Origin of the sequence: Campylobacter concisus (genome assembly GCF_002912425.1) — a bacterium.
In the GTDB taxonomy this organism is placed as follows: domain Bacteria; phylum Campylobacterota; class Campylobacteria; order Campylobacterales; family Campylobacteraceae; genus Campylobacter_A; species Campylobacter_A concisus_AH.
The window spans coordinates 1-43063 of the sequence record NZ_POYR01000180.1 but is presented as its reverse complement, the minus strand read 5'-3'; the positions used below and the strand labels follow the sequence as shown (position 1 = coordinate 43063).

Annotated in this window: 37 protein-coding genes, 2 tRNA genes and 1 pseudogene; 14 read left to right on the top strand and 26 right to left on the bottom strand. The window is 39.2% G+C overall.

Annotated features, from left to right (window positions below; translation table 11 throughout):
• From CYP84_RS09845 to rpsR, 4 genes and pseudogenes are all read left to right on the top strand, one after another.
• Positions 1 to 272: pseudogene (locus CYP84_RS09845) on the top strand (DNA polymerase III subunit delta); the annotation flags it as partial.
• Between the two features lie 77 nt (positions 273 to 349).
• Positions 350 to 769, top strand: coding sequence for a 30S ribosomal protein S6 (gene rpsF, locus CYP84_RS09840; protein ID WP_004317779.1), 420 nt, complete (start codon positions 350 to 352; stop codon positions 767 to 769).
• A gap of 13 nt (positions 770 to 782) precedes the next feature.
• Positions 783 to 1310 carry a single-stranded DNA-binding protein gene (locus CYP84_RS09835; protein WP_012140073.1) on the top strand — a complete coding sequence of 176 codons (528 nt, stop codon included), beginning with the start codon at positions 783 to 785 and terminating at the stop codon, positions 1308 to 1310.
• A gap of 16 nt (positions 1311 to 1326) precedes the next feature.
• On the top strand, positions 1327 to 1587 hold the full coding sequence (rpsR, locus tag CYP84_RS09830; protein WP_087582546.1) for a 30S ribosomal protein S18: 261 nt from the start codon (positions 1327 to 1329) through the stop codon (positions 1585 to 1587).
• Between the two features lie 212 nt (positions 1588 to 1799).
• On the opposite strand, the gene mrdA is transcribed toward rpsR, so the two are convergent.
• The 13 genes from mrdA to CYP84_RS09765 all read right to left on the bottom strand — a co-directional run bounded on the left by mrdA (position 1800) and on the right by CYP84_RS09765 (position 13403).
• Positions 1800 to 3623 (bottom strand): penicillin-binding protein 2, encoded by a 1824-nt coding sequence (gene mrdA / locus CYP84_RS09825; RefSeq protein WP_087580959.1) that lies wholly within the window; start codon positions 3621 to 3623, stop codon positions 1800 to 1802.
• A complete protein-coding gene (locus tag CYP84_RS09820) occupies positions 3620 to 4111 on the bottom strand; it encodes a hypothetical protein (RefSeq protein WP_021087205.1) in 492 nt (163 codons plus the stop codon). Before CYP84_RS09820 ends, mrdA begins: the two co-directional genes overlap by 4 nt.
• A 1-nt stretch (position 4112) precedes the next feature.
• On the bottom strand, positions 4113 to 4724 hold the full coding sequence (yihA, locus tag CYP84_RS09815) for a ribosome biogenesis GTP-binding protein YihA/YsxC (RefSeq protein WP_004317590.1): 612 nt from the start codon (positions 4722 to 4724) through the stop codon (positions 4113 to 4115).
• Positions 4721 to 5197, bottom strand: a complete 477-nt coding sequence (gene lptA / locus CYP84_RS09810) for a lipopolysaccharide transport periplasmic protein LptA (protein ID WP_103571386.1) — start codon at positions 5195 to 5197, stop codon at positions 4721 to 4723. Before lptA ends, yihA begins: the two co-directional genes overlap by 4 nt.
• Entirely contained in the window at positions 5170 to 5697 is a 528-nt protein-coding gene (gene lptC, locus CYP84_RS09805) for an LPS export ABC transporter periplasmic protein LptC (protein WP_021086384.1), read from the bottom strand. The genes lptA and lptC overlap by 28 nt, the downstream gene beginning before the upstream one ends.
• Positions 5688 to 6176 (bottom strand): KdsC family phosphatase, encoded by a 489-nt coding sequence (locus CYP84_RS09800; RefSeq protein WP_004317467.1) that lies wholly within the window; start codon positions 6174 to 6176, stop codon positions 5688 to 5690. Before CYP84_RS09800 ends, lptC begins: the two co-directional genes overlap by 10 nt.
• The gene (gene hisB, locus CYP84_RS09795; RefSeq protein ID WP_035142991.1) at positions 6173 to 6748 is read right to left on the bottom strand and encodes an imidazoleglycerol-phosphate dehydratase HisB; all 576 of its coding nucleotides are present in this window, start codon (positions 6746 to 6748) and stop codon (positions 6173 to 6175) included. Before hisB ends, CYP84_RS09800 begins: the two co-directional genes overlap by 4 nt.
• Positions 6749 to 6763: 15 nt before the next feature.
• Positions 6764 to 7624: a septal ring lytic transglycosylase RlpA family protein gene (locus tag CYP84_RS09790; RefSeq protein WP_103637415.1), complete on the bottom strand. Its 861-nt coding sequence runs from the start codon at positions 7622 to 7624 to the stop codon at positions 6764 to 6766.
• On the bottom strand, positions 7611 to 8822 hold the full coding sequence (locus tag CYP84_RS09785) for a lytic transglycosylase domain-containing protein (protein WP_103637414.1): 1212 nt from the start codon (positions 8820 to 8822) through the stop codon (positions 7611 to 7613). The genes CYP84_RS09790 and CYP84_RS09785 overlap by 14 nt, the downstream gene beginning before the upstream one ends.
• Positions 8823 to 8887: 65 nt before the next feature.
• The gene (locus CYP84_RS09780) at positions 8888 to 9673 is read right to left on the bottom strand and encodes a TatD family hydrolase (protein ID WP_103637413.1); all 786 of its coding nucleotides are present in this window, start codon (positions 9671 to 9673) and stop codon (positions 8888 to 8890) included.
• Positions 9670 to 10926 (bottom strand): diguanylate cyclase, encoded by a 1257-nt coding sequence (locus tag CYP84_RS09775; RefSeq protein WP_021084426.1) that lies wholly within the window; start codon positions 10924 to 10926, stop codon positions 9670 to 9672. Before CYP84_RS09775 ends, CYP84_RS09780 begins: the two co-directional genes overlap by 4 nt.
• Before the next feature lie 88 nt (positions 10927 to 11014).
• The gene (locus CYP84_RS09770) at positions 11015 to 12535 is read right to left on the bottom strand and encodes an AAA family ATPase (RefSeq protein ID WP_180996411.1); all 1521 of its coding nucleotides are present in this window, start codon (positions 12533 to 12535) and stop codon (positions 11015 to 11017) included.
• Positions 12528 to 13403 carry an NAD(+) kinase gene (locus CYP84_RS09765; RefSeq protein WP_103637416.1) on the bottom strand — a complete coding sequence of 292 codons (876 nt, stop codon included), beginning with the start codon at positions 13401 to 13403 and terminating at the stop codon, positions 12528 to 12530. The genes CYP84_RS09770 and CYP84_RS09765 overlap by 8 nt, the downstream gene beginning before the upstream one ends.
• Before the next feature lie 92 nt (positions 13404 to 13495).
• Between CYP84_RS09765 and aspS the strand changes: the two genes are divergently transcribed.
• The 5 genes from aspS (at position 13496) to CYP84_RS09740 (ending at position 17233) form a co-directional block, all read left to right on the top strand.
• On the top strand, positions 13496 to 15253 hold the full coding sequence (gene aspS, locus CYP84_RS09760) for an aspartate--tRNA ligase (protein ID WP_009294191.1): 1758 nt from the start codon (positions 13496 to 13498) through the stop codon (positions 15251 to 15253).
• A 183-nt stretch (positions 15254 to 15436) separates the two neighbouring features.
• On the top strand, positions 15437 to 16006 hold the full coding sequence (locus tag CYP84_RS09755; protein WP_021092793.1) for an adenylate kinase: 570 nt from the start codon (positions 15437 to 15439) through the stop codon (positions 16004 to 16006).
• A 107-nt stretch (positions 16007 to 16113) separates the two neighbouring features.
• Complete coding sequence (locus tag CYP84_RS09750) at positions 16114 to 16443, top strand: NirD/YgiW/YdeI family stress tolerance protein (RefSeq protein WP_258033930.1); 330 nt, start codon at positions 16114 to 16116, stop codon at positions 16441 to 16443.
• 70 nt (positions 16444 to 16513) lie between these two features.
• Positions 16514 to 17032 (top strand): inorganic diphosphatase, encoded by a 519-nt coding sequence (gene ppa, locus CYP84_RS09745; RefSeq protein ID WP_009294194.1) that lies wholly within the window; start codon positions 16514 to 16516, stop codon positions 17030 to 17032.
• A gap of 124 nt (positions 17033 to 17156) precedes the next feature.
• Positions 17157 to 17233, top strand: a tRNA-Ile gene (locus tag CYP84_RS09740).
• A 115-nt stretch (positions 17234 to 17348) separates the two neighbouring features.
• Here CYP84_RS09740 and CYP84_RS09735 read toward each other — a convergent pair.
• Complete coding sequence (locus CYP84_RS09735; RefSeq protein ID WP_103637411.1) at positions 17349 to 20990, bottom strand: S6 family peptidase; 3642 nt, start codon at positions 20988 to 20990, stop codon at positions 17349 to 17351.
• 325 nt (positions 20991 to 21315) lie between these two features.
• Between CYP84_RS09735 and CYP84_RS09730 the strand changes: the two genes are divergently transcribed.
• Genes CYP84_RS09730 through nifB form a run of 3 tightly spaced genes read left to right on the top strand, consistent with a single transcriptional unit; the run spans position 21316 to position 23808 of the window.
• Positions 21316 to 22176, top strand: coding sequence for a substrate-binding domain-containing protein (locus tag CYP84_RS09730; protein ID WP_103637410.1), 861 nt, complete (start codon positions 21316 to 21318; stop codon positions 22174 to 22176).
• Entirely contained in the window at positions 22169 to 22981 is an 813-nt protein-coding gene (locus CYP84_RS09725; protein ID WP_103637409.1) for a 4Fe-4S binding protein, read from the top strand. Before CYP84_RS09730 ends, CYP84_RS09725 begins: the two co-directional genes overlap by 8 nt.
• Complete coding sequence (gene nifB, locus CYP84_RS09720; RefSeq protein WP_103637408.1) at positions 22981 to 23808, top strand: nitrogenase cofactor biosynthesis protein NifB; 828 nt, start codon at positions 22981 to 22983, stop codon at positions 23806 to 23808. Before CYP84_RS09725 ends, nifB begins: the two co-directional genes overlap by 1 nt.
• Before the next feature lie 413 nt (positions 23809 to 24221).
• On the opposite strand, the gene CYP84_RS09715 is transcribed toward nifB, so the two are convergent.
• The 12 genes from CYP84_RS09715 to fliW all read right to left on the bottom strand — a co-directional run bounded on the left by CYP84_RS09715 (position 24222) and on the right by fliW (position 39774).
• Positions 24222 to 25571 carry a sensor histidine kinase gene (locus CYP84_RS09715; RefSeq protein WP_103637407.1) on the bottom strand — a complete coding sequence of 450 codons (1350 nt, stop codon included), beginning with the start codon at positions 25569 to 25571 and terminating at the stop codon, positions 24222 to 24224.
• The gene (locus CYP84_RS09710) at positions 25555 to 26214 is read right to left on the bottom strand and encodes a response regulator transcription factor (protein WP_103616343.1); all 660 of its coding nucleotides are present in this window, start codon (positions 26212 to 26214) and stop codon (positions 25555 to 25557) included. The genes CYP84_RS09715 and CYP84_RS09710 overlap by 17 nt, the downstream gene beginning before the upstream one ends.
• Positions 26215 to 26246: 32 nt before the next feature.
• On the bottom strand, positions 26247 to 26900 hold the full coding sequence (locus tag CYP84_RS09705) for a hypothetical protein (protein ID WP_103599473.1): 654 nt from the start codon (positions 26898 to 26900) through the stop codon (positions 26247 to 26249).
• 45 nt (positions 26901 to 26945) lie between these two features.
• Entirely contained in the window at positions 26946 to 27431 is a 486-nt protein-coding gene (locus CYP84_RS09700) for a PepSY domain-containing protein (RefSeq protein ID WP_103599474.1), read from the bottom strand.
• 271 nt (positions 27432 to 27702) lie between these two features.
• A tRNA-Asn gene (locus tag CYP84_RS09695) sits at positions 27703 to 27777 on the bottom strand.
• A gap of 110 nt (positions 27778 to 27887) precedes the next feature.
• Positions 27888 to 28415, bottom strand: a complete 528-nt coding sequence (hpf, locus tag CYP84_RS09690; RefSeq protein ID WP_004317788.1) for a ribosome hibernation-promoting factor, HPF/YfiA family — start codon at positions 28413 to 28415, stop codon at positions 27888 to 27890.
• A gap of 80 nt (positions 28416 to 28495) precedes the next feature.
• Positions 28496 to 28936 carry a type II secretion system protein gene (locus CYP84_RS09685; RefSeq protein WP_103596995.1) on the bottom strand — a complete coding sequence of 147 codons (441 nt, stop codon included), beginning with the start codon at positions 28934 to 28936 and terminating at the stop codon, positions 28496 to 28498.
• Positions 28936 to 29862 carry a prepilin-type N-terminal cleavage/methylation domain-containing protein gene (locus CYP84_RS09680; RefSeq protein WP_103637406.1) on the bottom strand — a complete coding sequence of 309 codons (927 nt, stop codon included), beginning with the start codon at positions 29860 to 29862 and terminating at the stop codon, positions 28936 to 28938. The genes CYP84_RS09685 and CYP84_RS09680 overlap by 1 nt, the downstream gene beginning before the upstream one ends.
• Complete coding sequence (locus CYP84_RS09675) at positions 29859 to 30500, bottom strand: type II secretion system protein (RefSeq protein ID WP_103637405.1); 642 nt, start codon at positions 30498 to 30500, stop codon at positions 29859 to 29861. The genes CYP84_RS09680 and CYP84_RS09675 overlap by 4 nt, the downstream gene beginning before the upstream one ends.
• Positions 30494 to 34831, bottom strand: coding sequence for a hypothetical protein (locus tag CYP84_RS09670; protein WP_103637404.1), 4338 nt, complete (start codon positions 34829 to 34831; stop codon positions 30494 to 30496). The genes CYP84_RS09675 and CYP84_RS09670 overlap by 7 nt, the downstream gene beginning before the upstream one ends.
• A 123-nt stretch (positions 34832 to 34954) precedes the next feature.
• Positions 34955 to 39331, bottom strand: a complete 4377-nt coding sequence (locus CYP84_RS09665; RefSeq protein WP_103637403.1) for a hypothetical protein — start codon at positions 39329 to 39331, stop codon at positions 34955 to 34957.
• 59 nt (positions 39332 to 39390) lie between these two features.
• Positions 39391 to 39774, bottom strand: coding sequence for a flagellar assembly protein FliW (fliW, locus tag CYP84_RS09660; RefSeq protein ID WP_012140104.1), 384 nt, complete (start codon positions 39772 to 39774; stop codon positions 39391 to 39393).
• Between the two features lie 112 nt (positions 39775 to 39886).
• Here fliW and CYP84_RS09655 point away from each other — a divergent pair, with 112 nt between their 5' ends.
• Together CYP84_RS09655 and lon are read left to right on the top strand one after the other, a co-directional pair.
• Positions 39887 to 40534, top strand: coding sequence for an outer membrane protein assembly factor BamD (locus tag CYP84_RS09655; RefSeq protein WP_103637402.1), 648 nt, complete (start codon positions 39887 to 39889; stop codon positions 40532 to 40534).
• 8 nt (positions 40535 to 40542) lie between these two features.
• Complete coding sequence (gene lon / locus CYP84_RS09650) at positions 40543 to 42960, top strand: endopeptidase La (RefSeq protein WP_103637401.1); 2418 nt, start codon at positions 40543 to 40545, stop codon at positions 42958 to 42960.
• Positions 42961 to 43063 lie beyond the last annotated feature (103 nt).

The following is a 43063-nucleotide window of genomic DNA, read 5'->3' as shown; positions in this document are numbered from 1 at the left end:
TTTTTAGGCTATTTAAAATTTACTCTTACATCAAGATAAATGGACGCTTAAATTTAGACGAAGCGATCGGCTATCAGCCACCTGTAAATGTTGCAAATTTACTAAAAGCAAATAGCTTAAAGCTAAGTTTAAATGCCTATTTGGAGATATTTAAAACGCTAAATTTAGCCGATCTAGAGCTAAAAACAAATACAAAAATGGATAAAGAAATTTTCGTTTTATCAACCATTTTAAACCTCCAGCACCTCATATCAACAGCAAATATTAAGTAAATTTAAGCTAAAATCCACCCTTGCTTAATGCAAAATCCTTGCTCACAAAGTGAGCTAAATATCCATAAGGAGAAAAAATGAAACATTACGAGCTTTTATTTATTCTTAAGCCGACATTGACGGAAGAGGAAGTTAAAGCTAAGGTTGATTTCGTAAAAGAAGTCATAACAAAAAACGGCGGCGAGATCGCTACTGTCGTTGAGATGGGCACTAGAAAGCTAGCTTATACCATCAAAAAATATGAGCGTGGAACATATTTTGTTATCTACTACAAAGCTCCACCAGCACTTCTTGCAGAGCTTACAAGAAACGTAAGAATCACAGAAGATATCATAAGATTTTTAAGCGTTAAATATGAAAACAAACGCGAAATCGCAGCTTGGGAAAGACTTTGCAAAGGTATCAAGCAAACTATAAAAAAAGAACCTCGCGAGCCAAGAGCACCACGCGAGCCAAGAGCTGAAAAAGTAGACGAGCAAACATTTACAGAAGAATAATCAAGGATAAAAAATGTTCAATAAAGTAGTATTAGTTGGAAATTTAACCAGAGATATAGAGCTTAGATATACTACTAGCGGCGTTGCCATAGGAAATTCTAGTATAGCTGTGACACGCAAAATCACCTCAAATGGGGAAAGAAGAGATGAGACTTGCTTTATTGATATATCATTTTTTGGCAAGAGTGCAGAGATAGCAAACCAATATCTTAACAAGGGATCGAAGCTGCTTATCGAAGGAAGACTCAAATTTGATCAGTGGACCGACAATAACGGACAAAATCGCTCAAAACACTCTATCGCCGTCGAAAGCATGGAGATGCTTGGCTCAAATAACCAAACGCAACAAGGCGGATATTCTATGAATAGCCAAAATAGCGGTGGCTACGGACAACAAGGCGGATATCAAAATAACCAATATAACCGCCAACAAGAAACTAGACCACAAGCTGCACCGCAAAGAAAGCAAGAGAGTTATTCAGAAGTTCCTGATATAGACGTTGATGCTGATAGCTTCAACAATGAAGAAATACCGTTTTAATTTTAAAGGATAAAAAATGGCAGAAAAAAGAAAATATTCACGCAAATATTGCAAATTTACAGAAGCAAAAATTGATTTTATAGACTACAAAGACACTTCACTTTTGAAGTATTGCTTGTCAGAGAGATTTAAAATCATGCCAAGACGCCTAACTGGCACATCAAAAAGATACCAAGAGATGGTAGAAAAAGCGATCAAGAGAGCTCGCCACGCAGCTATCATACCTTATATAGTTGATCGCAAAGACGTAGCTTCAAATCCTTTTGAAGGTCTATAATCCATAAATTTTAGCCCTTTCTTGGGCTAAAATTTCAAAAACTGCTTTTAATTACTTCATTACAAATTTAAATGTTTATTTGGTTAATACCAAAATTATGAATGCATGCCACAATTTATTTATTATATTTTTTATCTTTCAAGAACTATTTCACGTTTTGCGAGCAAACAAATGCATACAGACATATTTAATAATTTTTTTAGAGATAGAATTTATTGTTTTTTATCTTTCTCAGTCTGGACTTTATCAAGTTTTATATACCCCATTTCAACTAGCTTGTTATAAATTTGAGAGATCTTTGGTCCAGCGGCGCTACCGCCGTGACCGCCGTGCTCGACAACCATCGTGATGACGTATTGCGGGTCTTCAAAAGGCGCATAGGTCGTCATCCACGCGTGAGATCTTTGCAGATACGCCATATCTTCTTCTTTCATACGTTTCTTTTCAGTTTGCGAGATGCCAACGACCTGAGCTGTTCCAGTCTTTGCCGCAACCTTTACAAGACTCCCCACAAAGTGCCTATTTGCCGTACCTCTTGGGTGATTTGCCACCTCATACATCGCATGCCTAATGGCAGGTAGCTGTGACTTCTCAAACGGCGTAAAAGCATCATCTGTTGGCGTAAAATCAACATCCTTGCCATCTATGCTCTTTAAAAAATGTGGCGTTACATTTAGCCCAGTTGCAAGGCCTGCTGTGTATTTAGCCACCTGCATAGGTGTGACTAGAAAATTTCCCTGTCCGATAGAGGTGATGAGCGTCTCGCCTTGAAACCACGCCTTGCCATACTTCCTCATCTTCCACTCTCTGCTTGGCAAGGTCCCTACAAATTCATTTGGTAAATCAACCTCTGTTTTTCTACCAAAGCCCATGCGCTCAAGTATCGGCACAATGGCATCTATACCGATCTTTTGACTACCCTTGTAAAAGTAGTCATCGCAGCTCTCTCTAATGGCCGTGTTCATATTAACCGTGCCATGACCATGCGAGTTCCAGCAGCGAAATTTACGCCCTCCAAGCTCATACGAGCCACTACAAAAAAAGCTATCATATTTGCTCATGCCATTATCCAAAAAGGCAAGCGCCATACCCATTTTTACGACAGATCCTGGCGGATAGAGGCCGTTTATCAGTTTATTTGTAAATGGGTGATCGACGTTTTTTACAAGCTCTTCCCACTCAGCCTGAGAAATTCCAAGCACAAATGGGTTTAGATCGTATTCTGGAAAGCTTCCTGCTGCGATGATAGCGCCATCTTTTAGGCTCATAACTATGACACTTCCCGCGTCCTTACCAAATACGTCAGCGACAAACTGCTGCAGCTCAAGATCGACGGCGAGCTTTATGTTTTGACTTTGCGGCGCTTGATAGCTCACCTGCTCGATCTCCTCATTTAGCGCATTTACCTTGATCTTTTTAAAGCCTTGAATTCCTTGCAAGATAGGGTTATAAAAGCGCTCGACGCCGCTTCTGCCAATATAGTTTGTAAGCTTTGTCAAAGGGTCATTTTCCATATCTTTTTGGTTTGCCCTGCCGACATAGCCGATGATGTGAGAAGCTAGGTCATTGTATGGATAGTGGCGCTTTGAAGCGGGTCTTATCTCTAAATTTTCACGTAGAGAAAGGGGTGCAAAAAATGGCAAAAATTTATCATAATCAACAAATTCGACCACGTTTATGAAGTCTTGGTTGTAGGCTGAGTCGTTTTTTATGTATTCATTTTTAAGCTTGGTGACGTTTAGATCGCCAAATAGCGAGCCGATATAGGCTAGCTCATCGTCTAAAATTTTCACCTTTTTGTTTGCGCTAAGGTGCGGCTTTACATAGATAGAAAAGCCAAGACGATTGACCGCCATAGGCTTGTCGTGTGCATCAAAGATGATGCCTCTAACTGGCGGGATGTAGATAGTTTTTATCGCATTTTGCTCGGCGATCTCGTTGTAGTAGGTATTTGAATTAACGCTTAGGTGATAAATCCGCCCCAAAAGCATGATCCAAAAAAGAGCGATCACGCCAAAAACGATACGCATCCTCATAGCACTTTGTCCCTAAAAAGCACGATAGCAAGCACACTTTCAAGCGCTATGAAAAATAGATACTCTGCGCTAAAAGTCAAATTTGGTTCGTTTAAGACGTAGGCAAAAAGATTATTTACAAGAAAAGTTAGCACATAACCAGAGGCGACAAAGATGATGAGCAGGCAGTTTCGCCACTTCATCGTCGTATAGAGCCAATCTAGCACGAAGTTGTAAAATAGCAAAAATGCAATGATCGTTGAAAAGAGATAAAAGCCATGAATTTGCTCAGCAAAGACCAAGAAAACGAGCGAAAAATACCATGAGGGTTTAAACTCATCATACTGTTTTTGCTTTCTTGAATACTCCAAAATCATATATGTAAAAAAGATGCCAATAAGTGGCGGCAAGAAGCCAAACTGCGTAGTTGCGATCTCGTAAGAGAGCAAAAAAATGACCCACCAAAAGCCTTTAAAAATTTTAATATCTAAGCTGCTTATGGTTTGCATTTTACCTACCAAGAGCGTGGTTTATGATAGCTTCCCGTGCCTTGTCGATGCCACTTTTGCTGAGTGTCGAGACCAAAATGCCACTTGGGTCAAATTTCATTATCGCACTCTTTTGGCTTTGATTTAGCTTGTCGCTTTTTGTGTATAAATTTAAGATTTTTTGATCAGCTCTTAAAAAGCTTTTTAGGTAAGAATCCACGTTTACGTCGATGTCTAGGTCAAAGTGCCTAGCGTCGATTAGATGTATAAAAAGTCTGATGTCGCTTCTAAATTTCAAAAACTCATCTAAATTTTTTCGCCACTCGTCGTGTTTTGACTTTGCAACTTTTGCGTAGCCAAAGCCTGGTAGATCGACCAAGATGAGCTTAAATTTCTCTTTTTCGCTCTCTTCTTTTTCCTCACAAAACTCAGCCTCAAAGAAATTTATAAGCTGCGTTTTGCCCGGCGTAGACGAGCTTTTGGCTAAATTTTTTTGATTTACAAGTGCGTTTATGAGGCTGCTTTTACCTACATTTGACCTGCCTAAAAAGACCACCTCGCTTGTCACAAAGCTTGGAGCCTCTTTTATGCTTGGGCTTGATGTGATAAATTTAGCGCTCAAGGCTCTTATCACTTGGTTTTATCCTCTATTTGAAAGATAAATTTAACCGGCTTTTTCTCATCGCTATTTACGCTATATGTGCCATCTTTTTGATTGACCACGATCTTTTCGCCATAGACATTTTTATCAGTCTCTACCTCGTGCAAGTAGCCGTTGCCAGTTACTGTGTATGTCTGCTTTGCTGGCTCGTATGTAAGCGTATCACCCTTGCCCTCATAGTGCTTATCTTTCATGAAAATTTTAGCCCTAGCGTTGCCTGTGGCTACATATTTTACTGGCTGGCGCTTTTTATCAAAATGCACAACGACTTTGTTTGCCTTTAGCTCATCGTATGAGCCTTTTTTGATATTTACATTGCCTACAAACTCGCTGATCTGCTTGTTTTCGTCAGCAAAAAAATCATTTGATGTGATCTCAACTTGCTCTGCATTTAAAAATGTAAAGCCCAAAATCATCGCTAAAATCGCTGCTTTTCTTCTACCCATGCCCTTAACCCTTTTATCTGCGTTTGTTTTTTACCAAGATCGTAGCTTCCACTATCGCCTAGTGCTTTGTCGCCATTTCTAGTGATGGTGAAATTTGCTTCTGATCTTACTATTTTTGTCTTTGTGTTATATATAACTTCATCGCTTTTAAATTTCAAACTATCGTTGTTTTCATAGTTTGCATTTTTTTGAAAGATTATCTCATCATTTTGCGAGATAGCCTTATCTGAGCTTAGAAAATGTCTTAAATTTCCCCTTAAAATTCTCGCTTTAAAGTCTAAAAATTCATCCCTGTCGCTATATCTGTTTAGCTCGTCACTCTCATAAACTCCGCTTATCTTGGTCGAGTTTATCTCGTAATCAACCACGTCATTTACCTGCATATTTGATATCTTAGTATCAACCTTTAACACGTTTGCTAAGTATGGGTCTTGAGCCGCTAAAAATATCATCACAGCACTAAAAATGGCCACGACAAAGTAGAAAATTTTTACAACCAACGCTTAGACCACTCGTCATATAAATTTTCTGATTTTATGATCATCTCGATCATCTCTCTAACAGCGCCATTGCCACCTTTGTGCTTTAGCTTTGTCTTTACATCAAGCTCTTTAATGGCATCTTTTGGCTTAAAGCTCCATGCAACTGCGTCTAAAATTTTATAGTCGTTATAGTCATCGCCGATAGCTGCTGCGTTTTTAAAGCTAAGCCCTTCAAATTTTAATATCTCGCTTGCTACTTCAAATTTATCGCCAACGCCTTGATAGACGTGGTTTATCTTTAGATCCTCAGCCCTTCGCTCAACGATAGCCGACTTTCTACCAGTGATGATAGCCACTTTCTTGCCAAGCTTTAGCCAGCTCTCTATCGCGTAGCCATCTTTTACATCAAAAAATTTAAGCTCTTCGCCATTTGCATTGTAGATGATCTTACCATCAGTGAGGCACCCATCAACGTCTAAAAAAATAATCTCTATCATAAAACGCCTTTTGTGCTTGGAGTGCCGATCCTTGCGTTTTTGGCAAGCGCTCTGCGGAGTGCTACGGCAAATGATTTAAATGTTGCTTCGATGATGTGATGAGTGTTTTTGCCACGAATTTGATTTAGATGAAGAGTTATGGCTGAATTTATGGCAACTGCTCTAAAAAACTCCTCCACAAGCTCAGTGTCAAACTCACCAACCTTGGCATTTTCATTAAAATTTTCATATACCAGGTAAGCTCTGTTGCTAAGATCTAGTGCGCAAAAAACAGCCGCCTCATCCATAACAACGCTCGCCTCGCCAAACCTCTCAACACCACTTAATGGATACAAAGCTTCTTTTAAAAGCTGTCCCAAAACTATGCCAACATCCTCGACACTGTGGTGAAAATCCACATGCGTGTCGCCCTTGCATGAAATTTCAAGATCGAGCAAAGAGTGCTTGGTAAAAGCTTCAAGCATATGGTCAAAAAAGCCAATGCCTGTGCTTATCTTTGCAACTCCAGAGCCGTAAATTTTAAGTTTCATCGAGATTTGCGTCTCTTTTGTATTTCTAGTTAGTTCTAAAATTTCCTCTCTCACGCCCTAACCTCTCACTATAAATGCGCCTTGGAATTTACCACTTCTTGCGTAATCCCTAGCCTCGTCCTCGCTTCTAAAGCCATTTAAGAATACCCTATAAATAGTTGAGCCATCTATCGTAAATGTCTTAATGACTGATCTATAGCCATCTATGCTTTTGTGTTCTCTTTGGTATCTATTTGCGCCTTCAAGGTTTTTAAATGAGCCAATTTGTACCATAAAATCTCCGCCCACAACGCGTTGCTCTGATGAGATCACGATGCCGCCAACCGGAGCTGTTGGAGAGACTGGATTTGGCACTTTTATGCCAGTGCTTGTTGGTTTTGTTGGTTGCGCGCTAGCAGTTGTAACAGCGTTAATGTCTTCATTAAAGCCGATAACCTCCATACTAACTGGAGCTGTGCCAGTGCCGATGACATCAAGCTTCATCGCGGCTGCTTTTGAAAGGTCAAGCACCCTGTCAGCCACAAAAGGTCCTCTGTCATTTACACGCACGATGACGCTTTTTTGATTTCTTAAATTTGTTACTTTAAGTATTGTATTCATCGGCAAAGTCTTATGCGCCGCAGTCATATTATACATATTATAAACTTCGCCATTTGAGGTCGTTTTGCCGTGAAAATTTGGGCCATACCAGCTTGCCGTTCCGCTAGCTTTGTCGCCGACACTTACGACGGTTGGATAGTAGGTTTTGCCGTTTATCGTGTAAGGTCTCATTGTTGCTTTTTGAACTGATGCGGAGTTGTTGCCTCTTACATTAGTTGGGCCACTTGGAGTAAATGGAGCCCCGCTCCAAGAACAACCAGTGATTAGAAGTGTAAAACTTAGTCCTAAGTAGAAATTTAGGCTCTTACGGTATGACAATATTTGCTCCGACATTTAAATTTGAACTAGCCAAAGAATTTGCATCTTTTAGATCTTTTTCACTTACATTAAATTTCTTTGATAAAGATGCGATTGTATCGCCTGTTTGAACTACATAGTTGTGAGATTTATTTTGAGTAGAAAAAGGGATTATTAGTTTTTGATTATAACTTACTGCGTTTGTGCTAAGCTCGTTGTAGTCCTTGATTGCTCTGTGGCTAACGCCTGTTTTTTTAGAGATAGAGAGCAAGGTTTCGCCTTTTTTTACAGTGTATGCGTAGAAGTTATTTTTGCCATTAAATGGCTTGAAATTATCTGAGAAAAGTTGCTTTTTATTTTCAGGGATATAAACGTAATAATCTTTTAAAGTTGGAGGAGTAAATACAAATTTTAAATGCGGGTTGTTGCTTTTCATCTTTTTTGTGCTAAGACCGATGCTATCGCCTATCTGAGCTAAATTTGTACCGCCTGGCACTTTTACTTTCGTAAGCCTTAATCCGCCATTTATATTTAGCAAAGATGACTCTTTAGATATCAAAAAGTCCGCATCTTTTGCTATATATGCCGCTCTTAAAATTTTAATGATGAAATTTCTAGTTTCAGCTGGAAGGTATTTTTTCTCAGCATCAAGAAGCGTTACAAGATCGTCTGTACCGGCTTTTTGTATAGCTTTTTTTAACGCACCATCGCCGCAGTTATATGCCATTGCCGCCAAGTACCATTTGCCAAATTGATTTTTAAGTGATCTTAGATAGTTTGTAGCTGCGACAGTTGATTCAACTGGATCTTTTCTCTCATCGGTGTATTGCCCTACTTTTAGACCATGAATTCTTGCTGTTTGCTCCATAAACTGCCACATACCAGTAGCTTTAGCATTTGAGACAGTGTGATTTGAAAAGCCTGACTCTATCATCGCTAGATAGAAAAACGACTCAGGCACGCCTGATTTTTTGATCTGCTCTTTAATCATTGGTATATACATATAGCCATTTTTCAAGGCATCTGTAAATGTTCTTACCTGTGAGTTTTGTATGCCTTGTCTCATCTTTGCATAGTGAGAAGTTTTCATAAAGCTAGCATCGATGTCTAGCTCCTTTAAAATTTTAACCTGAGTGTCATAAGAGCTCTTCTCAGGGGCGTTTGCTAGTAGCAAGGTGCTACATGCAAATAATAAAAATATCTTAAGCATTGCTTTCATTTCTATCCTTTTTCGTGTCAAAGCTTAATGATGCTAGCATCTTAAGCAAGCACAATGCCCAAAATTTAGGCAAAGCACTTAAATAACCTTTTGGCATTATCTGAAGTCGTTTTACAAACTACTTCAAATTCAAGGTTTAAAATTTCAGCTATCTTTTTAGCAACAAATGTCGTAAACGCCGGCTCATTTCTCTTACCACGATTTGGTTCTGGCGTGAGATAAGGGGCGTCAGTCTCTATCAATACCCTATCAAAAGGAATTTTTGGCAGAATTTCAACTAAATTCTTAGCGTTTTTAAATGTCAAAACGCCACCTATGCCAAAGTAAAAATTCCCAAATTTACAAAGCTCCAAAAGAAGTGGCGAAGCATTATAACAATGCAAAACCACTCCAGCTTCAAGCTTTGGCGCATACTCTTTTAAGATGTTAAAAGAGTCCTCATTAGCCTCTCTGATGTGGAGGATAACGGGTTTTTTTAACTCAACTGCCAAATTTAGTTGAGCTAAAAAAATACGTTTTTGATCTTCTTTTTCTCTTAGCTTTTCACCTTCATCTTTTGGCAAGCGGTAGTAGTCAAGCCCGCATTCACCGATAGCCACGCACTTTTTGTCTTTGGCAAATTCTCTTAAAGTCTCTATATTAAAATTCTCTTTATCATAAGGATGAACCCCAACGGCAAAGAAAATATCATTTTTTTCGTGCGCTATTTTAGCCGCTTTTGGTAAATCATTAATATCAGCTCCAGGGATAATAAAGCCTTTTAGCCCTAAATTTCTGGCTTCAGATAAAATTTGCTCTAGGTCAAAATCATAAACTTTACTATCCAAATGACAATGCGTATCTATAATCATAAAGCTATTTCTACCCTATTTCTACCATTTTCTTTTGCGACATAAAGCGCCGAGTCGCAAGCTTCAAGCATATCATCTATCTCGCAGTGACCTTTCCCAAAAGAAACCCCGATAGAAACGGTCACTTTTATGGTTTTATCTTTTATGATCACCTCATTTTCAGCCACTTTTGCTCTTAAATTTACAAAAAATTTAATCGCCTCCTCTTTTGCTATCTTTTTAAGAACAACACAAAATTCCTCACCACCAAACCTAGCGACCACGTCTCTTCCTTTTGTATTGTCAATTAGTATCTTTGCGAGTGATTTTAGTATCTTGTCACCACCATCATGTCCGTATGTGTCATTTATCTTTTTAAAGTGATCTATATCAAGCATAGCAAACGCATAAGGTTCATCAAGCTCTTCAGCTGCTTGGACATACTCTTCTATATCTTGGTAGAAAAATCTTCTATTGTAAGCGCCAGTTAAAAAGTCGCGGTTGGCAAAATTTGCTATCTTATTTATATTTTCCATCGCCTCAATGGTGTTATTTACACGGCAAATGAGCTCTTCTTTTGAAAATGGCTTTGCTATAAAGTCGCTAGCTCCATTTTTTAAAAATATCGAAGCATCAGTCTTTTCGCTAGGCGAGGTCATCACGATCACGCCAAGGTGGTTTTTATCTTTCTCTTTTCTCACCTCTTTTAAGACCTCTAAACCATCTTTAACAGGCATTCTATAGTCAGTTATGATTAAATTTATATCAGGATTATCAGCAAAATAGCTCATCGCCTCTTCGCCGTGGGCTGCTGCTAAAACCTTAAACTGAAGGCTAGTTAATATTTTTTTTATCATATTTCTAAAAGGCAATGAGTCCTCAACGACAAGGACTTTGTATTGTCTATTTTTGCTTAGTCTATTTATCATTTGAAAGATGTAGTTGATATCATCCATATTGCCCTTATAGACGTAATCAACTATGTCTTTGTTTATAAAAAATTCTTTCGTCTTATCATCGATGCTGCCAGTTAAAACGATAGCACAGAGCCCTTGAGCAAGGACATAATCAACGATCTCGCCATTTGGTGCGTCAGGTAAATTTAGATCCAAGATAGTCATAAAATAATCTTTGCCGTGCTCGCTAATAAGCATCTGGGCTTCGGCAAAATCATAAGCAACGTCGATCGCCATATCCTCAATGCTCTTTTCCATCTGCATGACGATTAGCTTAGCAAGTGCCTTATTATCATCAACTACTAGAATTCTTTCCATATTATTCCTGCGATTTTTTATTAAACTAGCTCGGATTTTAACAAATAAACCTAATCACAAAGCTTAAATTTAAAACTTAAATTTCAAGCTATTTTAAAAGTCCTTTTGCAAAATTTATCGCCTCTTCGCTGATATGCTCGCCGCTTATCATACGCGCAAGCTCATTTACACGCTCCTCTTTGTCAAGCTCTCTTACGACTGAGCTCTCGCCGTGACGCTCTACTAAAAAGTGCGAATTTGCCTTTGAGCTAAGCTGTGGCTGGTGCGAAATGGCAAAAATTTGATAGAAATTTGCTAGCTTAAGCAAGACATTTGCGATACTCATCGCCTCTTTTCCACTTAAATTTGCATCTATTTCATCTAAAATGATTACATCACCGCCAGTTTTTGTGATCTCACTAGAGGCAGCTATAAAAGCCAGCCTTAAGCGGTTTAGCTCGCCTGAGCTTAAATTTTTAAGCGAGGTCTCGTTTAAATTTAGACAAATTTCATCAACTCCTAAGATATCAAGCTTTTTAGCCTCAATCCTTAGCGTAATATCTGGCATATAAAGCTCTTTTAGGTATAAATTTATCATAGCCTCAAGCTCTTTTAAATTTACGCTCCTTGCCTTGCTTAAAGTGCTGGCTAGCTCATTTGCCTTTTTGCTTAAAGTTTCAAATTTCTTCTCAAGCTCGCTCTTTTCAAAGCTTAAATTTTCATACCTGGCAAGCTCTTTTTCCTTTTTATCAAGCGCTTCTAGCGCCTCCTCCTCACTGCCATAGCGCCTGATGATGGCATTAAGAGCTTCTATCCTATCAAGCACGCTCTCCACGTCGATATCGTCAAGCTCCTCCATATTTAGGCTATCTCTTGCGACCCTTAGCTCGTTCATCGCATCTTCAAAAAAGCCGTTGTCAAGATCGCTGATACTTAGCGCCTCATTTACGCTGTGCTCTAGCTCAAATATCCGCTCAGCCCTAGCCCACGCCTCATTTATCTTATCTTTTTTACTAAGCCTTTTTTTAGTCTCCATAAGCTCTTCAAACTCGCCTTTTTTAGGCCCGACGCTTCTTATCTTCTCGATCTCAAAGCTAGCAAGCTCCTTTAGCTCCTCGACCTTTTTCTCTTCCTCTTTTATAGTGGCTAGCTCTTTTGAAATTTTAGAAAATTCTAAAAATGCCTCTTCAAATTCCTGCTTTATCTCTTTAAATTTCTCATTTTTTGAAATTTCAAGCCTGTCAAGCAAATTTAGAAATTTCTCATTTTCAAATTCATTTGCCTCTTTTGCCGAGAGATATTTGATGTGCTCGCGCGCCACTTGGGCTAAATTTTTCTTTGAGATAGCTTGTTGGTTTATAAAATACCTCGTGCTCTTATCTTTTAAAAGCTTGAAAATATTGACCTCTTCGTTTTCTATGCCAAACTCATCAAGCTCAAATTTATGCTCAACGTCAGCTTCTATCAGCCTTGCCTCGCTATCTTTTAGCCCAAAAACAGCCATAATAGCACTCATCAGCACCGACTTACCAGCACCACTGACGCCCGTAAATACGCTAAGACCCTCTTTGAAATTTAGCTCAACATTTTTAAAATTTAGATAATCCTTAATCAAAATTCGATCAATCATTATAACCCCAGTGAAGTTTCTCTTTTAAAATTTGAAAATAATCCCTGCCGATATGGCGTATCAGCCTCGCTTTTTTGTCACTTAGACTCATGCTAACGGCTGAAATTTTACTCATATCAAAACGGTCTTGTCCGTCTATGACTAAAATGGCGTCGCTATTTGTTCTAAATTTGACCGTGTGATTTTTCGTAAGCACGACTGGACGCTGCGTGAGCGAGTGCGAGCAGATGGGAGTTAGCGCAAAGACCTCGCTTAGCGGGTAGATGATAGGGCCATTTGCGCTCATGTTATATGCCGTGGTTCCTGCTGGAGTTGCCACTATGACGCCGTCTCCAAAATATGAGTTAAAATACTTTTCATTTAAAAGTGCCTCGATATGCGTCATCGAACCGCCATTTTTACTAACGATGACTGCGTCGTTAAATGCTATCTTTTGCTCAGTTTTGCCATCATTTCTGTGAAGTGTCACATCAAGCATAAAAGGCGTTTCTACCTCAAATTTATCATCAAAAAAGTCTTTAAAAAACTTCTCGCTCTCATTTATCGTGATATCTGTCAAAAAGCCGAGCCTGCCAGCGTGTATGCCTAGGATGAGCGGCGAGATGTGAGCTAGCTTTCTGCAAGTTGAGATGATCGTGCCATCACCGCCAAGAGTGATAAGAAATTCGCACTCTTTGGCTAGTTTTATCAGCTCAAAGCCACTTTTTTCTACCTGCTTTGCACAGTTTTTTTCAAGCAAAATTTCAGCGTTATACTTTTTTAAAATTTTTTCTAGCTTTGCTAAATCCTGCTTAAATAATGGATAATCTTTTGCGATAAGTCCCACTTTTTTGGCGTTTGTGGTATTAAATTTTTGTTCATTTTTCATAGAAATGATTGTAACATATTTTATTTTAACAAAGCTTTTCAAAAGAAAAAAGCGATTATAATTGCCTAAAAAACATTGCAAAGGAGCATTTTATGCGAAGTCATTATTGCACCGATCTTAGCAAAGCTGATATCGGCAAAGAAGTAATACTTTGTGGCTGGGCAAACACATATAGAGACCACGGCGGCGTTGTTTTCATCGACTTAAGAGACGTTAGCGGGCTTATACAATTAGTTTGTGACCCTGCTGATAGCAAAGAAGCACACGACGTGGCTGCAAAAGTAAGAGATGAATATGTCTTAAAAGCAAAAGGAAAAGTAAGGGCTAGGGGCGAAGGACTAACCAATCCAAAGCTAAAAACTGGCGAAATAGAGGTGATAGTAAGCGAGCTCATCATCGAAAATCCAAGCGAGCCACTACCATTTATGATAGGCGATGAGAGCGTAAATGAGGACATCAGACTAAAATACCGCTTTTTAGACCTTAGAAGCGAGCGTTTGCAAAATATCTTTAAAATGCGTTCTCGCGCAGCTATCGCAGCTAGAAATAGCCTAGATAAAATGGGCTTTATCGAGTTTGAAACTCCAGTTTTAACACGCGCAACTCCAGAAGGTGCGAGAGACTACCTAGTGCCAAGCCGCGTGTATCCAGGCCAATTTTATGCGCTTCCACAAAGCCCGCAACTATTTAAACAACTTTTAATGTGTTCTGGCTTTGATAAGTATTTTCAGATAGCAAAATGCTTCCGCGACGAGGACTTAAGGGCTGATCGCCAACCAGAATTTACTCAAATAGATATCGAAATGAGCTTTGTCGAGCAAGAAGATATCATAAATATGGCTGAGACAATGCTAAAAGATATCTTTAAAGCCTGCGGATACGACATCAAAACGCCATTTAGACGTATGAGCTACAAGGAGGCGACCGAGACTTACGGCTCAGACAAGCCTGATCTCAGATACGATCTAAAAATGATCGATGTTATCGATATTTTCGAGCGCTCAAGCAATGAAATTTTTAGCTCTATCGCAAAAGATAAGAAGAAAAACCGCATAAAAGCGCTAAAAGTGCCAAATGGCGACAACATCTTTAGTAAGCGCGAGATGAATAGATTTGAGGAATTTGTACGTAAATTTGGCGCACAAGGACTTGGCTACTTCCAGATGAAAGAAGATGGTTTAAAAGGTCCGCTTTGCAAATTTTTCGAGCAAAGCGACCTTGACGAGATCGTCTCAAGATGTGAGCTAAAAGTTGGCGATGTAGTATTCTTTGGTGCTGGCAAGAAAAAGATTGTGCTTGATTATATGGGAAGATTTAGAATTTTCCTAGCAGAACAAATGGGTATCATCGATCAAGACAGACTTGAGTTTTTATGGGTGCTTGACTTCCCAATGTTTGAGCAAAATGACGATGGTAGCTACTCTGCGATGCACCACCCATTTACTATGCCAAAAAATATAGACGAGCCTGATCTTGAAGATATCCTATCTATCGCTCACGACGTCGTACTAAACGGCTTTGAGCTTGGTGGCGGAAGTATAAGAATTCACAAAAATGACATCCAACAAAAGGTCTTTAAGCTTCTTGGCATAGATGAAGCCGAGCAGCGTGAGAAATTTGGCTTCTTGCTTGATGCTTTGACATTTGGTGCGCCTCCACATGGTGGTATCGCGATCGGCTTTGACAGGCTGAATATGCTTGTAAATAAAGCAAGCTCGATCCGCGACGTCATAGCCTTCCCTAAAACACAGCGCGCTCAGTGCCCACTCACAAAGGCACCAAGCTACGCTAGCAACGAGCAGCTTAGGGAGCTAGGACTAAGGATAAGAGAAAAAGAGCAAAAGGCTTAAAATTTTGCAATAAATTTAGACTTTTAGATGTCTAAATTTGAGTTATTTTAAAAATTTAAATTTTTGAGATGAATTTGGATGTTGTGCAGAAAATTTCATCCCAAAGCTAGACATATAGTCTGCTGCAGGGTGAAATTTTCAAACTCATTCAAAGGCGCTCAAAAAATATAAAAAAGGGAAAAAATGAAGAATTTATTTTTAATCATAGGCGCTCCAGGCAGCGGCAAAACAACAGACGCATCGATCATCGCACAGCAAGATGAGAAATTTGCACACTTTTCAACTGGCGATCTTTTAAGAGCTGAAGTAGCTAGCGGTAGCGAGCTTGGCAAACTAATAGATGGCTTTATCTCAAAAGGAAATTTGGTCCCACTTGACGTTGTCGTAAATGCGATCGTCTCAGCTATCAAAAGCTCAAATAAATCAAACATCATAATCGACGGCTACCCAAGAAGCGTTGAGCAAATGACCGAGCTTGACAAAGTCTTAAGCGAGCAAGATGAAATTTCTCTAAAAGGCGTCATCGAAGTAGATGTTAGCGAAGATGTGGCAAGAGCTAGAGTGCTTGGCCGTGCAAGAGGCGCTGACGACAACAACGAAGTCTTTAACAACCGCATGAAAGTCTATCTTGATCCGATCAAACCTATCCGCAAATTTTACAGCGAAAAAGAGCTACTTCACGTGGTAAATGGCGAGCGTGGTATCGATGAAATCGTAGCTGACATCAAAAATTTACTAGCTAAACTTATATAATTCACAGACCTTGCATCAAAAGGTGCAAGGTTTTAAAACTTACCATTTATTAACACCCAAAATGTAATATCCTTTAAATTTAACAATCAACCAAAAGGGAGAAAAAAATCTTCATCGCTTCACTGGCTGCTAGCATCGCAATGGCTGGAGGCTTTGTCTCAAAACACTCAAGCGAGAATTCTATAAGCGTAAAAGAGGCTTTAAAACTAAATGATGACGCAAAAGTCATGCTTGAGGGCAAGATAAAGTCACACATCAAATCAGACAAATATGAATTTGCCGATAAAAATGGCGATACTATTGTTGTTGAGATTGACAATAATAAGTGGGGCAATGTAACAGCTAACGAAGACACGCTTTTAAGAATAAGAGGCGAAGTAGATAAAGAGCTTACAAAAACAAAGAACGACGTAGGTAGCGTAGAGGTTATAAAGTAGTTAAATTTTACGCGTATTTAATGCAAAAAATACTAAAATCACGAAAATTTCTAACACAAAGGACGAATATATGGACGTTTCAAAGATCAAATTTGGCTCAAACCCAGACAAAATCAATGCTGTAATCGAAATACCTTATGGCTCAAATATCAAATACGAGATCGACAAAGATAGCGGTGCAGTCGTAGTTGATCGCGTGCTTTACTCAGCGATGTTCTACCCAGCAAACTACGGCTTTGTACCAAACACACTTGCAGCTGACGGCGATCCAGCTGATATTTTGGTGCTAAACGAGTATCCACTCCAAGCTGGTAGCGTCATCCCTTGCCGTTTGATAGGCGTTTTGGTGATGGAAGATGAAGCAGGTATGGATGAGAAGCTTTTGGCTGTGCCAGTTACAAAGATCGATCCAAGATATGAGGCGATAAAAAGCTACGAAGATTTGCCAACTGCGACGCTAAATAAGATCAAAAATTTCTTTGAAACTTATAAAATTCTTGAGCCAAACAAATGGGTAAAGGTGAAAGAATTTAAAGACGCAAACGCTGCAAAAGAGATTTTAGACGCTGCGATAAAAAATTATAAATAATTTATAAGCCCTATTTTAGGGCTTTTTCTTTTTAAATTTGTTCGTTTTTATACGCCATATTAAAAAGGCTATTTTTATATTTAGATAAGCTTTTTCTTGTATAATACGATTTTCTTTCAACTGTGGGTTCATAGCTCAGTTGGTTAGAGCATCCGGCTCATAACCGGATGGTCCCAGGTTCGAGTCCTGGTGAACCCACCACCTACTTTCAAGTTTAAATTTCACTATTTTTCATTAGATTTCAAAATTACCAAATTTAAAACAATCTGCTTTTTACCAACGCCAAAGTGAAATTTAAATCCACTTTGACATAAATTTAAAATTTATACTCGATCTTCAAACCACCACTTATGCCGTAGTTTTTATCATTATCAAGCATCCCGCTTAGCTGAGAAGAGAGAACTAAATTTTCGCTAAGTTTGGTGTCTGAGTTTAAAGTAAGCTTATAGCTTAGTTTATTGTTATCAAGCTTGTAATCAACATACTCATTTGAATTATTAAGCGAAACATAAGACTTATCTTCTGAGTTATATACACTTTGTTTTACTAAAAATTGCACGCCAAATGCGTTTTTCTCGCTGTTTAAAGCGTATTCTACTCCTGCTGCTACAGCCACATTAAAGTCATTTATGCTCTTTTGGTCATATCGGTCATTTTTAAATCCATCAATGCCATTAGCGCCAAGCTCTAGTGCGAGTAGTGGTTTTATGCTTTGCTCAAACTCGCCACTTTTAGAGAGTGAAATTTTATATTTATAGTAGTTGCTCGAGAGGATGCCTCTGCCTTTTACGCTAGCTTTTTGCGCCTCATCTAGGCTACGTTTTGAGTTTATAAAGGCAAAATTTAAGTTACTTTGTATCTCGTGAGCTCCTCTTTCAAAAAGCCCATACGCACCAAAACTATAAATTTTAGCATCATCTTTTAATACATTTGAGCTAAATTTAGCCTTGCTTACTCCAGCGCTCACGCCTAAGATAAACTCGTCATAACCTCTGTCATAGCCGATATTTGTACCATAAAATTTAAGGTCGCCATCGCTTTGCCTATCCTTAAAATAAGCACCATTTACATTTGCCCAAACGTTATTTCTCTCCCTGCTAGCTTCTGCTGCTTCGTAAGCCATCTTCGCGCTTGGCATGATGTCACTTTCAAGTCCAGCTAGCTTAAACTGCGAGATATCAGCCTTTGCTCTTAGCTGCGTGACCTGAAATAACCTAGAGTTCATCAGCTCATTGCTGTTTTGCAAGGCTTTTATGCTCACTTTGAGCGCTGAAGTAGAAATTTCTTTCATCTCTTTATCTGCTTTTTGTGCTAGTTTTCTTAGTGCCTCATCGTCACCACTTGAGATTGCTTGCACAAATTCAGGCGTGCCTTTTAGCATGCTTAGGATTTTATTTTCTCTTTGGCTAAATTTAGAAGCCATCTCTTGCACTACATTAGGCGAAACGGCTGGATTTTCTCCCTTTTTATCGCTTAGCTTCATCTCGATCTTGCCACCATTTATGGCATATGTCATAAACAAATCCCCAAGTTTTTGCTCGTTGTTAAAGATAGCGCCCTCATTTATGATGCTTTGTGCGCTTACTAAAGTATATGTTTTATCAAGCGCCATACCGCCTTTAAGTGCTGCAGTAAAATCAACATCAAATTTCATCCCAGCGCCAAGGGTTAGGACCTTTTTAAAGTCAAGTACTGGCTCATTTTTACTGCCAAAGCTCTTTATCTTTAGGCTCTTTTTTACGACACTATCAGGCTCAAAGCCAAGCTTTTGCGCGCCACTAACCTCTAAATTTTCTACCTCAAATTTACCATCGCCCAAGAGCACATCTTTAGCCAAAGGCGTATCTTTGCCATTTACAACCAGCTCTTTTAGCTTAGTTGCACCTCCTCCTACTCTTAGCAGGCTATCACTATCCATGACGATTTTATTGTCAAATTTAACGTCTTTAACAAGTAAATTTTTACTCTCAATATCCTGGCGGTACTTTAAGCCGTCATCATAGGTGTTTGAGCCATCAAATTTATCTATATAGTGAGTTAGCTCGCCACTTAAATTTATGACCGAGTTTTTAGCCGTGATGTCGCCATTTAGCTTAGCATCTTTACCTATGGTAAGCTCTGATGATTTAAGCTTTATGCCATCTTTTGCACTAAATTTTCTCTCGTCCCAGTCAGGCTGAGAGAGTGTGGATGGGCGAGCTAGATCCATATAGGCTGGCTCGTTTAGACCAGCTGCGGCTATCTTGCTCTTTGCTAGGGGAGTTAAAACGCTAGCATCGCCAATGGCGTGCGTCTTTGGATGTCCTTGGAGCGTAACCTTTGCATCTTCTAGGCTCAAAGCACCATCAATGTCAAATCCTCCGTCAAAAACAAGCTCCTTGCCCTGCCCACTATGTCTTAGCTCTATATTTTTATCGATGCTTGCGTGAAATATCGTATCTTTGCCACTCTCGCCGTTTATAGCAAGCGTTGCTCTTTGTGAGTTTTCATTTGTTATCTTCGCGTCGCTTGAGTTGGCTGATATGTTGTCAAAAGTCTGATCAAAGCCATTTAGATCAAGCGCTCCACCGCCATTACCAAAGAAAATTTTATCATTTAAATTTTCATTCACACCAAGCCTTAAGAGCCCCCTGCCACTTGTTAGATAAATTTTATCAAAGGCATTTAAAGCTCTTAGCTCAACCACGCCCTCGCCTAGCCTTAGTGGCTTGTTGCCACTTGAGCTTACTATCAAGCTGCCTTTGCCTAGCTTATGCACGCTTGTGTCTGAAGTGACGTTTAAATTTAAACTTCCACCCCCAGCTATGTCAAAACCTGCAAATTTCGCTATCTTGCTACCATTTGTGCTATTTAGCGTAAGATCTCCGCTATTTACGACGATACCGCCATGTCCTAAGTCTAGATTAGAGTTTAGCGTGATGTTTGAGCCATTTGCGCTACTAAATATATTATCTTTATTTTGCACTAGCGCGCTACCTAGGACATTTACGCCACTTACTAAATTTTCATACTCTTGTTTATAGTCGTTAAAATCTCTTGCAGTGACGATAGAAGCGTAGTTTTTATTATCCTCAACTCCGGTTAAAACGCCTACTAAGACCCATTTTTGAGCTACCGTGTCATAGACAAAAAACCCAGAGCCACTATCTCCTGGTAAAAGTCTATTTCTAAAGCCTCTGTTTGAAGTCATAAATAGATAAATCCCAGGTTTGCTTACACTTGAGTAATGGCTCTTATAAACCGCAGAATACGCCACTCCTATCTCATTTACGCTTGCGCTAAGTGCGTTATTTACTATATTTTGGTTCTCAAACTCAGTAGCGCTCATCACCTCAGCAAAGCCATCTGAATCGCTTTTTGGCTTTTCAAGGGCAAGTGAGCCTGTGCCAGCCTCGTATGCAAGGATGTTCTCGCCACTAGCTCCGCCGCTATTTTTTATATCTCTAAAACGATCTTCTATCTTGTTTGCATTAGCCTCATCTTTTGCTTGATCTTGGCTAGAGATCTCCAAATTTGGCACATCCAAAGGATCGATCTGCCCTTCGACTATGTATTTTGAAGTTCGCAGATATGTTGTGTCTGCGCCATAAAGCTTTTGCGTAGAATTTGTCGCGTATTCATAAAGTGTGTTGCCAAACCAGCCTCTGTTTTCATTAAAATTTGTAGCAGCTGAGGCAAGGAGTGTGTGATTTGCCGTTACTACAAAATTTCGTCCAAGGGAGGTGAAGTTGCCTTTATTGTTTCTTGCGTTGTTGTTTGGGATCTTATTAAACGTAAATTTAGTGCCGTTTCTTTGCGTAAATTCCAGTGGAGCGTCTGTGGCTTTAAAGATGCCTTTATTTTGCGCAAGATCAAGGTAATCTCTATAAAAATTTGTCCCTATATCCATGACCTGAGCGTCTAAGCAGCTAAATAAAATGCTAGATAAAACAAGAGAAATGCTAAGATTATTTTTCAAGATAAACCTCCATTTTTAAGATAAATTCCATTTAAATCGCAAAAGGCATTATATACCTTTTTAAACCTTTTGATGATTAAAATCTTAATTATTTTTTAAACGATAAATTTACTTTAGCAAATTTACCCCTTCGTTTTTTGAATTTATCTCGATTTTTAAGCTAGCATTTGGCTATAATCACTCAAATTTAGATTGCGGTCGCAATTTACATTTGCATAAATTTACCTTCAACTACCATTTTTGCAAATTTCAAAAGTCAAATTTCACAAGTTTCGCGTGCCGAAAATATCAAATTTACATTTCTTAAATCCCAAAAGGAGATTTCGTGGAATTAAAACAAACCGGTATATCACGCCGTGGCTTTTTAAAAGGTGCTTTAGCCACAGCTGCTGCTGCCACGCCACAAACGATGCTGGCTGGCTTTACGCCATTTAAGTCTGACTCGCTTCAAGTTTGGTCGTGTGGTGGCCTATCTGAAGCTTTTAATAAGCTAAATGCCATTTACGAGTCAAGAACAGGGCACAACATCCAATACACTGGCGCTTTTGCTGGTGCTCTTGGCAAGTCGCTTTTAGCACTTCAAAGCACGACCGAGCTCTTTGGAGCAAGGGTTTTAGAGCTTTCTAAAAAACTTCGCAAAGCTGGTCTTAGCCTCCACTTTAGACCACTATGCTTTACTGACTACGTCCTAGTCGTGCCAAAAGGCAACCCTGCTGGCATTCGCGACTTAAAAGACCTTGCAGAGCCAGGAGTTAGAGTGATGCTGCCTCTTAGATCATCGCCCCCTGGCAGTGGCCCAGTCAAAGGGATCTTAAAAAACTCAAACCTAACTGATGCGGTGATGAAAAACATGGTCGCAAACGGATCATGCGTCATAAATATGATGTGCGACCTAGTTGATGGCAAGGGCGATGCCTCGATCATCGAAAAACGCCTAACAACGCACGATAAGTTTAAAGACAAGATCGAGTATATGCCCATCGATGAAAAGCTCATCCCGCCTGGACCGCTCACTTTTACGCTAAATATAATGAAATATGTAAAAGATGAAAGGCTCGCAAATGACTTTGCAGACTTTGTTTGCGGCACTGAGGGGCAAGAAATTTTTGAAAAACATGGCTTTACCTCCATTTATTCAGCGCGTGGGCTAGAGCTTATAGAAAGGTTTGGTGTAAAAGATGTGTAGTAGCTGTAATAGCGCATGCTCTAATAGCAGTGCATGCGGCAATGTAAATTTAAAAAAGAAAAGCAAAAACTCTCCCACAACAAAGATAAGACGCCTAGTGCAGCTCATCTTCATAGCAGGCATCGGACAATGGGCGTATTACGGCATTTTTAGATGCCCTTTTGTAGTGCCTTTTGTAAATTGCCAAAACTGCCCTATCATCACCTGTTGGGGGCGGATCACGTCGCTGTTTTTTGGATTTTGGTTATTTATCCCAGCGCTTGTCATCCTCTTTGGCAGGGCATTTTGCGGTTGGGCCTGTCCAGCTGGCTTTGTCAATCAAATGCTTGGTAAATTTGCCTTTTTCAAGCTAAAAATTCGCAGCAAAAAGCTGATAATCGCTCAAATAGGCATGCTAATTGCCATAGCAATCAGTCTTTGGGTCTATTTCGTCTGGGGCAATCCACGCATGATGATACCTATAAGAACGAGCGATGAGTACCTAACTGCCGTTACTTTGTCACTTCGCTTTGGCGAATGGGAGTGGGTCACTCGCACGGCAGTCATCATCTCGGTCATGCTAGCCTCGCTAATCATAGCCAACCTTTGGTGCCGCTTCGTCTGCCCATCAGGTGGCGTGCTTGAAATTTTGCGTAAATTTTCGATCTTTCGCGTCTATAAAACAAGCGCTTGTGACGACTGCGACGCATGCTTGCGCAAGTGCGAGATGGGGACAAGACCTGATGAGATAAACTGCACAAACTGCGGAGACTGCCTCAATGTCTGCCATGCAAATGCCATTAAATTTGGAAGGAAAAAGAGCTAATGATATTTCGCACTAAGGCTGATTTAGACAATCACCCATGCTTTAATAAAAAGGCCTCCACTAGCTACGGACGCGTGCATCTGCCAGTTGCCCCTCACTGCAACATCCAGTGCAACTTCTGCAACCGCATATATGACTGCGCTAATGAAAATCGCCCTGGCGTAACGGCAAAGGTGCAAACGCCAGATGAATCGGTGAAATTTTTAGAAAAGCTCTTTAAATTTAGACAAGACATCTCAGTCATCGGCATAGCTGGACCTGGCGATCCGATGTGCGATGCTGACAAGACGCTAGCGACCTTTGAAAAGTGCAAGTCCCACTTCCCAAATGCCCTGCTCTGCCTCTCGACTAATGGCTTAGCTCTGCCTGAGCACGTTGATGAGATCGTGCGTCTTGGCGTGAGCCACGTGACAGTAACTGTTAATGCCGTGACGCCAGATGTTGGCTCAAAGGTCTATTCGTGGGTGAGATATGAAGGTAAAAACTACTACGGCGAGGAGGCTGCTAGGATACTGCTAGCGCGTCAGGACGAGGGCATCCGCAAGCTAAAAGAGGCTGGCATGCTAGTAAAGATAAACACCGTAGTCATCCCTGGGGTCAATATGGATCACGTCCAAAGCATCTCGGCAAAGGCAAAGCAGTGGGTAGCTGACATAATGAACTGCATGGCGATGATACCGGTGCATGACACACCTTTTGAAAATTTAAAGTCCCCTTCAACCGAGGAGATACACTGCATACGAAGATCGATAGGCGGCGATATAGAGCAGATGACGCACTGCAGTAGGTGCCGTGCTGATGCATGCGGGAAGCTTGGCGAAAGATAACGATAAAAGACACTAATTTTAGTGTCTTTTTTTGCTTTTTAGTTTGTGGCTTGCGTGGTTCGCGGCTTACGGCATTCGTACCTTGCAGCTCTTGGCTCTTGGTTAAATTTTGTAAAGCTTGCTAGATATCAAAGTTATAAAAAAGCATATAAAAGTGCAATTAATTCGTAGTTAAAGTGTCGAAGTGGCGAAAATTTCTTTACATTACTTTGCAAAACATCTTTTTACAAACTCTTTTTAAGCTCTTTAAATGGGCTTAAATCAGATATCTTAATACTTTGCTCAATATTCATCTATCTCATAGCCTTTATAGTTTTGTGCTTGTGAATAGACGCCATTTTGTGTGAAATTTAAATTCACTCTTATATTTGTTTTACTCTTGCATAAATTTTGTCTTAGCAAACTACCTAAATTTATGCTTGCTTTAAATTTACAAGCTCAAATTCTGCCCAAAATTCGCTCCCAGCTCCTGCTTCGCTTTTTACGCCTAGCTTTGCGCCGTGAATTTTAGCTATATTTGCAGCGATGGCAAGACCAAGCCCACTGCCTCTGTTTTGGCTTTTGTTTCTTGAGCTTTCAACTTGATAAAATTTATTCCAGATTAGCTCGATATCTTTTTTAGAGATGCCTAAGCCATCGTCTTTTACAGACAAAAGTGCGTGCGTTTTTGTGAAAGTTAAATTTAGCTCGATCTTAGCTTCTGCAAATTTTAGTGCGTTGCTTAAAAAGTTATCCACTAGCCTTGAGATCATCAGCTCATTGCCTAAAATTTGGACATCTGGCGATACAACGCAGCTAAATTTTAACCCTTTTTCATTTGCTAGCTTCTCATAGTCGCTGGCTAAATTTTGCAAGATAGAACTTAAATTTATATCTTTTAGCTCCAAATTTCTGCCAGCTTCTAGCCTTGAGAGCTCCAAAATTTGATCTATCAGCGAGGTTATCTTTCTTGACTGCCTAGAGATGACCTCCAGCGACTCTTTGGCCTCGTCCAAATTTTGCGAGTAATTTTTAGCGTAGTCGCTCTCAGCCATGATGACAGATAGCGGCGTTCGCAGCTCGTGCGAGACGTCCGAGGTGAGCTGTTTCTCGCCTTGATAGACCTTTTCTAGGGAGTCAAGCATCTGGTTAAAAACGCTTGCAAGCGCATGCAGCTCGTCTTTGCCAGCAGGTAGGTCTATGCGCTTTGAAAAGTCCCGGCTGCTGCCTATCTCAAGCGCGGTTTTTGACATCGTAGCGACTGGCTTCATCGCGTTTTTTATCGTTTTATAGCCGCCGTAAAGCACAAAGAGAAACAAAACCGGCACAAAAACGCCAAGAGCCAGTAAAAACAGCCCCTCTTTTTTAAAAAATTTCTCTGCATTTATCACGCCTCTGACCCAGACATTTTTGCCTTTAGCTGCGATGTCGTAGTAGTAAAAGCGGTTTTCGCCGTTTTCAAAAAGGCGCACTGCACCGCTGTTCATTTTAAGTGAAATTTGAAAGTGTTTTGGCGCTAGACCACCGATCACATCGCCTTTTGCATTATATTTTATAAAAAATATCCCATCATCGTATGGCTCAAACTCATCCATATCATTGGCGATTTTGGTGACTGATTTGGCTAGCTTTTTTTGGCTCACGTCCTCAAAAACCTCATCCGCCACGACCGCCGAGATAGCAATGAGAGCCGCCACGATAACGATGATAAAAAACGAGTACCAAAGTGTTACGCGCGCGGTTATTGGGATGTTTGCAAGCGCTTGTTTAATCCTTAACAACATAGCCAAGCCCTCTTTTAGTCTGGATCACCTCGCACTCGCCAAGCTTTTTTCTTATGTTTTTTATAAGGACGTCGATGACGTTTGAGCCGCCTGTGTAGTCAAAGTCCCAGACGTGTTCTTTGATCTGGTCGCGAGTTAAGATTCTGCCCTTGTTTAGCATCAAAAACTCTAAAATTTCATACTCTTTGCCGGTGAGCTCGACCTGCTCGCCGTTAAATTCGACTGACTTTTTAGAAAGGTCGATCTTTAGCTCGCCTGCGCAAATTTCACTAGCCACATTGCCGCTGTTTCGGCGAATGAGCGTGCGCACCCTAGCTAGTAGCTCCTTAAAGTCAAATGGCTTGACCAAGTAGTCATCCGCGCCCGCGTCAAGCCCCTTTACAACGTCATCCACATCGTCTTTTGCCGTTAGTATCAGCACAGGGGTCGCTAGCTTTGCGGTGCGCGATCTTTGCAAAAATGTAAGTCCGTCCATCACCGGCATCATAAGATCAAGCACGATGAGATCGTAGTGCGCGACGGCGGTAAAGTCCATCGCCTCCTCGCCGTTAAACGCGCTATCGACGCTATATCCGTTTTTCTTTAGGTGCCTTGTAATGACGCTATTTAGGTCCATTTCGTCCTCGACGACTAAAATTTTCATCCCTGCCTCACTTGGTTTTGCCAGCTATTTTATCAAATTTGGCTTTTTATTTTTAGATTTAAAATTTCGCCATTTGCTGCGCCTATCTTAAAATCATACAAAAAGCCATTAAATTTAGCCCTTGCGTCATAAAAATACTCCGCCCCAAGCGTGCCAAAACTTTGTTTTTTAGCTAGATAGATCGGCTCAATTTCCACCTCGTTTGGCTCTACTTTTAGGCGCTCTGTGACGATCTCTTTGACTTTTTCTGGCAAGATGCAAGCCACTCTTTCAAATTTAGCCTGCTCTTCATTTATCTTTGATAGCTCCGCCCTTTGCGCCTCGTCTTTTAGGCAGTTTGTAACGTTTGATAGCCACACACCAGCCTTGCCAGTGTAGATAAGCGCACCAGCTACACCTTGAAGTGAAAGCTCGAGCGCATTTTTAAAGAAATTTTGAGCTTTGCATTTTGGAGCTGCTTGGCTTAAATTTTTTGCGCTACTGTTTGCCTCGCTTGAATTTTTATCTAAATTTTCAGGCATTTGCTCGCTCTTTCTTAAATTTTCGTAACTATTTTTATTAGTACCAGCCTCGGCTTTTTTACTTAAATTCTCTCTCGCGCTTTGGCTAAAATTTTCGTTCAAATTTTTCTCTAAACCCTGCTTGCTAACGTTATCGTTTAAATTTTGCTCTAAATTTTCACTCATCTTTTTCACCTTTATAAAAATTTAACGCCCAAAAAGGGCGCTAGATCACTTTGTATAGTTGCCGATTATCTCGCCAGTTTGAGCGTTTATGATCACCTTTTTCTCGCTCCTGTCGCGCTTAAGCTCTACTTTGTATATCCAAGCACCATTTTTATTATCAAGCTCTGCCTCATCAAGGCTCCAACCAGCCTCGAGCGCTTGAGCTTTAGCTACAGCATCGTCGATGCTAAGAGTAAATTTTGAAAAATCTACTGCTTCGATCGGCAAGATATGTTTTTTATTTTTATTCTCTACTTTTACGATCTGGCCGCTGTTAGCATCGATCTTGATATCTTGTTTGACGCCGTCTTTAAAAGACTCTATCTTATAAAATGTCACGCCCTTTTTGACGTTCATCTCGATATCTTTGACGCTTGAGCCTGGGAAGTTTTTCTCAGCTATGTTTAAAGCCTCTTTTGACGTGATGGCTGCTTGCAAACTTGTTGCTCCTAAAATTGCTGCTAAAACTGCTGCACCTAGTACCTTTTTCATTTTTAATCCTTTTATTTTTGATTTCCAACTTTCGTTTGGATGAGCGCATTATAAAAGCCTAAAATGAAGCTAGGATGAATGAAGGAAAATTTATTTTAACTTCGACTAAGGCCTAACATATAATCATATTTTGACAGCAAATTAGAACGATATAATTTCAAACAACAAATAAAGCCGAGGGGAAGTAAAGGAAAAAATATAAAAACCAAGAAACTTAAAGTTCTTGAAACATCGTTAAAATTGGAATTTGAAAAGAATATATAAAAAGAAATGGCTCCGGATGCTGGGTTCGAACCAGCGACCAAGTGATTAACAGTCACCTACTCTACCGCTGAGCTAATCCGGAACACTTAAAAGAAGTCGTATTATAGTTAGCAATCATTTAAAAATAGCTTAAATAACTAAAGAATAGAGAATTTATATTAAAAATCAGCTAGGGGCAAAGCGCCCCTAGTTTTAGTATAGACCGAAAGTTCCGTCTGTTCTTTTGTAGATGACGCGCATTTTGGCATCAACATCGTTAAATACATAAAATTGTTTATCGCTTGATTTTAGTTTATCAAGTGCTTCTTCTACCTCAAGAGGTTTGTAAATTTCAAGCTCCATAGGCACGATCTCTTCGACGCCTTCGATCTTTTCTTCACCTATTCTAGAGCGAAATTCTTTATCATCGGCCTTACCTTTTACTGTAAATTTCTTATCATGTTCCCTTCTTAAAACTTTTGAAGCCTTTTCGATAGCAAGATCTATCGCCGCATAGAGATCTTTATCTTTTTGGCGGACGACTATCGTGTCTTTATGTGCCATATTTAGAGAAAATTCTGCATTAAAGCCCTTTTTGCCTTGCTTTTCATCTGCTCCTACTACGCATCTTGCTGAGATGATGTCAAGGTTGTACTTGCCAAGGGTGTCAAAAGCGTCTTGGATGTAGTTTTTGATGGGTTCTGTTAGCTCAAATTGTTTTCCTACAATGCTTATGTTCATCGCAATCTCCTTTATAGAAAGTAAGATGATTATAACACGACGAAACTAAAAGCAAATTAAAGTAAAATCTTTATAAAATTTTAAAGTTTCTGAAGAGTTCGTTTGTGAAAATTTATAGGATTTGAAGCTTTTCCTGGCTTTGAGCTGACAAAGACATCGAGCATTATCGTGCCTTGATTTGCTCCTTTTACTATCACAGCATCTTTGTTTTTACAAGCATCGCCCATATCGCCAAAGTATTTTACATATACTTTAAAGGTAAAGAGGTCGCCGAATTCGCCACTTATCGGATTGTGCTCGTCGCCAAGGCAAACTGCTCCAGTTTTATAAAAGTCATTGCTTATGATAGCTAGCATGGCGTACTCAGTCGCTGCACGGGCTACTAGCTCGCTTTGCTCTCTTAGATAAATTTCACTATTTTGCTTAACTGAAGTACTAGCGATCGAAAGAGCTAGCATACAAATAGAGCTTGCGATCACCACAAAAAATATCGCTGCAATTAGCGTAAATCCTCGCCTCATCAATAAACCGCCTTTGACTTGCAGATGGTTATCTCTGAGTTTTTTGCCCTCATGCAAAGCTTTAGCACGATGACGCCATTTTTTTCAGTAAAGACAAACCTCGTAACGTTTTTAGCAAGGGTTGCCTTTTCGCCATTTGGTTTATATTTTTCTCCCATCCATGGACGATAGTCGTAGTATAAATTTAGATCAAAGACGCCGTTATTTTTGTCTGCTTGGCTCTGGCTCTGCTCTGGTACTATGGCGTTTGCAGTGTAGGCTAGATGGTACTGCTCTGAAATTTGCTTGTTAGCAAATCCTGAAATTTCTAGCGTGTCGCCGTCTATGCTTTTTACACCAACTTTTGCTATGTCTAAATTTGAAACACCTTTATACCCAAAAGAGTTTTGCACATCATAATAAACATCAGAAAATATCGCTGCAACGCCACCATCTTTATTTTTAAAATCAACACAAGTGGCATTTGTATCTTCCCTGCAAGTTAGATCTTTTATGGTCTCGACAACTCCAGTAGTAAAATTACTTCCAGGACTTATAAGACCAGTTGCTGGTGAGCTATTAGCAAGATCTGCGTAGCCACTATATCTGCCTGCTTTATTATCAGAAGGCACGTCATTAAAAATTTCATACGCATAGGGGATAAATTCTAAAATTTCATACTCGGCATTTAAATTTACCCCGCTATCATTTAGTGCCAAAAAAGCTCCATCAGTTTTTCTAGCGATCACGCTTGGCTTTATGCGGTGCTCTAGCCTCTTTGAAATTTGCTCCAGTGCGATCTCCGTTTGCGTCTCGAGCTCATTTACTGTCCTTGTTTGAAAGTAGTTTGAGTAGATGTTCATTATGGCATTAAAGCTCATCATAGCGATGATACCAAGTACGACGATGACGACTACAAGCTCAAGAAGAGTAAAGGCTCTTTTCATTTCCACGCTTTCGTATTTAGCGAGCCGCCCTCGCCTAGGTTAAAAGCGTAAGCTCTTAGCACTGATGTCGTCTCTTGTTTTGTGTCATTTTTATATGCAGTAGCAGTTACTACTATCTCTTTTACGTCGCTGTTATCTAGCCCTAAATTTGGCTTAAACCAGCCATTGCTCTCATTCACAATTACATTATAGTTTGAGCCAACTATATAGTCTCTATTTTGATTTGTTGTGTTTAAATTTTTATTTCTTTCATCGTAGTATTTTACCGACCTTATAGATGCATCAGGTGGCTCTAGCTCTGGTGAGTTTTCGTAAGCAAAAACCCTATGCCCATCGCCTGTTATTTTATTTATCTTATAAAATTCGTTTCTTTTATCGCCTGGCTTTAATATGATAGGAAAGAAGTAAGCAGTCTCAGCGCTAGCACTAACGTTTGAGATTTTTATGATCCTATTACTAAAAGGAGCTTTTAAGATAAGCCCCACATACGTCTTAGCATTCATCAAACTCTCTTGCGTAACCGCCTTTTGATTTAGCTCAGATGTGGTCTTTAGTACAAGCGGTATCGACGTGCTGATGATCGCCACAACGACTATCGAGAGGATAAGCTCTATAAGAGAAAAGCCTCTTTTTACCAAGAAATTCTCCTATTTGTCTTATCGCTTAGATCGTTAAAGTTGTTTTCGCCGCCTATGACATTTCCCACATCACCTTTGCCAGAGCCACTTTTTAGGGTCTTGCCAGCCCAGTCGCCATTTGGCACGAGAAATCTCACTGTGAAATCATTTGTCGCCGCATCTTTATCAAATTCATTATATATGAGCCAGTTATTCGTATGCATCTTGGCTATATCTGTAACTGCTCGGTTATTTTTTACATAAATGTAGCTGACGCCGTCACTAAGTGCTGTCTCTTTGGCTGTATCTCGCGTAGTGTGATTTGAAAAGCTGTAACTATCGACATTGCCATAACTAGCATCGTGCAGAGGATTTACATACCATGAGTGCGTACCTGCAAACTCCTCCCAGCGAGAGCTTGATCCTGGCTTTTGCAACATAAATTTACTCTCGTCGCAGCCATTACAATACACTCCGTAGTAAATTTTTGCTTTAAAGCCAGTGTTTGGTCCCTCATAGTAAGGTGCGTATGTCCTAGCGTAGTAAAATTTCGCCGATGTTTTCCTAGATGGTTTTAAGTATTGGCTACCTTTTGTTTTGTTTATGCTATTTTCATCTTCGGCTAATTTTGTAAAGGTAAATATATCGCTTGTCACCTCAAAAGGATTTTTGGCTACATTTTTTTCACGCTTGAAGTTAAATTTGAGATCTATTTCAGCTGTACCATCGCTTCTAAAAGCCTCTTTTTTTACCATATAACCACCATCATGAGGCGATACTTTTAGCTTTTGAACAATCGCATTTTGATCAGTAGTACCGAAAAATAGTATCTCACTATTTAGCTTTTTAACACCATCTTCATCACTACTTAATTTTGACCCATTGTTGTCTATGTAGTTAGGTATGATATCCCCTACTTTTATATTAAAGACAGCATTACTTGCATAGCAGCCACTTTTATAAAGATGTGCTGTATTGTCGCCAGAAGCTCTTGGGTTTTCATTAGACAACATTGCTTTTACTTTAAATTTTAATGTCGGAGACCACAAAGTTTCCTCATTTGAGATATACGAAAAGTCACTTGATATGATCTCAAAATCACTCACATCAAGGTATTCTGGGATAAAATTTAGTTGATTGTGTTGTTCTTCAAACACTATATTACAACCTATCCTACCCATACCGTCTGGATCGTGACTTGGATTATTTGGATCTATTGATAAATCATTGTTGTATAAATCTAGTGGATTATTTCGGTTTTTCCTAGAGTCTCTACTATACGATTTTACGCAGTCATTTCCATGATTCGTATCTTGATCTACGCTCGTATAAACTGAGTCCATAGCATAAAAATTTGTATCTCCTATGTCTGAAAAAGAAAGTCCCACTTTGTTAGTGCTAATATTTGTAATAACTCCGATAGCCTTATTTGGGTTGTTAAAGCTTATCTCAAATTTATTTTCTCTGCTATCCTTATCTGATAGATCTGCTGGTATAGTGCAGCCAGCAAATACCTTTGGTAGTAGTTGCGCTCCATCACCAGCCTTTATATCACTACTTGCTGTACTTATAAATCCTTTTGTAAGGTCCCCTTTAGCATCATAAGCACCGATTATAAAATCAGTATGGCTTTTACCGCCTATCATAGGGCCATTAGGCGAATCATAAATATCAAATTTGGCTGGTCTAACAGCAAAAGTATCAAAGTCTTCGCATTTTTCATCAGTTAAATTTGTAAGCTTATTAAGATAACTAAGCTTTACGTGCAGAGATGGATATGGTATCGGCACTGTTACGCTTTTTGTAAGGGTGTGCGTCGCGGTAGTAAAATTATAAGTTTTTTCAGGTATGACCGAATTATTTGAACTACAATCAGTCACTAGCTTTAACGTCACGTCGGTATTTGAGTCAGGTGCTTTTAAAGCCCCGTTAGTCTTATCATAGTTTGATATCGTGATATCAAAAGGCTTGTTTGCTATCTTTGTAAAAAGTCTATTTTTAAAATTTGGACCTGCGTCATCTGCTTTACTTCGCGGATAGAAGTTATTTTCCCCTTCATTAGTTACCGTTAAATTATAGTTTTTGGGCACACATTCATTTATCTTGCCTTTATATTTTATGGTCTTGCCAGCAATCGTACTTTCATATTCAGCTTCATAGTCTATCTTACGATATTCAGAATTTGCACTTACAGTCCCTACAAATCTAATATCTGTTGGATATCGATATGATCTTTCTATTGTACCACCTTGAGAACTACTAGCACCTTGACCGACGTAATACCTTAGATTATAATCACTTAATTTCTTAAAATAATGCGCTCCATTATCGTCCATAGGGCATGCTACGGTTGATCCACCAGGTTTAAAAATTTCCGTACAACCAGATTTATCCACATAGCTCATAAATTTAGGATCTAGTTTAACTTTTACACGAACCTTGTTTGCATCTTCATTGCCTCTATTTTTTATAGTAGTTAAAACTTTTATCAAGGTTCCAGGTTTTACCGAAGTAGTACCCTCCCCTCCCTTTTTTACTTCTATATCATCAGTATATATAGTTCTGCCTTCTGCATTTATACTTTGTTTAGTAGTAGAGATTGTTTCTTCATAACAAACTTCAGGGTCATAAAGTATCGTTGAAAAACCAGCCATTCCAAGATTTATCCTATCGCCTTGGATATTGTCACCTATCTTTTCAGCCTTTACGTTAAACTTAATATCAACCTCACTTTGCCTATGTGACATGAAATTTGATATATCAAATATATCTAGATCCATCATTGCATTATATTTTTTATTTACATTGGCAAGTTTGCCAAATCTCGTTATAGATGAGTCAAACTGATTGTGTTGTAAATTTAATCCTGACGGAGATGCGGCAGTAAAAAGACTCTCGAATGAACCATCTTTCTTTTTTATCATTATATCTTCGCCTGTGATCTCTTTGCGTCCACCAAAACCCATAAATGCCAAACTAGAATCTATAGTTCCAGCAGATGGAGTAAAAAAGTCTTCAAATTTTAAATTTATCTCTGTTTTTTGTGCACTTTGCAATACTTTGTTTCTTTCGACATTAGGCGAGATATTTGCCATACCACTATAGATATTAACATCCCTTGGTTTTATGTGTTTGTCCTCTCCAACCTTCTCACCAAAGTCATAGACTATGACTAAGCTCCAACCACCAAACTGAGATGGCACATAGCTATATATCCAGCCTCCATCACCATATAAAACTGAACCATAAGATAATGTTAAAGTCCTTGTCTCATTACTTATCGTTACATTATAGTTGTAGTTCCTAGATAATTTAAAGATGGTTGATGCGATGTTGCCAACAGCAAATGTCCTGCCAGCCTCAGTTGTGCCAAGGCTATCTTGTACTAGTTTAGTTACATCAGCACTTGCTTGATAGACAAAGTACGATGCGCCACTTCTTGCGCCTAAATTTGATCTTTGGGCTGTTTTGTTTGGGTCAGCTGTATTATAGTGAACTGCATCTTTGTAATTGCCACTTGGATCACCGCACCAATTTGCATAGGTAGTATCATTTGGGTGATTTTTGTGATAGCAGTATGGATAGTAAGTATCTCTTGGCACTGAGTTTTTATTATAAGAAGTAAATGAACTCTCCCACTTGATATCATCATAATCAGCTTTTACAGTATATATTCCTTTTGGTGTTTTAAATTTAACGCTAGAGTAGCCAAAAATATCTTCAAACAAATTCTTTAGCAGCTGGTATTCTGCGGTTCGTTCACCATATATAGCACCGCCCCAGTAGAGCCTTGCATATTTTATCTTTTTACCATCTATATTATTTCGTTCAAATTCACTTTTATTTTCAAATTTAAAAGTCGCGCGAGATGAGTTTTTAAATCTCCTACCAGCAAGACTTGGCTCTTCATTGACATATGTCTTTTCTACAATCTGAGAGGTTTCAACCAAAGGATCACCTCCAGCAGCACTTGACTTTGGATCAAAGTTATAGCCAAGCACTCTTGGCATGATGACACTAGCTCCGATAACGTCCATATCGCCAAATATTCTTGTAAATTTATCTTGCTTACTAAGTGTATTGTCTGGATTGTTATTATCAAGATATCCGTCTAGTGTTACTGAACTACTATTATTAGAAGTTGGATCTGATGGATATACCACCCATGTATCTTGAGCAGGCGTAACGCAGTGCTTCATGCCATCAAAGTCGATCTTACAAACTTTTCCGTTACAGCTTGCAGCTTGCTCTGCAGAGCACTCACCGACATTAGCTGGCAATACAAGAGCATCAGGATCAGCATCGCCAAAAACATAGATAAAAGATAAAAGAATAAAAAAAAGAATTTTCAATCTACAATCTCCGTAATGCAACTAACATAGTGGCTTCTTGCCATAGTGGGCAAGTATATCTTCTTGGTTCTAAATGTATGCTTATTTTTTGAAATTTAAAATCTACAAAAAAATGGCTAGGATCTACCAAGAAATTCTCCTATTTGTCTTCTTGCTTAGGTCTTTGAAATTTCCCTCTGCACCCACTACATTTCCTACATCGCCCTTTTCTGAACCTTCTTTTAGTGTCTTACCAGCCCAGTTACCATCTGGCACTAGAAATTTTAATGTAAAATCATTTGTTGTAGCATCTTTATTAAATTCATTATATATTAGCCACATATTAGCATGCATCTTTGCTATGTCTTTAACTGGCTTTTGGTTACTTACAAAAATGAGTTGCTCGCCATTATTTACAGCACTTACATTATTTCCCAAAACCGTATTATTAGAAAAGCTAAAATCATCAAATTTAAGCACCCCTGCCTTATGTGAAGGATTTACATACCATGAAGTAGCCGCTGGAAAAGCTTGCCATGTGCCAGTACCGCTTGTTAAGTATGTAGCTTTGTCGCAATCATCACAATATATACCATAATAAATTTTGGCAAAAAATCCATCTGCTGGACCTTCGTAATAAGGCGCATAGACCCTGCCATAGTAGAAATTTGCCGATGTTTTTTTGGCTGGAGATTCATATTTATAAGACTTAGAATTTATGATCGTATCTAAGTTATCAAGACTAAAATCATCGCTAAATACCGTAAAAGGATTTTTAGCGTGATTTACTTTTCTAGCGAAGTTAAAATAGACTTCTGCACTGGCCTTACCTTCTTCAAATGCACTTTTTTTAATATAAAACATACCTTTTTTAGCGTTAGAACCAGTTAATTTTTTAGTATTTGATCCAAGAACTTCAAAAAATAAAATTTCTTCATTTGCCTTTTCAAGCGTGCCAACATTGCCGTTGTTGTCTGTAAAATTTAAAGGGACTCTATGCAGTTTTAGCTCAAAATTAGCCTCATTTGCATAGCAAGCATCGACATAAAACTTTGCAGGTAGATATTTTTCATCTGAGTATCTATAGTCGCCATAAAGCTCTGGATGCAGATTTTTTAATGTATCAGATAGTTTTGCAGTCACATCAAAACAAAGTTTTACTTTTTGCATACCGTCATTGTCAAGATAAGTCACGTCGTCGTCTTTTATGATTTTTAAATTGCTTATTTGCATATCTTCTGGGATAAACTGAAATGTGACATTGCCTTCTTTTTTGAGCTCGATATCACAGCTAACCCTGCCGATACCATCTGGATCATCTGCTGGGTTGTTTGGATCAAACACTGGTTTTCTATATTTTTTCACACAGTCATCGCCTCTTGGAGAAATGTGCTGATCTACTGAAGTATAACTGCTATCTACTACATAAAAAGTTGTATCACCTATATCTGAGTATGAAAAGCCATCATTGCTATTTGCACTACGTGTGATCTTGCCAAGTCCTCCACTTGCCTCTGTAAATTTTACATTTAGCCTGTTTTTGCTATCTAAAATGGCATTACAGACGTTACCATTTTTAGCTACAAGGCTTGCAAGTAGGCTATTTGCATAGCCTCTTGCTAGATCACTATCGTTTGGCCTCATAGCAGCAAGCGAAATGGCGTCATTATATGTCTCGCCGCCAGTAAAAGACTTTGTTGAAGTACTCATAATAGTACCTGCCTCGTTGTCCCAGAGTCTAAAGTGGCTTGGTCTAACAGCAAAGTCATCTAAATTTTCACATGCTGTGATTTTATCTGGTGCTGTAGGATCTGTTTTTTTCTTAGGGTTAGGATGAGAAATTCTAAATTTAAGACTACTATAAGCCCTATCTACTTTGATATCTTTTAATAAAATCTCACTTATTTTATTTGTAATCATATCCTGATTAAAATTTATATCTTTTTCATACAAATTTGATGTGGCGTCACATGATGTGACCAACTCCACCTTTACATCTACTGGAGAGTGTGGCGCTCTTTTTTTACCGTCCTCTCCGTAGTTTGTGATATAAATATCAAATGGCTTTGAGACTATCTGAGTTAGAAGTCTGTTTTTAAAAGCTCCTGTGCCATCATCTGGCTTGCTACTTGGCACGAAATCATTTGGCTCATCTTCTCCTTCTAGTGTTATATTAAAATCATAAGGTTGGCATTTTTTAATATATGTATCATAAGGATCTAAATTTATAGCAGGATTTGTGCTTGTAATAGTTGTTTTGTAGCTATTTTCTTTAAAATTATTTTCGAGTTTGGTTTTATATATAACGTAGGCATAATTACCTTCATTTTTCTTGATCGTGCCACCTCTATTTGACATAGCACCTTGTCCCAAAAAGAAAGTCAGACTATTGCCACTAAGTCGTTGTAAGCCAACATTATCCGCATCATGCTTTTGTCCAGGCATACCATCAGAATAATTAGACGCTGTCGTTGTCTGGACTATTGTTGTTGAGTTTGGTTCATATTTTTGGCTCGGATTTATAATGGTTTTTAGCACAAAATTTTCAGCATCTTCATTTGTTGATTTATTCATTATTTTTACAATAAATTTTAATATAGTCTCTTTTTTTATGCCTTTTGCTTCTATTATCTCTTTTTTTAATACTCCTTTGTCCATTATCTTAATTTTATCTGCTTTTACGAACCCGCTTTTACCAGGCTCTTTATAATACAAATCCTCTACATAGCAAACTTCTGGTCTATACATACGACTAGAAAAACCAACTAATGCTAAATTTGGACGATCAGCATTTACTATTTTAATTCCGCCCTTGTTTAACAAGGTCGATGCAACTGTAAAACGCATCTGGACTGCTGGATCTTTATTTTCTATAAAACTTGAGATATCAAATATATCTAGGTCAATTTGATTAGTAAAATTCTTGTCAGGATTTATAAGCTTTCCAAATTTTGTCATAGTTGAGTTAAACTGATTGCCTTTTTCATTGTATTTGCTAATTACACTCTTAAAAATACCTTTATGTTTTATCTCTATATCATCACCTACAACCTCCCTTTTAGCGCCAAAAGAAAGCATCGTAAGTGTTGCGTTTATATCCCCATGTTTTGGATTATTAAGATTGTTAAATTTAATTTCTACAATAGATGTTTTTGGTTTAGAAGCCCCATGCTCAAGTTCATAATTTGTAAGCCACTCTGGTGCAAGCTTTTCAAGACCGTCAAATATACTAACCATCTTTGGCTCTATATTATTTTCTCTGGCAGTTTCATCGTCAAAATTATAGATGATAACCAAGCTCCAACCAGCATATTGTGCTGGATTTGTCTGCATCCAATATCCACCATATTTATGTCCATTAACTGGCGAAAATAATAATGAACCCCATACACCTCCTAAATCAACTTGTTCACCATTGCTTCTTTGAAAATACCTATCACTATCTTCCAGCAAATCGTATTTAATAGGAGTGGTCGTAGCTCTGATGTTTCCAGCATAAAAAGTTCTCTCCTCTTTTGTTGTTCCAAGACTATCTTGAACGATCTTTGTTACATCAGCACTTGCAACATATACGTAGTTTATGCCAGCTTTTACGGCCGTTTTGTGGTGCTCATTTGGCTTTCCATCGTATGCTTCTAAGGTCATTGACTTTGGTCGATACTCGCTGAACGAACCTGTCCAAAAGATATCCTCTGGTTTGGCGTCTATCGTTATGGCTTGTTTTTTGCCAGGGACTTTAAAGTCTATCCTGCTATATCCTTTTATAAAGTTCAGCGCATTTAATATAAAATCTGCCGCTACTTCATTTTTAAATTTCCAGTTTTGATAGATAGAACCACCCCAGTAAAGCCTGGCGTAGACCACGTTTTTCCCAGTTAGATATTTTTGTACATGATCGTTTTTTTCACTAAAGTCGAATGTAGATGATGCTGAGTTTTGGCAATAACTAAGTTTATTTAGATTATAAACAAAATCACTTCGACACTGCGTAAAGTTACTAGCGCTAAAGCCACCATCATTTTTAAAAATCTTTTCAGAATAAACCGATGATTTATTATTAGTTGGGCTAGGATCAAAGTTATATTCGCCATCTCTCTGGATCATAACAGTAGCACCTATGGTGACCATATCGCCATTTACTCTTATGTTTGACTTGCCATTTATAACTCTTTGTTTTAGCCCTACTGAAGAATGATCATCAACAGCAGTTTTTAATGACTTAAATCCGTTTGAAATATAACCATGAAAGTGATCTTGCGCTAGCGAAGAAAAAAGAGGGAAAGGTTTTGTATCTACTGTCCAAGTTCTAGGATAGGTCGTTATGCAGTGAGGGATATTTTTAGAAGAACCATCAACATACTCTTCGGCATCTACAAAGCATAAATACTGCACCTTGGTGCTATTTTCATTATAAGGTTTAGTGACTTTACAGCCGATAGACTTTGCTTCGTCTGATGTGCATTCACTAGGTGCACACCAGCTAAATGTAATAATAAAGAGAAGAAGACATATAGTTTTCATTGTAATCTCCTTGATACGAAAGAAAACCAAGGATTGTTTTTAAAAAGCTTCCCTGCGACTTACTTTTGTATGAAATTTTCTATCATTTCAGCTTGTCCGTATTGTGGATACTTTGTAACGTCAAGCACTACTTGAGATAAAGTCATATTGTCCATATTGCAAACGATAGGAGCTACGAAATTCACGGTTGATTTCTCAAGAGGGAGGGCAACTACGATGATGTTATAAATTCTAAGTTGTGAGCTCTCTTTAATATCCATAAGCTCTTCATAGTAGCTTGGGATGTCAAATTCATAACTTCTTAACGCGAAAGGATTTATCATGGTAAAAGATGTTTCGTCATCTTTGCTAGCTAGCTTAACAAAAAATTTATCGAGCTCAATAAGTTCCATCGTCTTGATATGCTCGAAGCCTAAAATAGGGCTTTTAACACTAAAAATCATACTAACTCCTGTTTTGTAAAATTACCTTATTTTAGCATAGTTTTAAAAAATTTATACAAAAATAATGCCAAAAAATGTAAAATAAGCGAATTTAAAATTTTTAAGGAAAAGCATGAAAAAATTTTCTAAATTTATAGCAGTTGTGGCTCTTTTAGGGCTTTTTAGCGGTTGTGCTGAAAAATACACCGAACTTTACAATCTAACTCCAGACGAGTGGTACGCTCAGGTCATCGCTGACATAAAAGATGGCGATCTGGAGTCAGCTGATAAACACTATGTTTCAATGGCTAGTGAGCACGTTGCAAGCCCACTTTTGGAGCAAATTTTACTCATCCTTGCCCAAGCTCACGCAAATGACGAAGAGTATCTAATGGCAAATCACTATCTTGACGAGTACATCAAAAGATACGGCGATAACGGCCCAAAAACAGAATTTGCTCAATATCTAAAGATAAAAGCAAATTTTGACTCATTTACCCAGCCAAACCGCAACCAAAAGCTAATGGAGGATAGCGTAACCGAGATCGAGAAATTTCTTTATATGTATCCAAATACCGAGTATAAGCCGCTTATCGAGACCATGCTTATCAAATTTAAGCTCGCTCTTTACTTCTTAGATATGCAAATAGCAGATCTTTACAAGAGAACTGGCCGTGACGTTTCGGCTAAAATTTACGAGCAAAAGCTAGAAGAGTCGCCGTTTAAAAACTCAGACCTTATCAAACCTGACGTGGCATGGTATAGAAAACTGTTTGAATAGGAGAAATTTTGCAAATAAACGAAAACAAAGGCTTCCCAACTGAGATCCCTATCATAGTTGAGGATGAGCTATTTTTATATCCATTTATGATAACGCCACTTTTTTTAAGCGACGAAGAAAATTTAAAAGCGCTTGAGCTTGCCATACAAGGAGAGACGCCGATCCTTGTCGTGCCTACAAAGCCACAGCAAGACGGCGCTAGAGACTTTGACGGCATATATGACGCAGGCGTTATCGGCACGATAATGCGCCGTGTGCCACTACCTGACGGACGCGTAAAAGTGCTATTTCAGGGCATAGACAAAGGTAAAATTTTAAAACAATCAGGTATAAATCCACTCCGCGGCATCGTCGATATGCTCCACGTAAAGCGCCCATCGCAGGTCAAAACTGACGCTCTCATCGTAGTTTTAAGAGAAAAAGTAAGAGAGCTTTCGCAGTTTAGCCACTTTTTCCCACCTGATCTTTTAAAAACGATCGAAGAGAGCGCTGAGGCGATCAGAGTTTGCGACCTAGTTTCAAGCGCGCTTCGTCTAAAAAAACAGATCGCTTATAGCTTTTTTGTCGAAGAAAATTTAGAGCAGCGCCTACTAAAACTCATCGACTACGTCATCGAAGAGATCGAGGCAAACAAGCTTCAAAAAGAGATCAAAAACAAGGTTCACTCAAAGATCGACAAGACAAACAAAGAGTACTTTTTAAAAGAGCAGCTAAAGCAAATTCAAGCTGAGCTTGGAGCGGATACGAGCCGTGAAGAGGAGCTTGAGGAGTACCGCAAAAAGCTTGATACGAAGAAGAAATTTATGGCTGAGGATGCCTATAAAGAGATCAAAAAACAAATAGACAAACTCTCTCGCATGCATCCAGACTCAGCAGACGCGAACACCTTGCAAAGCTACCTTGACTGGGTACTTGAAATTCCATTTGAAAACATAGCTAAGAAAAAGTCATCTATCGCTGAAGTGAGCAAGCACCTAAATGCCGACCACTACAGCTTAGAAAAGCCAAAAGAGCGCATAGAGGAGTATTTTGCTTTGCGTGAGCTTTTGGAGCTTAGAGGCGTTGGCGAAAAGGTAAATAACGGTGCCATTTTATGCTTTGCAGGACCTCCAGGCGTGGGTAAAACCAGTCTTGCAAACTCGATCGCAAAGGCGTTAAAGCGTGAGCTAGTCAGGATCGCACTTGGCGGACTTGAGGACGTAAACGAGCTAAGAGGCCACCGCCGCACCTATATAGGCGCTATGCCAGGCCGCATCGTGCAAGGGCTCATAGAAGCCAAGCAGATGAACCCAGTGGTTGTTTTAGACGAGATCGACAAGGTTGGCAGAAGCTACAGAGGCGATCCGACCGCTGTTTTACTTGAGATTTTAGACCCAGAGCAAAATAACAAATTTAGAGACTACTACCTAAATTTCAACATCGATCTTAGCAAGATCATCTTCATCGCCACAGCAAATGACGTGAGCATGATACCAGCTGCACTTCGCGACAGGATGGAGTTTATCGAGCTTAGTTCATACACCCCACAAGAGAAATTTGAGATAGCTAAAAAATATCTCTTGCCTCAAGAGCTTAAAAAGCACGGCCTAAAACCAAGCGATGTGAGCATAAGCAAAGAGGCGCTTGAGCTAATAATTAGCGACTACACAAGAGAGAGTGGTGTACGAAATTTACGCCGCAGGATCGCTGACATACTAAGAAAAGTCGCCAAAAATATCCTCACCAAAAAGAATGAAGGCAAGATCAGCGTCACGGCTAAAAATTTAAAAGAGTTTTTAGAGAAAAAGGTCTATGAGATCGAGCCAGCGGATAAAAAAGACCAGATCGGCTTGGTAAATGGCCTCGCGTGGACGAGTGTTGGTGGTGACGTGCTAAGGATCGAGGCTATCAGGATCCAAGGTAAAGGCAATATGCAAATCACTGGCCAGCTAGGCGACGTGATGAAAGAGAGTGCTCAGATCGCATTTAGCGTGGTAAAAGTGCTGATAGATAACAAAAAGCTAAAAGTGCCAATGGCTATCGTGCCAAAATTTGACGACGACAAGCACAAGCTAGAAGCCAGCGACGTTTATAGACGCTATGATCTTCACTTGCACGTGCCAGAAGGTGCAGTGCCAAAAGATGGTCCAAGCGCTGGTATCACGATGGCGACAGCGATCGCATCGATACTTGCTGATACAAAAGTAAGACACGATGTGGCGATGACTGGTGAGATCACGCTAACGGGTAGAGTGCTACCGATCGGTGGGCTAAAAGAGAAGCTCATCGCCGCTCACAAAGCTGGCATCAAAACAGCTCTGATACCTCGTAAAAACTATGACCGCGACCTTGTCGATATCCCAGCTGAAGTAAAAGGCGACATGAAGATCATCGCCGTAGATACGATCGATGATGTGCTAAAAAACGCTCTTGTAGCTAAAAAATAATCCCTACTCTAGCCCCATTTGTTTCACTTGGGGCTAGAAAAATTTATAAATTTTGACGATCCTAAAATCTAAACAAAAAGCCATATAGTGCATAGAAGTAATT

Bases quoted from the DNA above. Each gene is read 5' to 3' on its own strand.
- CYP84_RS09780 (WP_103637413.1), bottom strand. From the start codon at position 9,673: ATGATTATAGATACGCATTGTCATTTGGATAGTAAAGTTTATGATTTT.
- CYP84_RS09725 (WP_103637409.1), top strand. From the start codon at position 22,169: ATGTGTAGTAGCTGTAATAGCGCATGCTCTAATAGCAGTGCATGCGGC.
- CYP84_RS09655 (WP_103637402.1), top strand. From the start codon at position 39,887: ATGAAAAAATTTTCTAAATTTATAGCAGTTGTGGCTCTTTTAGGGCTT.
- mrdA (WP_087580959.1), bottom strand. From the start codon at position 3,623: ATGAGGATGCGTATCGTTTTTGGCGTGATCGCTCTTTTTTGGATCATG.
- CYP84_RS09665 (WP_103637403.1), bottom strand. From the start codon at position 39,331: ATGAAAACTATATGTCTTCTTCTCTTTATTATTACATTTAGCTGGTGT.
- CYP84_RS09835 (WP_012140073.1), top strand. From the start codon at position 783: ATGTTCAATAAAGTAGTATTAGTTGGAAATTTAACCAGAGATATAGAG.
- CYP84_RS09800 (WP_004317467.1), bottom strand. From the start codon at position 6,176: ATGATAGAGATTATTTTTTTAGACGTTGATGGGTGCCTCACTGATGGT.
- CYP84_RS09785 (WP_103637414.1), bottom strand. From the start codon at position 8,822: ATGAAAGCAATGCTTAAGATATTTTTATTATTTGCATGTAGCACCTTG.
- lptA (WP_103571386.1), bottom strand. From the start codon at position 5,197: ATGGGTAGAAGAAAAGCAGCGATTTTAGCGATGATTTTGGGCTTTACA.
- CYP84_RS09820 (WP_021087205.1), bottom strand. From the start codon at position 4,111: ATGCAAACCATAAGCAGCTTAGATATTAAAATTTTTAAAGGCTTTTGG.
- CYP84_RS09685 (WP_103596995.1), bottom strand. From the start codon at position 28,936: ATGAGGCGAGGATTTACGCTAATTGCAGCGATATTTTTTGTGGTGATC.
- CYP84_RS09705 (WP_103599473.1), bottom strand. From the start codon at position 26,900: ATGAGTGAAAATTTAGAGCAAAATTTAAACGATAACGTTAGCAAGCAG.
- aspS (WP_009294191.1), top strand. From the start codon at position 13,496: ATGCGAAGTCATTATTGCACCGATCTTAGCAAAGCTGATATCGGCAAA.
- rpsF (WP_004317779.1), top strand. From the start codon at position 350: ATGAAACATTACGAGCTTTTATTTATTCTTAAGCCGACATTGACGGAA.
- CYP84_RS09710 (WP_103616343.1), bottom strand. From the start codon at position 26,214: ATGAAAATTTTAGTCGTCGAGGACGAAATGGACCTAAATAGCGTCATT.
- hpf (WP_004317788.1), bottom strand. From the start codon at position 28,415: ATGAACATAAGCATTGTAGGAAAACAATTTGAGCTAACAGAACCCATC.
- CYP84_RS09765 (WP_103637416.1), bottom strand. From the start codon at position 13,403: ATGAAAAATGAACAAAAATTTAATACCACAAACGCCAAAAAAGTGGGA.
- CYP84_RS09775 (WP_021084426.1), bottom strand. From the start codon at position 10,926: ATGGAAAGAATTCTAGTAGTTGATGATAATAAGGCACTTGCTAAGCTA.
- CYP84_RS09755 (WP_021092793.1), top strand. From the start codon at position 15,437: ATGAAGAATTTATTTTTAATCATAGGCGCTCCAGGCAGCGGCAAAACA.
- ppa (WP_009294194.1), top strand. From the start codon at position 16,514: ATGGACGTTTCAAAGATCAAATTTGGCTCAAACCCAGACAAAATCAAT.
- CYP84_RS09715 (WP_103637407.1), bottom strand. From the start codon at position 25,571: ATGTTGTTAAGGATTAAACAAGCGCTTGCAAACATCCCAATAACCGCG.
- nifB (WP_103637408.1), top strand. From the start codon at position 22,981: ATGATATTTCGCACTAAGGCTGATTTAGACAATCACCCATGCTTTAAT.
- CYP84_RS09680 (WP_103637406.1), bottom strand. From the start codon at position 29,862: ATGAAAAGAGCCTTTACTCTTCTTGAGCTTGTAGTCGTCATCGTCGTA.
- rpsR (WP_087582546.1), top strand. From the start codon at position 1,327: ATGGCAGAAAAAAGAAAATATTCACGCAAATATTGCAAATTTACAGAA.
- fliW (WP_012140104.1), bottom strand. From the start codon at position 39,774: ATGATTTTTAGTGTTAAAAGCCCTATTTTAGGCTTCGAGCATATCAAG.
- CYP84_RS09700 (WP_103599474.1), bottom strand. From the start codon at position 27,431: ATGAAAAAGGTACTAGGTGCAGCAGTTTTAGCAGCAATTTTAGGAGCA.
- CYP84_RS09770 (WP_180996411.1), bottom strand. From the start codon at position 12,535: ATGATTGATCGAATTTTGATTAAGGATTATCTAAATTTTAAAAATGTT.